The organism is Streptomyces sp. NPDC085931, assembly GCF_044540565.1.
GTDB lineage: Bacteria > Actinomycetota > Actinomycetes > Streptomycetales > Streptomycetaceae > Streptomyces.
This window is the reverse complement of sequence record NZ_JBITSK010000002.1, coordinates 230,686-288,356: the sequence shown is the minus strand read 5'-3', so window position 1 is coordinate 288,356 and position 57,671 is coordinate 230,686. Positions and strand designations below refer to the sequence as shown.

The window sequence follows — 57,671 nt, the reverse complement described above, 5'->3', positions numbered from 1 at the left end:
CACCCAGGCCGGCATGCTCTTCCACCGGCTCTCGCAGGACGACCGGGGTGTGTACTTCCAACAGCTGACGTTCGTCCTCGACGGCGTGTCCGACCCCCGTGTGCTGGCCGACGCCTGGCAGCGGATCACCGACCGGACCCCGGTGCTGCGCTCGCGGGTGGTGTGGCAGGACGTGCCCGAGCCCCTGCTCGTGGTGCAGCGGCGGGCGGCCGTGCCGGTGGACCTGCCCGACTGGCGCGGTCTGACCGCCGCCGGCCGGGACGAGCGGCTGCGCGACCTGCTCGACCGCGACCGCGCCCGGGGCGTCGACCTGACCCGGGCACCGCTCCAGCGTCTGGTGCTGGCCCGGGTCTCCGACCGCGCGGTCCGCGTCGTGTGGTCGTTCGACCACCTGATCCTGGACGGCTGGAGCCTGTTCCAGGTGCTCTCCGACGTGTTCGCCTGCCACGCCGAACTGTCCGGCACGGGACGGGCCGCGCTGCCCGAGCGCCGCCCCTTCCGCGACTACGTCGCCTGGCTGCGTGAGCGAGCCGACGGCGCCGAGGCCGAACGGCACTGGCGTTCCCGGCTGAACGGCCTGAGCGAGACCACCGCGCTGCCCTTCGACCGCGAGCCCCGCGAGAGCCACCGCGCGGAGTCGACGGCGGCCGTGCGCGTCACCCTGCCCGAGCCCACCACGAAGGCGCTGCAGGAGCTGGCCAGGACGGCGGGGCTCACCATGAACACCCTCGTGCAGGGCGCCTGGGCGGTCCTGCTGAGCCGCCAGGCCGGCCGGGCCGAGGCGGTCTTCGGCACCACCGTCTCCGGGCGGCCCGACGACCTGCCCGGCGCCGACGCCATCACCGGCCTGTTCATCGCGACCCTGCCCACCCGGGTGACCGTGCCGCGCGACGAGCCGCTGCTCACCTGGCTGGCCCGGCTCCAGCAGGAGCAGAGCGAGGACCGGCGCCACGACCACGTGCCGCTGCACCGGATGACGGCGTACACCGACCTGCCCGAGCGGGCCTCGCTCTTCGACAGCATCGTGGTGTTCGAGAACTACCCGGTCGACGACGACCTCGCCGCCGCGCACGGTCTGCGGCTGACCGGCCTGGACGGCGTCGAGACCACCAACTACCCGCTGAGCCTGGTCGCCTACCCCGGCACGGAACTGGCCCTGCGCCTCGGCTACGACCCGGACCTCTTCGACGCCGGCACCGTCGAGCGGATGGCCGAGTACCTCACCGTCCTGCTGGAGGGCTTCGCCACCGCCCCGCAACAGGCCCCCGCCCGCCTGCCGTTGCTGACGGCCGCCCGCCGCGAACAGGTGCTCCGCACCTGGAACGACACCGCCACCGGCACCCCCGCCGCGACCACCGCGGACCTCTTCGCCGCGCAGGCGGAACGCACCCCCGACGCCCTGGCACTGCTGGCGGGCGACCAGCGGCTGACCTACCGCGAACTCGACGCCCGGGCGGCGGCCCTGGCCGGCCGGCTGGCCGCGCTCGGGGTGCGCCCGGAGGCCGCCGTCGGCGTGCTGATGGACCGCTCGACCACCCTCGTCGTCGTCCAGCTCGCCCTCGCCCGCCTCGGCGGCGTGTACGTCCCGCTCGACGGCCGGGCCCCCCGGGAACGGCTGCGGGCCATGCTCGCTCAGGCCGGCGCCGGACTGCTGCTCACGGACGCGGAGTGGCACGAGACGGCCGCGGACCTGCTCCCCGAAGGGCGCGTCCTGCGCCCCGACGCGGACGCCGAGGGGCCGACCGCTGACCTCGCGGCCGTGCCGCGTGTGCACCCGGACAACGTCCAGTACCTCATGTTCACCTCCGGCTCCACCGGCACCCCCAAGGGCGTGGCCGTACGGCAGCGGGACGTCGCGGCCCTCGCCCGCGACCGTGCCTTCGCCGGCCACGACCGGGTGCTCGTGCACTCCCCGCACGCCTTCGACGCCTCCACCTACGAGCTGTGGGTGCCCCTGCTGCGCGGCGGCACGGCCGTGCTCGCCCCGCCCGGTGACCTGGACGCGAACGCGGTACGCCACGCGATCACGGAACAGGGCGTCGCGTGCGTGTTCCTGACGATCGGTCTGTTCCGCCTGTTCGCCCAGGAGGACCCGGCCTGCCTGAGCGGCGCACGGGAGGTGTGGACCGGCGGTGAGGCCGTGCCCGGCGCCGCCGTAGGGCGCGTGCTGGACGCCTGCCCCGGCCTCACCGCCGTCGACGTGTACGGCCCGACCGAGACCACCACCTTCGCCACCCATCAGGCCTTCCACGCCGGTGACCCGCTACCCGCGACCCTCCCCATCGGCCGTCCCCTCGACGACACCCGCGTCTACGTCCTGGACGGCGCGCTCCAGCCGCAACCACCGGGCGTACCGGGGGAGTTGTACGTCGCGGGCGCCGGACTGGCCCGTGGCTACGCCGGGCGCCCCGGCGCCACCGCGGCCCGCTACCTGGCCGACCCCTACGGGCCGCCCGGCGGGCGGATGTACCGTACCGGCGACATCGTGCGCTGGAGCGCCGACGGCGCGCTGCACTTCGTGGGGCGCGCTGACGACCAGATCAAGATCCGCGGCTTCCGCGTCGAGCCCGCCGAGATCGAGGCCCGGCTCACCGCCCACCCGGCGATCGCCGAGGCGGTCGTGTCGGTCTCCCGGCACGAGGGACGCAAACGCCTGGTCGCGCACCTGGTGCCGGCCCCCGGCGCGGTCGTGCCGCCCGCGGCCGAGCTGCGCGCCCACGTGGCCGGGGAACTGCCCGACTACATGGTCCCGGCCGCGTTCGTCGGTCTGGCCGAGCTGCCCCTGACCGCGAACGGCAAGGTGGACCGCCGCCGGCTGCCCGAACCCGAGTGGTCCGCGGCGGCCGACACCGCCTACCGCGCGCCGCGCACCGAGGCCGAACACGTGCTGGCCGGCATCTGGGCCGAGCTGCTGGGCGTGGAACGGGTCGGCCTCGACGACCACTTCTTCATGCTGGGCGGCGACTCCATCGTCAGCATCCAGGTCGTCTCCCGCGCCCGCACCGCGGGCCTCGCGCTGACGCCGCGGGACCTGTTCCGCCATCCCACGCTCGTCGACCTGGCCGCCGCCTCGACCGGCGCCCGCGCGGCCGTCGCGGACACCGGCCCGGTGTCCGGGCAGGTCGCGCTCACCCCGATCCAGCACTGGTTCCTGGACGCCGAGCCGCCGCACCCCGAGTACTTCAACCAGTCGGTGGTCGTGGAGACGCCCACGGACGTCGACCCCGGCGCGCTGAACGCCGCCCTGGCCGCGCTGTGGACCCACCACGACGCGCTGCGCGCCCGCTTCACCCGCGCGGCGGACGGCACCTGGTGCCAGGAGTACGCCGCCGCGGACGCCGATGTGCCTCAGCTGCTGCGCGTGCACGACCTGAGCGGCCACGACGCGCAGGCCGCGTCGGAGGCCGAGGCCCGTCTCACCCACGAGGCGCACACCGGCTTCCAGCTGGACACCGGACCGCTGCTCGCCGCGCGCCTGTTCACCGGCCACGGCCGGTCCCCGCGCCTGCTGCTGACGGCCCATCACCTGATCGTCGACGGCGTCTCCTGGCGCGTCCTGCTGGAGGACCTGGAGACCGCCTACCGGCAGGCCGGGGCCGGCGAGCCGGTCCGGCTGCCGGAGCGCACCACCTCCGTGCGGGAATGGGTGCGGCGGCTCACCGACCGCACCGGCGAGGCGGACCTCGCCGCGCAGCGCGCCCACTGGGCGGACGTCGCCCGGCACTGCGCCGAACCGCTGCCGGAGGACCTCGACGGCGGCAACACCGTCGCCGACCTGCGCGCCGTGACCGTACGCCTGGACCGGCGGCGCACCGAGGACCTCCTGCGCAAGGTCCCCGGCGTGTACCGCACCCGCGTCGACGACGTCCTGCTGACCGCCCTCGGCCGCGTCCTGGCCGACTGGACCGGCCGCCGCACCGTCGCCGTGGGCCTGGAGGGGCACGGCCGCGAGGACCAGCACTTCGACGACCTCGACCTGTCCCGCACGGTCGGCTGGTTCACCAGCCTCTACCCCGTCGCCCTCGACCTGCCCGAGGGCGACTGGGGCGCCGCGCTGAAGGCGGTGAAGGAACAGCTGCGGGCCGTGCCCGACCGGGGCATCGGCTACGGCGCGCTGCGTCACCTCGCGGGCGACGAACGGCTCGCCGCCGCGCCGCTGCCCGGCATCAGCTTCAACTACCTGGGCCGGTTCGACTGGTCCGCCGCCGACGCCGAGCTGGTCCGGGCCGTGCCCGGCGGTCTGGACGGCGCCGAGGACCCCGGGGCGCCCCGCCCGCACCTGCTGGACGTGGTGGCCCGCGTCGAGGACGACGAGCTGGAGGTCACATGGCACTACAGCGGCGGCCGCCACCGCGAGGAGACCGTCGCCGCCCTCGCCGAGGGCATGCTGCGCTCGCTGGAGGAGATCGTCGCGCACTGCGCCACCCCCGGGGCCGGCGGCCGTACCCCTTCCGACTTCCCGCTGGCCCGGCTCGACCAGGCGGCCGTGGACCGGGTCGTGGGCGACGGCCGCGGCGTCGAGGACGTGTACCCGCTGACCCCGATGCAGGCGGGCATGCTGTTCCACAGCCTCCTGGACCCGCAGGGCCGCACCTACGTCAACCAGGTGCAGGTCGTCCTGTACGGCGTCACCGACCCGCACGCACTCGCCGCTGCCTGGCAGGACACGGCCGACCACAACGCCATCCTGCGCACCCGCCTGGTGTGGCAGGAGACCGCCGAACCCCTCCAGGTGGTGGAGAAGCGGGCCGCCGTGGCGGTCACCCACCACGACTGGACCGGCCGGCCCGCCGAGCGGTGCGCGCGCGAGACCGAAGCGCTGCTGGCCGCCGACCGCGAGGCCGGCATCGACCTCGGCGCGGCCCCGCTGATGCGGCTCGCGCTGATCCGGCTGGCACCGGACCGGGTGCGCATGGTGTGGACGTTCCACCACGTGCTGCTCGACGGCTGGAGCGCGGCCCAGGTCTTCGACGAGGTGTGCGAGCGGTACGCGGCCCGGACCGAAGGCCGCCGCCCGCAGGTGCCCGACCGGGCCCCCTTCGCCCGCTACCTTCGGTGGCTGACCGCCCAGGACACCGCCCGGGCCGAACAGCACTGGCGCGACACCCTCGCCGGCTTCGCCGTGCCCACCGAACTGCCCCGCGACCGGCGCCCCGCCGACGCCCACCGCGCGTCCTCCTCGGGCACGGTGCGGATGAGCCTCGGCACGGAGGTGTCGGCACGCCTGAGGGACACCGCCCAGCGGGCCGGACTGACCGTCAACACGGTGCTCCAGGGCGCCTGGGGACTGCTGCTGCACCACTACGGCGGCGGCGACGACGTCGTGTTCGGCACGACCGTCTCCGGCCGTCCGGCCGAACTGCCCGGCGTGACCGCCATGGTGGGCCTGTTCATCAACACCCTGCCCACCCGGCTGCGCATCGACCCGGACCGCCCCCTGCTGGAGTGGCTGCGCGAGGTGCAGGCCGCCCAGTCGGAGTCCCGGCGCCACGACTTCGTGTCCCTGGCCCAGTTGCAGTCGTGGAGCGACGTGCCCGGCGGCACCGGCCTGTTCGACAGCATCGTCGTCTTCGAGAACTACCCGTTCGACGCGGGCGCCCTGGCCCGGCACGGACTCGCCGTCGAGCAGGAACGCGACGTCGAACCGACCAGCTACCCGCTCAGCGTGGTCGTCGCCCCCGGCGACGACGTCACCGTCAGCCTCGACTACGACCCGGCCGCCTTCGACGCGGCCACCGTCGAGGGGATCGGCGCGAGCCTGCGCACCCTCCTGACACAGCTCGCCGCCGACGCCGACCGGCCCCTGGCCGACCTCACCCCGCTCTCCCCGGCCGACGGGCGCCGCCTGCTGGAGCGCCTCGCCGGACCGGGCGCGCGGCTCCCGCGGCGCACCCTCCCGGACGCCTTCGCGGCCCAGGCCGCCCGCACCCCCGACGCGCCCGCCGTCGGCTCCGGCGCCGAACACCTCACCTACCGGCAGCTCGACGAGCGCGCCAACCGGCTCGCCCGCCTGCTGATCGACGCCGGAGCCGGGCCGGAGCGGTTCGTCGCCCTGGCCCTGCCCCGCACCGCCGACCTGATCGTGGCGCTCCTGGCGGTCCTCAAGAGCGGCGCCGCCTACCTGCCCGTCGACCCCGGCTACCCGGCCGAGCGGATCGCGTTCCTCTTCGAGGACGTCCGCCCCGACGCGGTCATCACCAGCGCGGAGACCTCCGCGCGGCTCCCGGACGGTCCGTACACGCGGATCGCCCTGGACGACCGGGCGTGCGCGGCCCGGCTGGCCGCCGCGTCCGCCGCACCCGTCGGCGACGGCGAGCGGCGCGCCCGGCTGCTGCCGGACCACCCGGCCTACGTCATCCACACCTCCGGCTCCACCGGCCGGCCCAAGGGCGTCGTCGTCGCGCACGCCTCGGTGGTGGCGCTGACCGAGTGGGCCGCCGCCGAGTTCACCGGCCGCGGACTCGCCCACGTGGTGGCGTCCACCTCGCTCAACTTCGACGTGTCGGTGTTCGAGATCTTCTCGCCGCTGCTGGCGGGCGGCCGGGTGGAGGTCGTCCGCGACCTGCTGGCCCTCGCCGAGCGGCCCGAGCCGTGGCGGGCGGGGCTGCTCAGCGCCGTGCCCTCCGCCCTCGGCCGGCTGCTGGCCGAGGACACCGTCCACGTCGGCGCCGACACCGTCGTCCTGGCCGGGGAGGCCCTGCCCGCCCGCGCCGTCCGGCAGGTGCGCGAGGCGATCCCCGGCTGCCGCGTGCTCAACATCTACGGCCCCACCGAGGCCACCGTCTACGCCACCGCCTTCACCTGCGACCCGGCCGACCCCGACCGCGTCCCGCCCATCGGCCGGCCCGTCGGCGGCGCCCGCGCCTACGTCCTGGACGCCCGTATGCGGCCCGTGCCCGTCGGGGCACCCGGTGAGCTGTACCTCGCCGGGACCGGGGTGGCCCGCGGCTACCTCAACCGGCCCGGCCTGACCGCGGGCCGTTTCCTCGCCGACCCCTTCGGCCCGCCCGGCAGCCGCATGTACCGCACCGGCGACCTGGTGCGCTGGACCGCCGACGGCGACCTGCTGTACCTGGGCCGCCGTGACGACCAGGTCAAGGTGCGCGGCTTCCGCATCGAACTCGGCGAGCTGGAGGCCGCGCTGGCCCGGCACCCGCGGGTCGCCGCGGCCGCCGCCCGCGTGGTCGAACACGACGGCCACAAGCGCCTCGTCGGCTACGCCGTGCCGCGCGACGGCGACCTGCCGGCGCCGGCCGAGCTGCGGGAGTTCCTCGCCCGCACCCTGCCCGACCACCTGGTCCCCGCGGCCGTGGTCTCCCTGGAGCGGCTGCCGCTGGGCGCCACCGGCAAACTGGACCGGCGCGCCCTGCCCGAGCCGGTGTGGTCCGCGGCCCCCGCCACGCGGGACTCCCGGCCGCCGCGCACCGCCACCGAACGGACCCTCGCCGCGATCTGGGCACAGGTGCTGGGCGTGCCCGACGTGGGCGCCACCGACAACTACTTCGCGCTCGGCGGCGACTCCATCCTCGGCATCCAGATCGTCTCCGCGGCCCGCCGGGCCGGACTGACCCTGACACCCCGTCACCTCTTCGCCCACCAGACGATCGCCGAACTCGCCGCCGCGGTCGACGCCTCACCCGCCGGCCCGGCCACCCCCACCGCCGACCAGGGCCCGGTCGTCGGGGACGTCCCCCTCACCCCCGTACAGCACTGGCTGTTCGACACCCTCACCGGCGACCCGGCCCGCTTCACCCAGGCGGTCTCCCACGAGGTGGCGCCCGACACCGACGAGACGCTGCTGCGCGCCGCCCTCGCGGCGGTACTGGAGCAGCACGACGCGCTGCGCACGCGGTACGAGCACACGGGCGAGCGGTGGCGGCAGCTGGGCACACCGCCGGGCGCCGCACCGCACCTGGAGGTGCACCGCGCCCCGGAGGAACCGGCCGCCGTGGCCGCCGCTCTCAGCTCGGGGTTCGACCTGACCGGCGGGCCGCTGCTGAAGGCCGCTCTGTGCCGGCGGGACGGCGACCTGCCGCCCGTGCTGCTGCTCGCCGCCCACCACCTGGTCGTCGACGCGGTGTCCTGGCGGGTGATCCTCGAAGACCTCGACACCGCCTACCGGGCGCTCCTGGCCGGGGCAACCCCCGACCTGGGCGCGAAGACGACCTCCTTCCGCGACTGGGCCCGGCACCTGGCCGCGCACACCGCCGACGGCGGCTTCGACGACGAGGACGCCCACTGGAGCGCGCTGCGGCCGACCGACCTGCCGGCCGACCTCCCCGGCGGCAACACCGCCGCCGACGAGGAGACCGTGACGGTCAGCCTCGGCGCCGAGGAGACCGAGCGCCTGCTGAAGGAGGTCCCCGACGCCTACCGCACCCGCGTCAACGACGTCCTGCTGTGCGCGCTCGGCCGGGTCCTCGCCCGCTGGACGGGCCAGGACCGGGTGGTCGTCGCGCTGGAGGGGCACGGCCGCGAGGACCTCTTCGACGGCGTCGACCTGTCCCGCACCGTCGGCTGGTTCACCACCATGTTCCCCGTCGGCCTCGACGTGCCCCGCGACGCCGGCCTCGGCACCGCGCTGAAGACCGTCAAGGAGAACCTGCGGGCCGTCCCGCGCGGGGGAGTGGGCTACGGCGCGCTGCGGCACCTGCACCCGTCGCGACCCGAACTGCCCGACCTGCCGCAGGTGGGCTTCAACTACCTCGGGCAGCAGGACCTCAGCGCCACCGGAGACGGTCTGCTGCGGGCACCCCACGAGGGCCTGACCGGCGGCATGGACCGCTCGGCGGACCGGCCCCACCTCATCGACGTGCTCGGCCGGGTCACCGGCAAACGGCTGGAGTTCACCTGGTCGTACTCCCGCGCGGTGCACCGGCAGGAGACCGTCGCCCGCCTGGCCGAGGAGACGGCCGGGGAACTGCGCCGGATCGTCCGGCACTGCGCCGAGCCCGGCGCGGGCGGCCGCACGCCGTCCGACTTCCCGCTGGCCGCCCTGGACCAGGCAGCGGTCGACCGGCTCGTCGGTGACGGCCGGGACGTGACGGACGTCTACCCGCTCACCCCCACCCAGACCGGCATGGTCGTGCACGGCATGGACGAACCCGGCGAGGGCCTGTACGTCGAGCAGATCACCTTCGTCGCCGACGGCGTGCGCGACCCCGCGCTGCTCGCGGACGCCTGGCAGCACGTCGTGGACGCCACGCCCGTGCTGCGCACCGCCGTCGCCCTGACCGGAGTCCCGGCGCCGCTGCAGACCGTGCACCGCCGCGTCCCGCTGCCCGTCACCCGGCTCGACTGGAGCGACCTCGACCCGGCGGGGCAGGCAAGCGCACTGCGCGGGCTGCTCGACGAGGACAAGGCCCGCGGCATCGACCTGCACCGCCCGCCGCTGCTGCGCGTCACCCTGATCCGGCTCGGCGCGGACGAGGTGCGCGTGGTGTGGACCTTCCACCACGTCCTGCTGGACGGCTGGAGCGTCTTCCACGTGCTGTCGGACGTGCTCCAGGCGCACGCCGCGCTCGCCGCCGGGACCGAGCCGCGACTGCCCCGGCGGCGGCCCTTCGCCGACTACGCCGCCTGGCTGGCCGGCCGGGACACCGCCGCCGCCGAGGAGCACTGGAAGGCCGCCCTCGCCGGATACGCGGCGCCCACCCCGCTGCCGTACGACCGCAGGCCCGCCCCGGGCGCCGCCGCCCGGTCGGGCACCTGGCTGTCCCAGCGGCTCGACGCGGACGGCACCGCCCGGCTGACCGGCTTCGCGCGCCACCACCGGCTCACCCTCAACACCCTCGTCCAGGGCGCCTGGGCGCTGCTGCTGGCGCGCGCCGGGGGCGGTGGGGAGGTGTGCTTCGGCACCACGGTCTCCGGCCGGCCCGCCGACCTGCCCGGCGCGGACACCATCACCGGCCTGTTCATCACCACCCTGCCCGCGCGGGTCACCGTGGACGAGTCCGCGCCGTGCACCGCCTGGCTTCGAGAGGTGCAGGCCGCCCGCGCCGAGGACCGGCGCTTCGACCACGTGCCGCTGACCGACCTGCACCAGTGGAGCGAACTGCCGCCGGGCACGCCCTTGTTCGACAGCCTGCTGGTGTTCGAGAACTATCCGGTCGGCGACGCCACCGCCGGTGCGCACGGCGTGCGCGTGCACGGCCTCGACGCCCGCGAGGCGACCAACTACCCGCTCACCGTGGTGATCTCGCCCGGCGACGAGCTGACCGTGGAACTCGGTTACGACCCGCGGTACTTCGACGAGACCACCGCCGAGGCCCTGGCCGCCCGGCTGACGCACGTCCTGACCGCCCTGGCCGCGTCCGGCGACGAGACACCGCTGCACACGGTGGACGTCCTGCCGCCCGCCGAACGCCACCGGCTGCTGCACGGGCCCGCCCGCCCGCGCCTGGCGCCGCCGCCCCCGGCGACGCTGCCCGCGCTGATCGAGGCCGCCGTCGACCGGTGGCCGGACCGACTCGCCCTCGAAACGGGGGAGTCGACGCTCACCTTCGCCGAGGCGGAGGCCCGCGCCAACCGGCTCGCGCACCGGCTCATCGCGCGCGGCGCGGGGCCCGGCGACCTGGTCGCGCTGGTCCTGCCGCGCTCGGCGGACATGGTCCTCGCCCAGCTCGCCGTGGCCAAGGCGGGCGCCGCGTTCCTCCCGGTGGACCCCGGCTATCCGGCCGAGCGGGTCGCGCTGATGCTGCGTGACGCGCGGCCCGCCGTCACCCTGACCGCCGAGGAGGTCGCCGGCCTGCTCGCCGCACCGCCCGACGGCACGCCCGGCCACCGGCCCGCCGACACCGACCGCGTTCGCCCGCTGCACCTGGACGACCCGGCGTACGTCATCTACACCTCCGGCTCCACCGGCACCCCCAAGGGCGTCGTCGTCACCCACCGGGGACTGGCCGCGTTCGCCGCCGCCGAGGCCGCGCACTACCAGGTCGGCGAAGGGGACCGCGTGCTGGCCTTCGCCACGCCCAGCTTCGACGCCTCGGTGCTGGAACTGTGCATGTCCCTGCCGCACGGCGCCGCCCTCGTCGTACCCCCGCCCGGCCCGCTGCTCGGCGCCGAGCTGGCCGGCGTCCTGCGCGACGCGCGCATCACGCACACCCTGCTGCCGCCCGCCGCGCTCGCCACCCTCCCGCCGGACACCCCCGGCACCCTGCCCGACCTGCACACCCTGATCGTCGGCGCGGACGCCTGCCGGGCCGAGCTGGTCGCCCGGTGGGCACCGCACCACCGCATGGTCAACTCCTACGGCCCCACCGAGGCCACCGTCGTCGCCACCTGGTCCGACCCGCTCGTCCCGGACGGGGAGGCACCGCCCATCGGCCGCGCCCTGCCCGCCACCGCCGCCTACGTCCTCGACGCGCGCCTGCGCCCCGTCCCCGACGGCGTGCCCGGCGACCTGTGGCTGGCCGGACCGGCCCTGGCCCGCGGCTACCTGGGCCGCCCCGGCCTGACGGCGACCCGCTTCACCGCCGACCCGTTCGGGCCGCCCGGCACGCGCATGTACCGCACCGGCGACCTGGTCCGCCGCGACGCCCGCGGCGAACTGCGCTACCTGGGCCGCACCGACCACCAGCTCAAACTGCGCGGCCACCGCATCGAGGCCGGTGAGGTGGAGGCCACCCTGGTGCGCCACCCGGCCGTCCTGGACGCCGTGGTGAGCGTGCGGGAGGACGAACCGGGGCTGCCGCGCCTGGTGGCCCACGTGCTCGCCGCCCCCGGCGCCGAGCCGCCCACCGGCGCCGACCTGCGGGCCCTCGCCGCCCGCACCCTGCCCGGCCCCATGGTGCCCTCGGCGTTCGTGGTGATGGACCGCTTCCCGCTCACGGAGAACGGCAAGACCGACCGGGCCGCCCTGCCCGCCCCCGTCCCGGAGACCCGGGAGCCCGACGCGGGGTACACCGCGCCGCGCACGCCCACCGAGGAGGCCGTCGCCGCCCTGTGGGAGGAGGCCCTGGAGACCACCGTGGGCGCCGAGGACGACTTCTTCGCCCTGGGCGGCGACTCCCTGCGCGCCCTGCTCATCGCCTCCCGCGCCAACGACGTCTTCGGCGTGAGCCTCACGCCCCGCGACGTCCTGGTGGGCCGCACCGTCACCGCCCTGGCGGACCTGGTGGAGGAACAGGTGCTGAGCGAACTCGAAGACGCCGCACGCGGCGACAGCGACCACGATGAACGGTGAGGACCGGACGACCATGACGTCTTCGAAGCGAAACCGTGCCGAGGCCCTCCCGCAGGACCTCCAGGAAGCACTCCGCCGCCGGCTGGCCGGACGGGCCGCCGCGGGCGCCCTGGGCGCCGCCCGGCAGGCCATCCCGCGCGCCGACCGCACCCGGCCGCTGCCGCTGTCCTTCGCCCAGCAGCGCCTGTGGTTCCTGGACCGGCTGCGCCCCGGCGACCCGCGCTACAACAGCGCCGTCGCGCTGCGCCTGACCGGCGCCCTCGACCACACCGCCCTGTCCGCCGCGCTGGAGCACGTGGTGGGACGGCACGAGGCGCTGCGCACCACGTTCCAGGAGCACGACGGCACCCCCGCGCAGACCGTCCACCCGGCCGGGCCGCTCCCGCTGCCCGTGCACGACCTCACGGGCGAGGCCGAGGCAGACCCGGAGGCCGCGCTGCTGGCCGAGTACGAGCGGCCCTTCGACCTGGAGACCGGGCCACTGCTGCGCGCCCTGCTCCTGCGGGAGGCTCCCGACAGCCACGTCCTGCTGCTGACGGCCCATCACATCGTGACCGACGGCTGGTCCATGGGCGTCCTGCTGGACGAACTGTGCACCGCCTACGACGCCCTCGCCCGAGGCGCGCGGCCCGCACTGGCGCCGGTGGCCACGCAGTACCCGGACTTCGCCGTCTGGCAGCGCGAGCAGCTCTCCGGCACCCGGCTGGAGCGCCAGCTGGCGCACTGGAAGGAGAGACTGTCGGGCGCGGTCGCCCCCGAACTGCCGCTGGACCGGCCCCGCCGGGCGGAGGAGTCCGGCGCGGGCGCGGTGCACACCTTCACCGTCCCGGCGGCCACCACGGCCCGGCTGAAGCAGCTCGCGGCCGAGCAGCACACGACCCTGTTCACCGCCCTGGTCGCCGCCTGCCAGACCCTGCTGGCCCGCTGGTCCGGGCAGGACGACATCACCGTCGGCTCGCTCACCCCCGGGCGTGGACGCACCGACCTGGAGCGGGCCGTCGGGTTCTTCGTCAACACCGTCGCGCTGCGCACCCGCGTCGAGACGAGCGGCACCTTCCGGCAGCTGCTCACCGCCGCCGCCGACACCGTCAACGACGCCTTCGCGCACGGCGACACGCCGTTCGAACGGCTGGTGGAGGCCGTCGGCGCGACCCGCGAGGCGGGCCGCAACCCCCTGTTCGACGTGATGGTCCTGCTGCACCCGGCGCCGCCCACCGCACCCGACCCGCACGGTCTGACCGCCTCCCCGGTCGCCGTGCCCCGGCGGGCCGCCACGTTCGACCTGAGCGTGGAGTTCGTGCCCGACGGCGACGGGCTGACCGGCCTGCTGGAGTACCGCACCGACCTGTTCGACGCGGCCACCGCCGAGCGCATGGCGGACCAGTTGCTGCGCACCCTGGACGGCGCCGCCGCCGGCCCCGACCGGCCGCTCGGCGCCCTGCCCCTGCTCTCGCCCGAGCAGGAGCGCCAGGTGACGCGGGACTGGAACGACACCGCGCGCCCGGTGCCCGAGGAGACCCTGCCCGAGCTGTTCGCCCGGCAGACGGCCCGCACCCCGCACGCCACCGCCCTGGTCGCCGGCGACGTACGCCTGGACTACGCGACGCTCGACGCCCGCGCCGACCGCCTGGCCCGCCGCCTGGTGGCGCGGGGAGCCGGACCCGAGCGCCTGGTCGCCCTGCGACTGCCGCGCACCGCCGACATGATCGTGGCGATCCTCGCCGTCTGGAAGGCCGGCGCCGGCTACCTCCCCCTGGACCCGGCACTGCCCGAGGACCGGGTGCGGTTCCTGCTGGAGGACGCGCGGCCCGCGCTCGTCCTCGACGAGGCCGCCCTGCGGGAGGCCGACGGAGCCACGGCTGCTCCGCTCGCCCCGCCGCACCCCGACACCACCGCCTACGTCATCTACACCTCCGGCTCCACCGGCCGCCCGAAGGGCGTGACCGTGACCCACCGGGCGGCCGCGAACCTCCTGGCGGGCCACCGCGCAGGGTTCGTCGCCGAGGCCGGCGGCGGGCCGCTGAACGTGGCGCTCACGGCGTCGTTCTCCTTCGACACCTCCCTGGAGGGCGTGCTGCTGATGGCCGACGGCCACCCGCTGCACCTGGTCGACGAGACGACCCGCCTGGACGCCGCCGCCCTGGTCGCGTACGTCGTCGAGCACCGCGTCGACTTCCTCGACCTCACCCCCACCTACCTGCGCCAGCTGCTGCCCGCCGGACTGCTCGACGACCCGCGCCACCACCCGCGCGTCCTCATGCTCGGCGGCGAGGCCGTCGGACCCGCCCTGTGGCGGGAACTGGCGGCTCGCCGTGACGTGGCGGCGTACAACTTCTACGGGCCCACCGAGTGCACCGTCGACGCGCTGGCCTGCCGCATCGAGGGCGAGGGCCGGCCGACCGTGGGACGGCCGCTGCGCAACGTGCGCGCCTACGTCCTCGACGACCGGCTGCGGCCCGTGCCGCCCGGCGTCGGCGGCGAGTTGTACCTGGCCGGTGTGCAACTGGCCCGCGGCTACAGCGGGCGGCCGGGACTGACGGCCGCGCGGTTCCTGCCCGACCCGTTCGGCCCGCCCGGCACCCGCATGTACCGCACCGGCGACCTGGCCCGCTGGAGCGCCGACGGACGCCTGGACTACCTGGGGCGCGCCGACGACCAGGTCAAGGTGCGCGGCCACCGCATCGAACCCGGCGAGGTCGAGGCGGCCCTGACCGACCTGCCCGAGGTCGCCGCCGCCGCGGTCGTCGCCGTCACCGACCCGCACGGCCACGTCCGGCTCGCCGCCTACCTCGTGCCCTCAGACCCCGCCGCCCGGCCCGCGCCGGGGGAGGTGCGGACGGCCGTACGGCGGACGCTGCCCGACCACATGGTGCCGTCCTCCTTCACCGTGCTCGACGCCCTGCCGATGACCGTCAGCGGCAAGGTCGACCGGCGTGCCCTGCCCGCGCCCGACTTCGAAGGCGCCGAGCAGGAGCGGGAGTTCGTCGCCCCGCGCACCCCCGAGGAGGAGACCCTCGCCCGCATCTGGGCCGAGGTGCTGGGCGCCCGCCGGGTCGGCGTGACGGACAACTTCTTCGAACTGGGCGGCGACTCCATCCTCAGCATCCAGGCCGTCTCCCGCGCCCGCGCGGCCGGGCTGCACCTGACCTCACGGGACGTCTTCCGCCACCAGACCGTCGCCGACCTGGCCGCCGCCGCGTCCGCGCGCACCGCGCCGGTGCCCGCCCCCCGGCGCCCCGCCGAGCAGGGCCCGGCGCCGCTGACCCCCGTGCAGGAGTGGTTCTTCGCCACCCACGGCCCGCTGCGGCACTTCACCATGTCGATGCTGCTGGACCTGCCCCACGACCTCGACGAGCCCGCCCTGGAGCGCGCCCTGGAGGCGCTGGCCGCCCACCACCCGGCGCTGCGCACCCGCTTCGCCCGCTCCGGGGACGCCTGGCTCCAGCACCCCGGCGAGGGCCCGGCCGGCGGCCTGCTCACCCGCCACGACCTCTCCGGCGCCGCCGACCCGGCGGCCGAGCGGGAACGCGCCGCCGGGGCCGCCCGCGCCGCCCTCGACCCGGCCACCGGCGCCCTGCTGCGCGCCGCCCTGTTCACCCGCACCGGCGAGCGCCCCCAACTCTTCGTCACCGCACACCACTTGGCGGTGGACAGCGTCTCGTGGCGCATCCTGCTCGCGGACCTCACGGTGGCCTACCGGCAGGCCGCCGGGGGAGAGGCGGTCCGGCTGGAGCCCGTCGCCACACCGTTCACCGACTGGGCCGCGCACCTGTCGCGCCGGGTGCGCGAAGGGGAACTCGACGCGGACCTGCCGCACTGGACGGCCGAGGCCGCCGAGCCCCGCACCCCGCTGCCCGTGGACCGCCCCGGCACCCCGCTCGCCGGCTCGGTCCGCACCCTCACCAGCCGCGTGGACCGCGCCACCACCGAGGCGCTGCTGCGCCGGGTGCCCGCCGTCTACCGCACCCAGGTCAACGACGTGCTGCTCGGCGCGCTGAGCCGGGTCCTCGCCGACCGGACGGGCGCCGAGCGCGTGACCGTCCTGCTGGAGGGCCACGGCCGCGAGGACGACACACTGGACCTGTCCCGCACGGTGGGCTGGTTCACCGCCCAGTACCCCGTCACCCTCGCGCCCGCCGGACCGTCCGGGGCGCCCGACTGGGGCGCCACCCTCAAGGCCGTGAAGGAGCGGCTGCGGTCCGTGCCCCGGCACGGCCTGAGCTACGAGGCCCTGGCCCGCCTCGGTTCGCCCGACCCGGCAGCCCGCGCCCTCGCGGACGTGCCGCTGCCGCAGATCAGCTTCAACTACCACGGCCAGTGGGAGGCCCCCGCCGGCGGCGACTTCGCCCCGGCCGGCGAGGCACCCGGCCGCGACATCGCCCCGGACACACCCCTGGACCACTTGCTCGACGTCTCCGCCGTCGTCACCGACGGCGAACTGCGGATCACCTGGCACTACAGCGACCAGGTGCACGACGAGGCCACCGTCCGCGCCCTCGCCGACGGCATGACCGGCGCGCTCGCCGCGATCACCGAGCACTGCGCCCGGCCCGGCGCGGGCGGCCGCACCCCGTCCGACTTCCCGCTGGCCCGCCTCGACCAGGAGCGCCTGGACCGCCTCGTCGGCGACGGCCGGGACGTGGAGGACGTCCTGCCGCTCACCCCGCTGCAGGAGGGCATGCTCTTCCACCGGCTCGTCGGCGGACCCGACGACGTCTACGTCGACCAGGCCGGCCTGCTGCTCGACGGCGTCGCCGACCCGCACGCCTTCGCCGTCGCCTGGCAGCGCGTCACCGACCGCACACCCGCCCTGCGCACCTGCGTCGTCTGGGAGGACGTGCCCGTCCCCCTCCAGATCGTGCGCCGCGAGGTGCGCGTGCCGGTCACGCATCTCGACTGGCGCGACCTGGACGAGGCGGACCGCGCCGAACGCCTGGCCCGGCTGCGGGCCGACGACCTGGCCCGGGGCATCGACCTGGCCGCCGCACCCCTGATGCGCCTGACCCTGGTCCGACTGCCCGACGCCCGGCTGCATCTGCTGTGGACCTCCCACCACCTGATCCTGGACGGCTGGAGCCTGGCCCAGGTGCTGACCGAGGTGTGCGAGGAGTACGCCGCGCTCACCGCGGGCACCGAGCCGCGCCCGCCGCTGCGGCGCCCCTTCGGCGACTACGTGCGCTGGCTCGCCGACCAGGACCCCGACGCCACGCGCGCCCACTGGCAGGGCGTCCTCGCCGCGTTCGCCGAACCCACCCCGCTGCCCACCGACCGGCCCCTGCGCGAGGCCCACCAAGCCCGCTCGGCCGAGGTGCACACGGCCGGTCTGGACGCGGAGGCGTCGGCCCGTCTCGCGCGCACCGCGCGTGCGGCCGGCCTCACCCTCAACACGGTCGTCCAGGGCGCCTGGGCCCTGCTGCTGGCCCGCTACGCCGCCCAGGACGACGTGGTGTTCGGTACCACCGTCTCCGGGCGGCCCGACGACCTGCCCGGCGTCGAGTCGATGGTCGGCATGTTCATCAACACCGTGCCCACCCGGGTCCGCGTCGACGCCGGGCGTCCCGCCGGGGCCTGGCTCCGCGAACTCCAGGACGCCCAGGCCGAGTCGAGGCGGTTCGCGGCCGTATCGCTCGCCGAGCTGACCCAGCTGAGCGACGTGCCGTCCGGCAGTCCGCTCTTCCACAGCATGGTCGCCTTCGAGAACTACCCCTTCGACGAGGCCCGCACGGCCGGGTCCGGGATCCGGCTGGCCGAGGTGACCTCCCGCGACGCCACCAACTACCCGCTCGTCCTGCGCGCCTACCACGGCGAGCGCCTCGGTTTCGACCTCGCCTACGACCCGGACCTGTTCGACGCGGCGACCGTCCGCGCCCTCGCCGACCGGCTCTGCCTGCTCCTGACCGGGCTCGCCGACGGCACCGACCGGCCGCTGCGCGCCCTGACGTGGACGACGCCCGAGGAACGGCGCCGCATCCTCACCGACTGGAACGGCACCGAGTCCGGCCGCCCCACCGGGACACTGGTGGACCTGTTCGAGGCGCAGGCCGCCCGCACCCCCGGCGCCACCGCCGTCACCTGCGGAACCGAGCACCTCGACTACGCGACCCTCGACGCCCGCGCCGGGCGGCTCGCCCACCGGCTCGCCGAACTCGGCGCCGCGCCCGAGCGGTTCGTCGCCCTCGCCCTGCCCCGCTCCACCGACCAGGTCGTCGCGATCCTCGCCGTGCTGAAGACCGGCGCGGCCTATCTGCCGATCGACCCGAACTCGCCCGCGGAACGCGTCGCCCACCTCCTCACCGACGCCTCCCCGGTGACGCTGGTGACCACCCGCGACACCGCGGGCCGCCTCGACGGCACCGCTGTGCCCGTCGTCCTGCTCGACGCCCCGGACGAGGAAGCCGACCTCGCCCGGCGCCCGACCACAGGACCCCACCCGGCCCGCCGCCCCCTGCCGGAGAGCCCCGCCTACGCCATCTACACCTCCGGCTCCACCGGCCGCCCCAAGGGCGTGGTGATCCCGCACGCCAACGTGGTGCGGCTGTTCACCCGCACCCGCCCGTGGTTCGCGTTCGGCCCGGACGACGTGTGGACGCTGTTCCACTCCTACGCGTTCGACTTCTCCGTGTGGGAGCTGTGGGGCCCGCTGCTGCACGGCGGCCGGCTCGTCGTCGTGCCCGACGAGACCGCCCGTTCCCCGGAGGACTTCCTGCGGCTGCTGGCCGACGAGGGGGTCACCGTCCTCAACCAGACGCCGTCCGCGTTCTACCCGCTGGTCCGCGCCGACGCCGAACACCCGGACACCGGTGCCCGCCTCACCCTGCGCACCGTGATCTTCGGCGGCGAGGCCCTCGACGTCGGCCGGCTCGCCGACTGGTGGACCCGCCACCCGGCCGACACCCCGCGCCTGGTCAACATGTACGGCATCACCGAGACCACCGTGCACGTCACCCACGCCCCGCTCGACCCCGCCACCGCCGCGCACGGCCCCGCCAGCCCCATCGGCGTCGGCATACCCGACCTGCGGCTCTACGTGCTCGACGCGGACCTGGCGCCCCTGCCGCCGGGCGCGACCGGCGAGCTGTACGTGGCGGGGGAGGGCCTGGCCCGCGGCTACCTGGGCCGCCCCGGCCTGACCGCCACCCGGTTCCTTGCCGACCCGTTCGGCCCGGCCGGCAGCCGCATGTACCGCACCGGCGACCGGGCGAAGTGGCGGGCGGACGGCACCCTGGAGTACCTGGGCCGCGCGGACGTCCAGGTGAAGATCCGCGGCTACCGCATCGAGCCCGGCGAGATCGAGGCCGCCCTGCACACCCACCCCGGGGTCACCGACGCCGCCGTCGGCGTGTTCGAGGACGCCTCCGGCACCCGCCGACTGGTGGCGCACGTCGTCGGCACCGGCGGTGCCACACCCCCGGCGGCCGAGCTGCGCGCCCACCTGGAACGGCTGCTGCCCGCCCACATGGTGCCCGCCGCCTACGTCCCGATGGACGCCCTCCCGCTCACCGTCAACGGCAAACTCGACCGGCGCGCCCTGCCCGCCCCCACGGCGGACGGCTACGCCGCCGGCACCGACCGGACCGCACCGCGCACCCCCGCCGAACGGGCCGTCGCCGCCGCCTGGTCGGACGTCCTCGGGGTCCGGGAGGTGCACGCCGGGGACGACTTCTTCGCGCTCGGCGGCGACTCCATCCTCGCCGTCCGCGTCACCGCCCGGCTGCGCGCCGCCTTCGGCCCGGACGTGTCTCCCCGCCTGCTGTTCACCCACAGCACGCTGTCCGCGCTCGCCGCCGAACTCGGCGACCCGGTGGGCGACGCCGCCGCCGCGCCCGCCGACGCGATCCCGGCGACCGCCCCGCAGACCCCGGCGCCCCTGTCGTACGCCCAGCAACGCCTGTGGTTCCTCGACCGGTTCGAGCCCGGCAGCACCGAGTACACGACGCTGTCCGTGCTGCGCCTGCGCGGCCCGCTCGACGAACGGGCCCTGCGCACCGCCCTGGACGGCCTCGTCGCCCGCCACGAGGCCCTGCGCACCACCTTCACCGAACAGGACGGGCAGCCCCGGCAGGTGGTGCACCCACCGCACCCGGCCGCCCTCACCGTGGACGACCTCACCGCCGCATCCGATCCGCGCGCCGCGGTGGACGAGTGGCTGGAGCGCGAGGCCGCCACGCCCTTCGACCTGGCGACCGGGCCGCTGCTGCGCGCCCGCCTGGCCCGCACGGCGGACGACGAGCACGTGCTGGCCCTCGCCGTCCACCACATCGTCACCGACGGCTGGTCGCTCGGCGTCCTCGGCCGGGACCTGGGCGAGCTGTACACGGCCGCTCACGAAGGCCGCGGCCCGCAACTCCCCGAACTGCCCGTGCGGTACGCCGACCACGCCACGTGGCAGCGCGCCCGCACCGACCAGGTCGAGCGGCAACTCGCCCACTGGCGCGAGAAGCTGGCCGGGGTGCCGCCGCTGGAGCTGCCGACCGACCGGCCGCGTCCCGCCGTCCGCACCCGCGACGGCGCGCTCATGACCTTCACCCTGCCCGCCGAACTGACCGACCGGCTGCGCGAGCGGGGCCGGGAGGCCGACGCCACCCTCTACATGACCCTGCTCACCGCGTGCACGGTCCTGCTGTCCCGCTGGGCCGACCAGGACGACTTCGCCGTCGGCACCGTCACCGCCGGCCGCGAGCGGCCCGAACTGCACGACGTCGTCGGCATGTTCGTCAACACCCTCGTGCTGCGCAACGAGGTGCGGCCCGGCACGTCGTTCCGCGCGCTCCTGGAGCAGGTGCGCGGCACCGTCCTGGACGCGTTCGCCCACCAGGACGTGCCCTTCGAACGGCTGGTGGACGCCCTCCAGCCCGAACGGGACACCAGCCGCACGCCCCTGTTCCAGGTCATGGTCGCCCTGCACAACCTGGGCGCCGAGGCACCCGCGCTGCCGGGCCTGGACGCCGAACCGGTGCTGCCGCCGGTCCGGCACGCCACCTTCGACCTGGCCTTCGACTTCGTGGAGGGCGACGGCGGCGTCACCGGCCATCTGGAGTACAACACCGGCCTGTTCGACGCGGACACCGCCCGCCGCCTGGCCGCCCGCCTGCGGCTGCTGCTGGAGGCGGCGGCGCAGGACCCGGACCGCGACGTCCGGGCGCTGGAGCTGATGACCGCCGGCGAACGGCGACGGGTGCTGCGCGACGGGCAGGGCGCGCACCTCACCGTCCCGGACACCACCTTCCCCGCCCTCTTCGAGGCGCAGGCCGCCCGCACCCCGCACACCACCGCCCTGGTGGCCCGCGACGCCACCCTCGACTTCGCCGCCCTGAACGACCGCGCGAACCGGCTCGCCCACCACCTGCTGGCCCAGGGCACCGGCCCCGAGCGGGTGGTCGCCGTCCGGCTGCCGCGCACCTCCGGGCTGATGGTCGCGGTCCTCGCCGTCGCCAAGGCCGGCGCCACCCTGCTCTACCTCGACCCCGACCTGCCCGCCGAACGCGCCGCCGGGCTCCTCGCGGACGCCGCCCCGCACACCGTGCTCACCCCCGACGCGCTGCGCGCCACCCCCTGGGACCGGCTGCCCGCCCACAACCCCACCGACCACGACCGCCCGGCCCCCCTGCGCCCGGACCACGCCGCCTACATCGTCTACACCTCCGGCTCCACCGGCCGCCCCAAGGGCGTGGTCGTGGCACACCGCCAGCTGGTCAACCTCTGCCACGACCACCGCGCAGGGCTCGTCGCCCCGCACACCGCGGACGGACAGCGGCTGCGCGCCGCGCTCAGCGCCTCGTTCTCCTTCGACACCTCCTGGGAGGGGCCGCTGCTGCTCGCCCTCGGCCAGGAGGTCCACCTCGTCGACGACGACGTACGCCTGGACCCGGAGGCGTTCTGCGCGCAGATCACCGAACGGCGCCTCGACCTGGTCAACGTCACCCCGTCCTTCCTGCGCGAACTGCTCGCCGCGGGACTCCTCGCGCCCGGCCGCCACCACCCCCGCGTCCTGCTGGTCGGCGGCGAGGTGACGGGCCCCGACACCTGGCGCGAACTGTGCGCCGCCGCCCGACTCGGCGTCACCGCCTACAACATGTACGGCCCCACCGAGTGCACCGTCGACGCCACCTACGGCCGCGTCACCGACCGCCCCGAGAGGCCGGTCATCGGACGCCCCGGCGCCAACCTGCGCGCCTACGTCCTGGACGGCGCCCTGCGCCCGGTGCCGCCCGGCACGCCCGGCGAGCTGTACCTCGCCGGCGCGCAGGTCGCCCGCGGCTACCTGAACCGCCCCGGGCTGACGGCGACGCGGTTCCTCGCCGACCCGTTCGGCGCGCCGGGGGAGCGGATGTACCGCACCGGCGACCGCGCCCGCCGCGACGAAGAGGGAGTGCTGGAGTTCCTCGGCCGCGCCGACGAACAGATCAAGATCCGCGGGTTCCGCATCGAGCCCGGCGAGGTCGAGGCCGCGCTGCTCGCCCACCCGGACGTCACCGACGCCGTCGTCACGGCACGCGAGCACGCGGGCCGGCTGATGCTCGTGGCGTACCTGGTGCCCGCCGGGGACACCGCCCCGGCCGCCGACGAACTGCGTCTCGCGCTGCGCCGCACCCTGCCGGACCACATGGTGCCCGCGGCGTTCGTCCCGCTGACCCGGATCCCGCGCACCACCAGCGGCAAGACCGACCGGCGCGCCCTGCCCGCCCCGCCCGCGCAGCCCGACACCACCGCCACCTACGTCGCCCCCCGCCCCGGCACCGAACAGACCCTCGCGACGATCTGGGCGGACGTCCTGCGCGTCGAACGGGTCGGCGCGCGCGACAACTTCTTCGCGCTCGGCGGCGACTCGATCCTCAGCATCCAGATCGTCTCCCGCGCCCGCCAGGCCGGACTCGCCCTCACCACCAAGGACGTCTTCCGCCACCAGACGGTCGCCGAACTCGCCCTGCGCGTCACCGAGTCGACGCCGGCCGCCACCGACTCGACCGCCCCCGCCGAGGCGCCGCTCACCCCCATCCAGCACTGGTACCTCGACGGCCGGCGCCCCGGCGACCCGCTGCGCTTCACCATGTCCCAGCGTCTCGAACTGGCCCCCGGCACCGACCTGATGGCCCTGCGCACCGCCGCCGACGCCCTCGTGCGCCACCACCCGGCGCTGCGCACCCGCTTCCGCCGCCACGAGGACGGCTGGCGTCAGGAGGTCCTGCCCGGCGTCCCGGACGGCACCGTCACCCGGCACGACGTGACCGGCCTCGACGGCCCCGCCCTGGAGACCGAGGCGGCCCGCCTCGCGGACGAGGCCCGCGCCGCCCTCGATCCCACCGAGGGCCGGGTGGTACGTGTCCTGCTCCTCGACCGCGGCCCGCACGCACCTGCTCAACTGCTGTTCCTCGTGCACCACTTGGCCGTCGACGGCGTCTCCTGGCGCATCCTGCTCGGCGACCTGGAGACCGCCCACCGGCAGGCCGCCGCCGGACACCCCGTCGAGCTGCCCCAGGTCACCACCGCGTACGGCACCTGGGCGGCCCGCCTGGAGGCCCACACCCGCTCCGGCGCCCTGGACGGCGACCTCGCCCACTGGCGGCGTACCGCCGAGGCCCCCGCCGAGCTGCCCGCGGGCCGCCCCGGCCCGAACACCCACGGCACCGCCGCCACGGTCACCGTGGAACTGGAGCCGGAGACCACCGAGGCCCTGCTGCGGCAGGTCCCGGAGGTCTACCGCACCCAGGTCAACGACGTCCTGCTCAGCGCCCTCGGCCGCACCCTGGCCCGCTGGTGCGGACGCGACAGCGTCCTGGTCGGCGTCGAGGGCCACGGCCGCGAGGACCTCTTCGTCGACCTGGACCTGTCCCGCACGGTCGGCTGGTTCACCGCCGAGTTCCCCCTCGCGCTGACCGTCGCCCCCGACGCCGGCTGGCACGACACCCTGCGCTCGGTCAAGGAACAACTGCGCGCGGTCCCCCTGCACGGCCTGAGCCACGGCGCGCTGCGCCACCTGCTGCCCGACAGCCCGCTGGCCGGCGCCCCGGCGCCCCGGGTCGGCTTCAACTACCACGGCCGGTGGGACGCCGACGGGGGTGGCAGCGGCCTGTACGGCGCGGCCCTGCCCCCGGCCGGCTCCGACACCGACCCCGACGCCCCCCGGCCCTACCTGCTGGACATCACCGGCGTGGTGCAGGGCGGCCGGCTCGAACTCGGCTGGACCTACCCGCCGGCCGTCTACGACGAGTCCACCGTCCGCGCGCTCGCCGAGGACATGTGCGCGGCGCTGCGCGAGATCGCGGCCCATTGCGCCCGCCCGGACGCGGGCGGCCGCACCCCGTCCGACTTCCCGCTGGCCAGGCTCGGGCAGAGCGACCTGGACCGCCTGGTGGGCGACGGCCGACACGTGGCCGACGTCCTGCCGCTGACACCGCTGCAGGCCGGCATGCTCTTCCACGGCCTGGTGGACACCGAGGGCGCCTACTCCGACCGCGTGGCCGTGCGCCTGTCCGGGGTGAGCGACCCGCAGGCCTTCGCCGCCGCCTGGCAGCAGGTCGCCGACCACACCGAGGCCCTGCGCACCAGCGTCCACTGGCAGGGCCTGCCGCACCCCGTGCAGGTCGTGCACCGGCACGTCGAGCTGCCCGTCACCCACCTGGACTGGCGGGACCTGACGCCCGGGGAGCGCGACGCGGCCACCGAGGACCTGCTGGCCGCCGACCGGGCGGCGGGCATGGACCTGACCACCGCACCCCTCACCCGCATCGCCCTGGCCGCGCTGCCCGGCGACGAGATCCTGCTGCTGTGGTCCTCCCACCACCTGATCCTGGACGGCTGGAGCACCGGACAGCTCCTCACCGAGGTGTGCGAGCGCTACGCCGCGCTCACCGGCGGCCGGGCGGCCCCCGCACCGGTCAGGCGCCCCTTCGCCGACTTCCTGCGCTGGCTGCACGACCAGGACGAGAGCGCCGCCGAAGCCCACTGGGCCGACACCCTCGCCGGGTTCACCGACCGCACCCCGCTGCCGTACGACCGCACGCCGGCCGAGGAGCATCGCGCCCGCGCCGCCGCCCTGACCCACCGGCGGCTGGACGAGGACCTGTCGGTGCGGCTGCGGCGGAGTGCCGCCCGGTCCGGGCTCACCGTGAACACCGTCGTCGAGGGCGCCTGGGCGCTGCTGCTGGCCCGCCACAGCGGCCGCGACGACGTCGTGTTCGGCACCACCGTCTCCGGCCGCCCGGCCGAACTGCCCGGCGTGGAATCCATGATCGGCATGTTCATCAACACCGTGCCCACCCGCGTCCGCGTCGCGGGCGGGGGAGCGGTGGCCTGGCTGCGCGAGGTGCAGGAGCGCCAGAGCGACACCCGGCGCTTCGACTTCCTCGCCCTGCCGCGCATCCAGGCGCTGAGCGACACACCGGCCGGCGAGGCACTGTTCGACAGCATGGTGGTGTTCGAGAACTACCCCGTCGACGAGTCCGCCACGGCCCGCACGGGCGTGCAGGTCGAGGAGGTCCGTGCCGAGGACGCGCCCACCTTCCCGCTGTGCCTGCGCGCCCACCTCGGCGACCGCCTCGGCATCGACCTCGCCTACGACTCCGGCCTGTTCGACGCGGACACCGCCGAACGCCTCGCGGACCGGCTCACGGTCGTCCTGCGCGCCCTCGCCGACGCCCTGGAGACCGACGCGGACGTCACCGGCCTGGAGGCGCTGACCGAGGACGACCACGCCCTGCTGGAGCGGTGGAACACCCCCGTCCGCAGCGCCGGGCCGCGCAGCCCCGTCGCCCTGTTCGCCGAGCAGGCCCGCCGCACCCCCGAGGCACCCGCGCTGCGCGACGGCGACACGCACCTGACGTACCGTCAGCTCCATGAGTGGTCGGACGCAGTGGCCTCCCTGCTCCTCACCGGCGGACTGCGGGCCGAGGGCCGGGTGGCCCTGCTGATGGACCGCAGCGCCGAACTCGTCGTCGCCCAGCTCGCCGTCCTCAAGGCGGGCGGCGCCTACGTGCCCGTGGACGGCCGCGCACCCGAGGACCGGCGCCGCACGCTGATCCGACGCGCGGGCGTCACGGCCGAGTTGACGGCCGAGGACGTCACCGCCGCGCGCACGCCGGCACCCGGCGCACCCGCCGCCCCACCGGCGGACCCCGACCGGCTCGCCTACGTGATGTTCACCTCCGGGTCGACGGGCGAGCCGAAGGCGGTCGCCGTACGCCACCGTGACGTGGCGGCCCTCGCCACCGACGGCCGCTTCACCGGCGGTGTGTGCGAACGGGTGCTGCTGCACTCCCCGGTGGCCTTCGACGCCGCCACCTTCGAGGTGTGGGCGCCGCTGCTCACCGGCGGCTGCGTCGTCGTGGCACCCCCGCAGCCCCTGGACGCCGCGCTGCTGAGGCGGCTGGTCCACGACTGCGGCCTGAGCGCGCTGTGGCTGACCGCCGGTCTCTTCCGCCTCCTCGCCCAGGACGCACCGGACTGCTTCACCGGGCTGCGCCAGGTGTGGACCGGCGGCGACGTCGTACCCGCGGCGGCCGTACGCCGTGTCCTGGCCGCCTGCCCCGGCCTGGCGGTCGTGGACGGCTACGGCCCCACCGAGACCACGACGTTCGCCACGTCCTTCCCGCTCACCGACGCGGCCACCGTCCCCGACACCGTGCCCATCGGCCACCCGCTCGACGACATGCGCGTGCACGTCCTCGACCGGCGGCTGCGGCCCGTGCCGCCGGGCTGCCCCGGTGAGCTGTACCTCACCGGCGAGGGCGTGGCCCGCGGCTACCTGGGCCGCCCCGGCGACACCGCGGCCCGCTTCCTCGCCGACCCGGCCGGCCCGCCCGGCAGCCGCATGTACCGCACCGGCGACCTGGCCCGCCGCCGCGCCGACGGCACCGTGGAGTTCCTCGGCCGCGCCGACGACCAGGTGAAGATCCGCGGCTTCCGCGTCGAACCCGGCGAGGTCGAGACGGTCCTCGCCGCGCACCCCGCCGTCAGCGACGTGGCGGTGCTGGCCCGCGAGGACCGGCCCGGCAGCCGCCGTCTGGTGGCCTACGTGGTCGGCTCCGAAGACGTCACCGCCCTGCGGGAGTTCGCCCGGCGCTCCCTGCCGGACTACCTCGTGCCGTCGGCGTTCGTCGTCCTGCCCGCGCTGCCGCTCAGCCGCAACGGCAAGGTCGACCGGGCGGCGCTTCCGGCGCCGGAGCCCGCCAGCGGCGCAGCGCAGGGGGCGCCGGCCGCACCGCGCACCGACGCGGAGCGCCGCGCGGTGGAGATCTTCGCCGACGTCCTGTCCGTGCCGCGCCCCGGCGTGCGGGACGACTTCTTCCAGCTGGGCGGCGACTCCATCCTCAGCATCCGGCTGGCCGTGCGCCTGTCCGAGGCGTTCGGCACCGAGCTGTCGCCGCGCGCGGTCTTCACCCACCCGACCCCCGAGGCCCTCGCCGCCCTGCTCACCGAGGAACGCCCCGGCGACACCGAGTCCACGGCGATCGTCCCCGTCACCCGGGACACGCCCGCCCCCATGTCGTACGCCCAGCAACGCCTGTGGTTCCTGGAGGAGTTCGCGCCCGGCAGCGGCGAGTACGTCACCTCGCTGGCCCTGCGACTGCGCGGCCGGCTCGACGTGCCCGCCCTCACCGCGGCGCTGCACGCGCTGGTCGAGCGGCACGAGGCGCTGCGCACCACCTTCGACGCGGTCGACGGCCACGGCGTGCAGATCGTCCACCCGGCCGGAGACGTGCCGCTGACCCTGCACGACCTGTCGGCGCTCCCGGACGGCGACCGCGACGCCCGGCTCGCGGACCTGCTGGACGCCGAACGCGCCCGCACCTTCGACCTGCGGCGCGGCCCGCTCCTGCACACCGGTCTGATCAGGCTCGCGGACGACGAGCACGTCCTGACGCTGACCCTGCACCACATCGTCACCGACGGCTGGTCCACCGGCGTGCTCACCGGCGACCTCGCCCACTTCTACCGCTCCCGGCTCGGCGCGGAGGCCGGCACGCTGCCGCCGCTGCCGGTGCAGTACGCCGACTACGCGCACTGGCAGCGCGGGCGCGGCACCGACCACCACCTCGCGTACTGGAAGGAGCACCTGGCCGGGCTGGAGACGCTGGACCTGCCCACCGACCGGCCCCGCCCGCCGGTGCGCACCCACCCCGGCGCCTCCGTGCGGCTCGTCCTGCCCCGCGACACCACCCGCCGGCTCGCCCGGGTGGGCCGGGACCGGCAGGCCACCCTGTTCACCACGCTGGTCGCCGCCGCCCAGGCCTACCTGGCCCGGCTGACCGGCGGCGAGGACATCACCGTCGGCACGGTCACCTCCGGCCGCGACCGCGCCGAGGTCCAGCACCTCGTCGGGTTCTTCGTCAACACCCTCGTCCTGCGCTCCCGCGTCGAACCCGACCGCCCCTTCCCCGAGTTCCTCGACGAGGTCCGCGGGACCGTCCTGGACGCCTTCGCCCACCAGGAGGCGCCGTTCGAGCAGGTCGTGGACGAGGTGCAGCCGGTCCGCGACACCAGCCGCACCCCGCTGTTCCAGGTCATGGTCGTCCTCCAGAACGCCCCGGCCGCCACCCTCGACCTGCCCGGCCTGGAGGCCGGCGACGTCGACACCGAGCTGCGGCACGCCGCGTTCGACCTCACCCTGGAGTTCGCCGAGACCGGCACCGGCGAACTCCACGGTGTCCTCACCTACAACACCGACCTGTTCGACACGGCCACCGCCGAACGCATGGCCGACCAGCTCGCCACCCTTCTGACCGCCGTCGCCGAGAACCCCGACCGGCCCCTGGGCGCCCTGCCCCTGGCCACCGACGAGACCCTCAAGGCCGTCCTCGACCAGGGCCGCGGCACCGCCCGCCCGGTCCCGGCGGCCACCCTGCCCGAGCTGTTCGAACGACAGGCCGCCCACACCCCCGACGCGATCGCCTTGGCCGACGCCGACGGCCGGGAGCTGACGTACGCGCACGTCGAACGCGCCGCCAACCGGCTGGCCCACCACCTCATCGCCCGGGGCGTGGGACCCGAGCGGATCGTCGCGCTGGCCCTGCCCCGCAGCGCCGAGACCGTCGTGGCGCAGCTCGCCGTCACCAAGGCCGGCGGCGCCTTCCTGCCCGTCGACCCCGACTACCCGCGGCAGCGCCGGGAGTTCATGCTCCGCGACGCCGGAGCCCGGCTCGTCCTGGACGACCCCGCCGCCGTGTGGGACGCCGACGGCCCCGACACCGCGCCCACGGACGCCGACCGCACCTGCCCGCTCACCGTCGACCACCCGGCGTACGTGATCTACACCTCCGGCTCCACCGGCACCCCCAAGGGCGTCACTGTGACGCACCGCGGCCTCGCCGCCTTCGCCGCTTCGGCCGCCGACCGCTATGACGCGGGCCCCGGCGACCGGGTCCTGCAGTTCGCCTCACCCAGCTTCGACGCCTCCGTGCTGGAGCTGTGCGTGTCCCTGCTCAGCGGCGCCACCCTGCTCACCGGGGAGGAGGGCCCCCTCGTCGGCGAGCGCCTCGCCCAGGCCCTCGCCGAGCGGCGCGTCAGCCACACCCTGATCCCGCCCGCCGCCCTCGCGACGGTCGACCCGGCCACCGCCGACGCCCTGCCGCACCTGCGCACCCTCATCGTCGGCGCCGAGGCCTGCCCCGCCCACCTCGTCGAACGGTGGGCCCCCGGCCGACGGATGATCAACTCGTACGGCCCGACCGAGGCCACCGTCGTCGCCACCTGGACCGGCCCGCTCACCCCGGGCACGGGCGCCCCGCCCATCGGACGCCCGGCGGGGGCCAGCCGCGTCCACGTCCTCGACGCGGCCCTGCGCCCCGTCCCGCCCGGCGTCACCGGCGACCTCTACCTCTCCGGACCCGGCCTGGCCCGCGGCTACCTCGGCAGGCCCGGCCTGACCGCGTCCCGTTTCGTCGCCGACCCGTTCGGCGCCACCGGGGAGCGCATGTACCGCACGGGCGACCGCGCCCGCTGGGACGCGAACGGCGAACTCCGCTTCGCCGGACGCGCCGACGCCCAGCTCAAACTGCGCGGCTACCGCATCGAACCCGGGGAGATCGAGAGCGCGCTGCGCGGCAGCCCGCTGGTGCGCGACGCGGTGGTCACCGTACGCGCCGGCGGAAGCGACCCGGACGGCCGCTCCGGCGCCCGGCTGGTCGCCCACGTCGTCCCCGCCGACGGCACCCCGGACACCCTGCCCGTACCCGAGCTGCGCGACCACCTCGCCGGGCTGCTCCCGGCACACATGATCCCCTCGGCGTTCGTGCCGCTGGACCGGCTGCCGCTCACCCCGAACGGCAAGACCGACCGCAACGCCCTGCCCGAACCCGGGCCCGCGCACTCCGCCACCGGCCCGCACACGCCGCCGCGCACCGACACCGAACGCCGCATCGCCCGCATCTGGGGCGATGTCCTCGGCGTGGCCGACGTCGGGGCGCACGACAACTTCTTCCACCTCGGCGGCGACTCCGTCCTGAGCATGCAGGTCGTCTCCCGGATGCGACGCGACGGGCTGCACGTGACCACCCGCGACCTGTTCACCCACCAGACCGTCGCCGAGCTGGCCGGCGTCGTCACCACCGCGCCCCGGCACACCGGGCAGGAGGCGGTGAGCGGGGAGGTGCCGCTCACCCCGATCCAGGAGTGGTTCCTGACCGGACAGCGCGCCAGCCACGCCCACTTCAACCAGTCCCTGCTGGTGGAACTCGCCCCCGGCGTGGACGCCACCGCCCTCGAAACGGCCCTCAACGCCCTGCTCGACCACCACGACGCCCTGCGCATGCGGTTCAGCCAGGGCGGGGACGGCTGGCGCCAGTACAACCCGCCGGCGGCCGACACCGACCGCGACGGGCTCCTGACCCACCACGACCTCGGCGGGCTGGCGCCCACCGACGCCGACGCGGCGATGGAGAAGGCCGCCGACCACCTGCACACCGGCTTCGACCTCGCGCGTGGTCCTCTCCTGCGGGCGGCCCTGTTCACCGGCGCCGCCGACCGGCCCGACTTCCTCCTCCTGGTCGCCCACCACCTGGTCGTGGACGCCGTGTCCTGGCGCATCCTGCGCGACGACCTGGAGGCCGCATACCGGCAGGCCGCCCAGGGCGGACCCGTGGCACTGGGCGAACGCACCACCTCCTTCCGCGACTGGGCCCGCGGCCTCGCCGCACACGTCGCCTCCGGCGCCCTCGACCACGAACTGCCCTACTGGGAACGCGCGGTGGACACCGGACCGCTGCCGGCCGAGCCGGCGGCCGGGCCCGACACCGGCACCGTCGACACGCTCACCGTCGAACTGGACGAGGCGGACACCGAAGCCCTGCTGCGCGCCGCGCCGACCGCCTACCGCACCCGCGTCAACGACGTCCTGCTCGCCGCCCTCGCCCTCGCCCTGGCCCGCTGGACCGGCCGCGAGGACGTCCGCCTGGACCTGGAGGGGCACGGCCGCGAGGACGTCCTCGACGACGTCGACCTGACCCGCACGGTCGGCTGGTTCACCACCGTCCACCCCGTCGCCCTCCAGGTCCCCGAACCCGCCGGCCTCGGCCCCGACCGCGACTGGCGCACCCTGGTGAAGTCGGTGCGCCGCCAGCTGCGCGCCGTACCCGGCAACGGCCTCGGGTTCGGCGCGCTGCGCACCTTCGGACCGCCCGAGGTACGCGAGCGCCTGGGACGCGCCGCCCACGGCCAGGTCGTCTTCAACTACCTCGGGCAGTGGGACGCCCGCCCGGAGAACCCCGGCGACGGACTCGTCCGCGCCGAACACGGCTCGTTCGGCCGCCACCACGACCCGCGCGACAGCGGCTCCCACCCGCTGGAGATCGTCGGCGCCGTCCAGCGCGGCCGGCTGTCCTTCACCTGGCACCACCGGCCCGCCCTGCACGCCACCGGCACCGTGCGCCGGGTCGCCGAGGACTTCGCCCAGGCACTGCGCCACATCGCCCGCCACGCCCGCGAGCGCCGGTGACACCCCGCCCCGTCGGCCGGGCCCCACCACCGGCCGGCGCACGACCAACCGTTCCGCCGACACCGTCACGAACACAGAGAGCGAGACCGACAGACATGGACGAGAACACCCGCTACCAGGTGCTGCGCAACGACGAGGAGCAGTACTCGCTCTGGCCCGCCGACCTCGAGGTGCCCGCCGGCTGGCAGCCCGTCGGCAAGGAGGGCACCGAGGCCGAGTGCTCCGCCTACGTCGACGAGGTGTGGACCGACATGCGCCCGCGCAGCCTGCGTGAGCGCATGGAGAACGCCGAAGCCTGACGCCCGCGCACCCGGGCCGGGGCGCACCACCGCCCCGGCCCCGCCCGCCCGTTCCTCCCTCAGGAGCCCTCATGACACCGGTCCTGCACACCGAACGACTCACCTTCCGCCCCTACCGCCCCGAGGACGAGGACGCCTTCGTGGCCCTGCTGCGCGACGAGGAGGTCTGCCGCTGGATGGGTCAGGAACGCGTGCCCGAGGAGGACATCCGCACGCTGTTCCGCGCCATCCTGAAGGACGTCTACCCCCAGCGCTTGTTCGACGTGTGGGGGCTGTGGCAGGGAGACGTCTTCGTCGGGCACGCCGAGGTGAAGAAGACCGGAAACGTCGACGGACACGAACTGATCGCCGCCCTCGCACCCCCCTACTGGGGCCACGGGCTGGGCACGGAAGTGGTCCGCGGCCTGCTGCGCCACGCCGCCGACACCCTGGGGCTGAAGGAGGCCTACGGCATGGTCGGAGCCGACAACACCGCCAGCCTCGCCATGTGCCGCCGCCTGGGCTTCCGGCACGTACGGGACGTGACCGGCGACGACGGCAAGGTGACCCGGATGATGGTGATCCCGACGACGACGGAAGCGGACTGATCGCGGGGGCGGCGACGGCCGCCTCCGGCGCCACCGCCCCCCCCGCACCGGTACCACCGCGGCCCGCGCGTCCGCCGTCCGGGCCTTGTGCTGTCCCCGCGGGGGCCCGTCCCGTATCGCAGCGGGACACCAGGGCGCTCTGCCGGCAGCAGAACACCGGCCGGACCGGGCCCGACGCTCACTACAGTCCACTCCCATGACGACGATCACGACGCGTACGGTCGAGTACGCGGCCGACGGCTTGACGATGACCGGGCACCTCGCCCTCCCGGCCGGTGCCGGCCGCCGGCCCGGCGTGCTCATCGGGCCGGAGGGCATGGGGCCCAGCGACGTCGAGCGCCGCCGGGCCGATGCGCTCGCCGAGCTGGGCTACACCGCGCTGGCCTTCGATCTCCACGGCGGGCGCTACTTGGCCGACCCCGAGGAGATGCTGGCCCGCTGCATGCCACTGCTCGCCGATCCCGACCGGATGCGGCGCATCGGCCTCGCGGCCCTCGACGTCCTGCGCACCGAGCCGCGAACCGACCCCGACCGGATCGCCGCCATCGGCTACGGCACCGGCGGCGCCATCGCGCTGGAACTCGGGCGAGCGGGCGTCGACTTGCGCGCGATCGGCACCGTCAACGCGACCACCACGGGCCGACCGGGCGAGGCAGCGCGCATCCGCTGCCCGGTGTGGGCCGGGGTCGGATCGCAAGACCCGATCATGCCGACCGACCGGCGCGACGCGTTCACCGCCGAGATGCAGGCCGCGGGCGTCGACTGGCGCCTCACGCTCTACGGCGGCGCCCTGCATGCCTTCCACCACCCGCCGGTCGACCACCCCACGGTCCCCGGTGTCGGCTACCACCCCCGGCACGCGCGACGCGCCTGGCGCGACGTCGTCGACCTGCTCGCCGAGTGCCTGCCCGTGACGGAGAACCCGGGCGCATGACCCGGGCGACACGGGCGCGCTTCGCCACCCCCCGTCGGAGTTCGGCGATCACCCACCCACCGTCAGCACGATCTTGCCCTGGATATGACCCCGTGCGGCTCGCTCGTGCGCGCCGGCCGCATCGGACAACGGGAAGACGCTGTCCACCCCGACGTGCAGCCTGCCGTCCTCGAACAGTGGGCTGATCTCGGCGAGTTGGCGGCCGCTGGAGCGCACCTGGATGTTCGAGACCGTGATGCCCGACCGTGCCGTCTCCTCCTCGTCGAACTCGGCGAAGAACACCGGAAGCATGGTCCCTCCGGGCTTGAGCACGGCCAGCAGACGCGCGCCCTCCCGGCCACCGACCGCGTCGATCACCAGGTCGACGTCCCTGACCACGTCCGCGGCTCGGGTGGTGGTGTAGTCGATGACCTCGTCGGCGCCGAGCTTGCGCAGGAACTGCTCGTGCCGCCCCGACGCCACCGCGACGACGCGCGCCCCCTTCCACTTCGCCAGCTGCACCGCGAAGTGGCCCACACCGCCGGCGGCTCCGTTGACCAGCACGCTCATCCCCGGCGTGATCGGCACCGGCCGGTGCACCCGGCCGGTGAAAGGAGACGGCACGTCATGGCCGAGATCGATCAGGTACTGCCAGGCCGTGAGCACCGACATCGGTGCAGCCGCCGCCCGCACGTGGTCCAGGCCGGCCGGCTTGTGGGCCAGATCGGAAGCCGGCGCGGCCACATACTCGGCGTACGTCCGGCCGTCGAACCCGGGGAACCGCAGCATGCCGAAGACCTCGTCCCCGACAGCGAACCGCGACACGTCCGGCGCGACGGCCTCCACCACGCCCGACATGTCCGTTCCGGGAATCACCGGGAACTCCAGCTCCGGCCTCATCTCGGCCGGCATGACCTTCATCCCCTCACGCAGGTACCAGTCGGGTGGGTTGATGCCCGCCGCCCGCACCCGGACGAGCACCTCACCCGGACCGATCTCGGGCACCGGCACCTCCTCGTACCGCAGAACCCCCGGGCCGCCCGCTTCGTGGAACTGGATCGCCTTCATCACACCTGTCGCTTCCTCGGAACATCCTTGCCCTCACAGTCAACGCGCAGGCGGGCAGGGCCGTCCAAGACCGATTCGGCAACCGCGTCATTCCGAAACGGCATGACGCATACCCTGGACGGGTGAACGATCCCGGACAGGACCTGGACCTGCGGCTGGTGCGTTACTTCACCGTGGTGGCGGCGCACCAGCACTTCGGCCGAGCCGCCGCCGACCTGCACGTGGCACAGCCGGCCCTGAGCCGCCAGATCCAACGCCTCGAGAAACACCTCGGGACACGGTTGCTGGACCGCTCCCCCCAGGGCACCCGGCTCACGCCGGCGGGGCGGACGTTCCTCTCGCACGCCGAAGCCCTGCTGCAGACGGCTCGCCGCGCCGAGCTGGCAGTACGTGAACACGCCGAGGCCCAGCGCATCGTCATCGGCTACGTCGAAGACCTGGTGATCACTGCCGCCGTGCGGGAACTGCGCCGCCGCCACCCGGAGGCCGAGATCACCACCCGCTACCTGAGCTGCGGCGATGTCAAGGCGCTGCCCGACCGACGCGTCGACGCCCTGATCGCGCGGACCCCGCTGCCGCTGGCCGACGGCGACGTCGTCACCACCCCGCTGTACGAGGAGCCGCGTGTGCTCGTCGTCCCGAGCGGCCACCCCTGGGCCGAGCGCGCGTCGGTGACCGCGGAGGAACTGGCCGGCCAGGAGCCGGCACCGTGCGCGTTCGAGACCGAGGACTGGACGTCCTACCGCGTTCTCGGAGCCGGTGTACCACCGATCGAGACCTACGAGGACAAGCTCGAACTCGTCGCGAGCGGCAGGGCCGTCGTCGTACTGCCGGTCGGCGACCGGCGCAGCTCACTACGGCCCGACCTGGTCACCGTCCCGATCCAGGGCGCTCCCCCCAGCCAGGTCGTCCTGGCCAGCCGCAAGGGCGACCCGAACCCGATGATCAAAAGCCTCCGAGCGGCGGCCATGACCGTTCTGCCCGCCCCGGCGCACTGAACCGGACATGAGGGCGATATCCGCTGGTCGCCGCGTGCGGACGGTGTCCATACTGCCGGGATGGATCCGGTCACGATCGAAACAGACCGTCTGTCGCTGCGGGCGTTCACTGCTGCGGACGTGGACGCGGTGTACGAAGCCTGCCAGGACGAAGACATCCAGCTCTACACGCCGGTGCCGGTGCCGTACCGGCGCGCGGACGCGGAGAAGCTCGTCGGCGAGACGCTGCCCACCCAGTGGGCCGAGGACAAGGACTACACACTCGGCGCGTTCCGCAAGGACACCGGTGCCCTGGTCGGCTCGTACTGCCTGACCCTGGTCAGCCGCGGCGTCTGGGAACTGGGCTACTGGGCCGTCAAGGAGCAGCGGGGCCAGGGCTTTTCGGTGGAGGCCGCACGTGCACTGTGCGACTGGGGCTGGGCCGGTCTTGACGCGCACCGCATCGAATGGTGGGCCATGGTCGGCAACACCGGGTCGCGTGCCGTCGCCGAAAGACTCGGCTTCACCGTCGAAGGGACGCTGCGCAACCGCGGCATCGCCAACGACGGCAAGCCGCACGACTGGTGGGTGGGAGGACTGCTGAGGCCCTGACCCCCGCGACGCGGCCGTAGCGGAGTCCACGACTCGACGGCATCGCGCCGGGATACGACCGCGGAAGGACCCCGCCCCCTCCTGCGGTCGCACAGCGGCCGTTCACCTGACGTGCTCGAATGCGACCCTGGTCGCATGTGATCGCGACCAGGGGGTGATGTGGCAGCGCGTGCCGCGCCCCGAGGATGTCCGAGTGACCGAGACCATCGCCGGGCTGTACATGTCGCCTCTGGAACTCCTCGCCCTGCTCAGTGCCCTGGCGCTGGTGGTGGCGCGCTGGCTTCCGTCCGCGGCCCGCGCACGCGCCGCCATCACGGCGGTGGCGGTTCTCGTGCCGTCCGCGATCGCGCTGAGCGTGGCGGGAGTCCGCTGGCAGATGCTGCCGGTACTGGCGGGCGCCGCCGTCATGATCCCGTTCACCCTCTCGCCCCTGCTGCGCCGCCGTGCCGGCCGTCCTGCGCGGCGGGCGCGATGGTGGCTGGCGCTGCCGGGCTCGGTGGCCTGCCTCGGCCTGACGGCCACGGGGCCGGTCGCCGCCTGGGCCTTTCCCGTACCCGCCTTCCCCGAGCCGTCGGGCCGTTTCGCGGTCGGCACCCGGGTGATGCAGTGGACCGACCCGCGCCGCCCCGAGACCTTCACCACCGATCCGCACGACCGGCGCACGGTGGTGATCCAGCTCTGGTATCCCGCACAAAAGAGCGCCGCGGGCGCGCAGCGGGCCCGGTACCTGGGACGCACGGAGCAGGAGGCGCGTACCGTCTCCGACGCCCTCGCCCGCCAGGTCGGCCTGCCCGGCTTCCTGTTCGACGGCGTCCCGCGGGCCCGCACCCACGCGGTCTTCGACGCCCCGGTGGCCGGCGGGGACGAACGGTTCCCGGTCGTGCTGTTCTCGCCCGGGTCGGGCGGAGTGCGTACCCAGAACACCGCGTGGGCGGAGGAACTGGCCAGCCACGGCTATGTGGTCGTCGCCCTCGACCACCCGTACGACTCCGCCGCCGTCGTCCTCGCCGACGGCCGAACGATCCGCACCAGGACCCACTCCACCGGAGACCGGGACAAGGACGACGAGCTGGCAGCCGACTGGACGGCCGTCCGGGCCGCCGATCTCAGCTTCGTCCTCACCCGGCTGGCCACTGCGGCCGGAGGCGGCGACGCCGGCCCGCTGACCGGACGCCTGGACACCGGCCGGGCCGCGGTCACCGGCCACTCCATGGGGGGCGCCGCCGCCCTCCAGGCCGCCCGGCGCGACCGCCGGTTCGACGCCGTCATCGATCTGGACGGCTACCCCCACGGCCCCACCACCCCCGCCCTCCACCAGCCGGCGCTCGCACTGGCCCAAGCCACCACCGCGAGCACCGACCCGCACTACGCACCCCGCCTCACCCAGGCCCTCGAGCGCAACACCGCGACGAGCTACCGGCTCACCGTCCCCGGCGCCGCCCACCTCACCTTCATGGACGGCCCCCTGTACCTGCCGCCCGTGCCCTCGATCACCGGCTCCCTGGGCCGCACCGGCAGCCCGCACGTCGTCGCCGCGACCACCCTCGCCTTCCTGGACACCACCCTGCGGCACACACCCGGTGACCTGGCCGGCACTCTGGCGGCACACGGCCGCCTCAGCGTCTACTCGCCCAAGCCCGGGTCGGCGGGAAGGCAGGAGACCAGGTCCGGCCGGCTGGGGTCACGCCCCACCACGGCGGGTGTGCCGCCGCGTCCGGCGTTGCCCGAACCGTGACCAGCCGGTGCACTCGCTCCCGACACCGCCCGGCAGGAGGCAGGCAGTGGATCATCCCCCCGACGTCTCGGGTAGCGTCAGGGTATGAGCCATCCGCACCCTGAGCTGAAAACCGCCCCGCCCCTGCCGGAAGGAGGGCTGCGGGTCACCGCCCTGGGCGGCCTGGGGGAGATCGGCCGCAACATGACCGTCTTCGAGCACGCCGGCAAGCTGCTCATCGTCGACTGCGGCGTGCTCTTCCCCGAGGAGACCCAGCCCGGCGTGGACGTGATCCTGCCGGACTTCACCTCGATCCGGGACCGCCTGGACGACATCGTGGGCGTGGTGCTGACCCACGGCCACGAGGACCACATCGGCGGCGTGCCCTACCTGCTGCGCGAGCGGTCCGACATTCCCCTCGTCGGTTCCAAGCTGACACTGGCGTTCCTGGAGGCCAAGCTCAAGGAACACGGCATCCGGCCGCGCACCGTGCGGGTGCGGGAGGGCGACCGGCGCGGTTTTGGACCCTTCGACTGCGAGTTCGTCGCGGTCAACCACTCCATCCCGGACAGCCTCGCGGTCGCGATCCGCACCGGCGCGGGGATGGTGCTGCACACCGGCGACTTCAAGATGGACCAGTTCCCCCTCGACGATCGCATCACCGACCTGCGCGCCTTCGCCCGTCTCGGCGAAGAGGGCGTGGACCTGTTCCTCACCGACTCCACCAACGCGGAAGTGCCCGGCTTCACCACCTCCGAGCGCGAGCTGAACCCGGCGATCGAACAGGTGATGCGGACCGCGCCGCGCCGGGTCATCGTCTCCAGCTTCGCCAGCCACGTGCACCGCATCCAGCAGGTCCTGGACGCCGCCCACGAGCACGGCCGCAAGGTCGCCTTCGTCGGCCGCTCCATGGTCCGCAACATGGGCATCGCCCGCGATCTGGGCTATCTGAAGGTCCCGTCCGGTCTGGTCGTGAGCACGAAGGAACTGGAGAAGCTCCCGGACCACAAGGTCACGCTGGTGTGCACCGGCTCCCAGGGCGAACCGATGGCCGCGCTGTCCCGCATGGCCAACCGGGACCACATGATCCGCATCGGCAAGGGCGACACCGTCCTGCTCGCCAGCTCCCTCATCCCCGGCAACGAGAACGCCATCTACCGGGTGATCAACGGACTCACCCGGTGGGGCGCCCACGTGGTCCACAAGGGCAACGCCAAGGTGCACGTCTCCGGGCACGCCAGCGCCGGCGAGCTCGTCTACTGCTACAACATCGTCAAGCCGCGCAACGTCATGCCGGTGCACGGCGAGTTCCGCCACCTGCGGGCCAACGCCGACCTCGCCATCCGCACCGGCGTCGACCCCGAGCGGGTCGTCATCGCCGAGGACGGCGTCGTCGTCGACCTCGTCGACGGCCGCGCCCGTATCACCGGCAAGGTCCCCGCCGGCAACGTCTACGTGGACGGCATGGAGGTCGGCGGCGCCACCGAGGCGTCCCTCAAGGACCGGCTCACCCTCGCGGAGGAGGGCGTCGTCACCGTGGTGGCCATCGTGGACGCGGACACCGGCGCCCTCGCCGAGGCACCCGACTTCCTGGCCCGCGGCTTCGTTCACGACGACACCACCTTCGAGCCGGTCATCCCCGTCATCGAGAAGACCCTGGCCAAGGCTGCCGAGGAAGGCGTCGGGGACGCCCGCCAGCTCGAACAGCTCATCGCTCGCGCCGTCGCCAACTGGGCCTTCCGCACCCACCGGCGCAAGCCCCTCATCATCCCCGTCATCATCGACGCCTGAGCAGACCGTGCCCCGGGCAGCGCCCGGGGCACGCCCGGACGGCCGGCAGCCGCACGCGCCGCTCCGCGAGCGGCTCGGGCGCCGGAATTCGCTCAACGGTCGATCGGCGTTCCGTCCGGGGCGAACGACCGGGGGAAGGTGAAGGCGTGCGGTGCCGAGCCGTGTTCGCCGAGGAGGTGCAGTCTGCGAACACCGTCCTGCCAGGTGGGCAGCGAGCCGTCGGGGAGCCACCACAGGACGTGACCGGGGCGGCCTGTCCCGTCGAACCAGTCGTGACGCCTGGTGAGCGCCGTGCGGTGCAGGCCGGTGTAGACGGCGTCGAAGGCGGGCCGCAGGTCGCTCCACAGGGACAGGGTCGTGGCCAGAGCGGCCGTCTCCGCGGTGCGGCCCTTGGCGTACCAGGCCGGGACGGTGAACTTCCCCCACTCTCCCCAGTCCGCGTCGAACAGGTCGCCCTGGATGTGGCGTGCCGGTTCGGCGTGAGCGATGTACCCGGGACGCCGGCTGATCTCCCGGTAGACGGCCTCACCGCTTGCGTAGAACTCCTGAGCGAGGGGCGCGGAGTCGGTGAGAGGAAACTTCAGAACACCGAAGGTGTACAGAGCAAGACGAGGCATGCGTCTCTCCGTGTCGAGCGGGGGACAGGGGCAGAGGGCTCTGTGCGACGGTGGGCGCCGCCGGACGACCGGTGACGATAGCCACCCCCGCAGACGCTGTCGAAGTTGCGTTTTCCCTCCTCAAGTGGCCTCTGCACAAGCCCTGTTCGAGCCGAGGCGGCGCACTGCCGCCGGGGCGGCTCCGCACCGGCGACCGGATTTCGTCATGGCGACGGAATTCGGCCAACAGTCGTCCTCCTTTCCCTCCGCCGGGCAACCGCACAACCGGTCCCTTCCTCTCACAGCGCGGGCGGAGCAATCGCCTCTCGCGTGACGGCCCCGGCCCGCACCTCACGGTCGCGCCGTGCGGCCTGCTTCCTTCTCACAGCACCGGAGGACGAGGGACCCATGACCAGAAAACGCACCGCCCGGCTGCGGCGTACGCTGCTCGCCGGCACCACGGCCGTCGCCGTGACAGCCGTCACGGCCGGCATCGTGGCCGCGGCGCAGGAGCCCGCCAAGGCCGCTGCGAGCCCCAAGCTGAGCCTCGTCGCGGCGACCACTTCGGTGACGCTGACCTCCTGGAAGGAGGAGCCGGGGGTGTACCTGGACCTCGGCACCTACCTCGTTTCCGAGGGGAGGCCGCTGGAGCTCAAGGTGACCCGGAAGTCCTACAAGGACCCGGTGGCCGTCACCCAGACCGTGTGGGAGGGCGGCAAGGCCAAGGCGAAGAAACTGCCCACGGGCACCGTGAAGGACTTCTCCGGCCTGCCCGGCTTCTCGGAGATCACCCTCACCGACAAAGCCGGCAAGAAGGTCCTCACCCGCAGTGAGGACTTCTGCCCGAACAACGCCAGCGGCCGCGTGCGCCCCGACGCGCCCTCCACCTCCAAGTATCCGGAGAGCTGCCCCACCAACCCCTTCACCCTCGGCTCCGTGTGGGGCATCGAGAAGGGCTGGGCGGCCAACACCTACGCCGGTTCCTACACGGAGCCTGCCGAGCTGCCGGCCGGTACCTACACCGCCAGGATCGGTGTCGCCAAGAAGTACCGCGACCTGTTCGGCATCGCCGACAAGGCGGCCACGGTCAAGGTGACCGTGGTGGAACGAAGCGAGGACGACGAGAGCTCCACCGGGGCGGCGCGTCGCTCCGCCCAGGCCGGCGAACACGCCGGGCACGCCGCCGGCCACCACACGCCGGCCGCGCACTCCGGTCACGGCCCCGGGCACGCACCGACCATCGCCGAGGCCGCCGCGCCGGTGACGAGCGGGGCCGGCCCCTCGTACAACGTGGGTCACGGCCCGCTGAGGGCCGCGCCGCCGGCCCTGCCGTGGGCGCTGAAGAAGAAGCAGAAGTTCGCCCCGTCACCGCAGGCCGGGGACACCGCCGGCCAGACCGACGGTTCGCGTCGGGCGCCCGCCCTCGAACCGCTGTCGAAGCGGCCCGCCGGCAAGCCGTCCGTCCCGGACGTCCCCAAGCCGGACCTGCGTTCGCTGCCGGCCTACGGCATCGGCGTCAGCGCCGGCGGCAAGGACAACCCGGGCAAGGACTACCTGGCCTTCAGCGCCAACGTCTGGAACGCCGGCCCGGCACAGCTCGTGGTGGACGGGTTCCGCTCGCCCGGCAAGGCCAAGATGGACGCCTTCCAGTACTTCTACGACGCCAAGGGCAAGCAGGTCGGCTACACGCCGACCGGCACCATGGAGTGGGACCCGCGCCCCGGGCACGTGCACTGGCACTTCACCGACTTCGCCAGTTACCGGCTGCTGAAGGCCGACAAGAAGGAGGCCGTGCGCAGCGGCAAGGAGGCGTTCTGCCTGGCCAACACCGACGCGGTCGACTACACGGTGAAGAACGCCAACTGGCACCCGTACAACACGGATCTGTCCACCGCCTGCGGCGAGGAGAACTCGATCTCCGTCCGTGAGGTGCTGGACGTGGGTTCCGGCGACACGTACACCCAGGATCTGCCGGGCCAGTCGTTCGACATCACCGGCGTGCCCAACGGCACTTACTACATCCAGGTGCTGGCCAACCCGGAGAAGCGCCTGAAGGAAACCAACCTCGGTAACAACAGCGCCCTGCGCAAGGTCGTGCTCGGCGGCAAGCCGGGCAAGCGGACGGTCACCGTGCCGGCGCACGACCTGGTGAACGCCAACTGACCCCTGTCGCGCCGTCGAACGGGTGTCCCCGCCCGAGACCGGGGCGGGGACACCGTCGAGCACATCCTTCCGACCCATCGCGACGCAACGACCGACACACCGGCCGGGGCCCGGCGGGGCCCAGGCCCTAGGTCACCAAGCCGTGCCGGTAGGCGTAGACGACGGCCTGGACGCGGTCGCGCAGGTCGAGCTTGGTGAGGATGCGAGACACGAACGTCTTGACGGTCTCGGGGCTGATGACGAGCGCCGCGGCGATCTCGCTGTTGGACAGTCCGTCCGCGATGAGGCGCAGAACCTCCAGCTCACGGGGTGTCAGCGGAGTGTCCTGCGCGCCGCGCTCGGCTGGGCGGATGCGGGCGGCGTAACGGCCCACGAGCCGGCGCGTCACATCGGGATCCAGCAACGCCGCCCCCGTCGCCACGGTCCGGATCCCGTGCAGCAGCCGGTCCGGCGGGGCGTCCTTCAGCAGGAACCCGCTCGCTCCGGCCCGCAGCGCCTCGTAGACGTACTCGTCAAGGTTGAACGTGGTCACCACGAGCACCTTCACGGGCTGCTCGACCCCGGCCCCGGCCAGCAGCCGGGTGGCCTCGATGCCGTCGAGGACGGGCATGCGCACGTCCATCACCACGACGTCCGGGCGCAGTCGGCGGGCCAGTTCCACGGCGGTCCGCCCGTCTTCGCACTCACCCGACACGGTCATGTCGGGTTGCGCGTCGATGATGGTCGACAGCCCGGTGCGGATCAGTGCCTGGTCGTCGCAGACCAGGACCCGGATGGGCGTGCTCACGCCGCGCTTCCCACGGGTATCCGGGCCCGCACGAGGAAGCCGCCGCCGGTTCGGTGGTCCGCGCTGAAGTCGCCGCCCAGCACGTCGACGCGTTCGCGCAGGCCCGCCAGTCCCCGCCCGCTGCCGCCGGGGGAAACGGTCCGCGACCCGGAACCGTCCGTGCCGACCTCCACCGTGATCTCCCTTTCACCGTGGCGCACCAGGACCGAGATCCGGCTGCCGTGGTCGTACTTGAGCGCGTTCGTCAGGGCCTCCTGCACGACCCGGTAGGCCACCAGGTCGGCGCTGCCGGTGGAGACCGGCGGTGTGCCCTCCTCGGTGAACTCCACCGGCTGCCCGGCCAGTCGCGTCTGCTCGACGAGTGTGAGCAGCCGGCCGACGGGCGGCGTCCGGTCCTGTCCGCCGTGACCGGTGCCCTGGTCGGGGTTGAGCAGGTCGAGCAGGTGCCGCAGGTCGGTCAGGGCCCGCCGGCCGGTGTCGGTGACGGCGGTCAGAGCCTGGTCGAGACGGTCGGGCGACGCGGTCAGGTACCGGGCCGCCTCGGACTGCACGACCATCGCGGTCACATGATGGGTCACGACGTCGTGGAGTTCACGGGCGATCCGGGTGCGCTCGGCGGTACGGGCGTCCTCGGCGACGCGGCCCCGCCGTTCGGCCTCCGCGGTCCGGGCGGAGCGCATCCACGCGCCGACGCCCCACGCGAGGGCGAGTGCGAGATAGAACGTCACGAACTCGGCCACCGGTGCGCCCGGTCCGCGCTGATGGAGGGCGACCGCCAGAGTCGCGAACGCCACGGAGCAGGCGACCGGGGTGACGCGCCGGTACCGCTCCAGATACGACCCGGCGCTCAGCAGGGCGATGGGCAGCGCGGCGCCGGCCAGGAGGTGGTAGCCGTACAACTGGTCGAGAGCGAAGCCGCACGACACCAGGGCGAGGCAGACGAGCGGCCGCTGCCGGCGCACGGCGAGCGGGAGGCACTGCAGGACGGCCGCCGCACCGGCCAGCACGTCCACGGGGCGGTCCGGCACACCGCCGACCTCCGTGCCGTTGCCGTGCAGCGCCGGCACGGCCGACGCCACGAGGAGCAGGATCCCGAGCGGAAGGTCCCGGACCGTGACATCGAGCCGGTGCCACAGCTCCGGGACACGTCGACGATCGATCACCGGGGCAGTGTAGCCGCGGAGTTGGCGCCCGCGGCCCGCCGGGAACCGAAGGGCACGATGTGCCCGCGCCGGTGGGCCAGCCACAGGAACACCAGGGTCAGCAGCGCCCCGAAGCCCACCGAGTACACGCTGCCCTCCGGCCCGAAGGCGCCGCCGGTGAGCAGCTCCGGTCCCGACATCGAGGCGTCCAGGAGTCCCTGGCTGGCGCCGTTGCCGGAGACCTCGGTGCTGAAGACGCCGGCCGCGGCGAAGTTCCAGCCGAAGTGCACGCCGATCGTCAGCCAGAGGCTGCGCGTGGCGGCGTACACGGCGGCGAGCATGAAACCGGCCTCGATCGCGATGGCGAGGCATCCCCACAGGGTGGCGTCCTCGTTGAGCAGGTGCGAGCAGCCGAAGACGAGGCCGGTCAGCACCAGGGCCAGGTAGGTGCCGATGTGCTCCTCGATGATCCGGAACAGCACGCCGCGGTACACCACTTCCTCGGTCGCCGCGGCGGCGGCCATCAAGCCGAGCAGTCCCAGCGCGCCGGTCACCGAGCCCAGGCCGTCGACGTCGTAGTGGCCGGAGGCGAGGAGGATGACGATGACGGCCGTGAACATCCCGCCACCGATCAGGACGCCCCGAGCGGTCCGGGCCGCGGCGCCTTCCCGGACCACGTCCGGGGCGGGCCGGTGCTCGGTTCGCCGCACCACCCACCCGTACACGAGCACGATCAGTGCCGCGACCGCGACGCCCAGAACGAGCGAGAGCCAGTCGTTGTCCTTCACCGCGTTCACGGCACCGCCGCCCAGGGCGTAAACCGCCACCACGGCCAGGAACTGCCAGACAAACCTCACGGGAAAACCCTTCGCCGGGCCGCGACCGGTGCGCCGCGGGCTGCACCGAACGCTACGAACCCGGAGGCCGGGATTCGTCACCTCACGGTGGACACCTGCCTGTAGCTCGCACGGGGGACAAGTCCCTCCGGGGACTCCGGCCGGACTGGCTGGTCCGTGTACGTGGCCCGCGACCTCCACCGCCGCTTCAGGACCCGCCGGTTCCGTCGGCCCCCAGTCACGTGCCCCCGAAGGGAAGGGAGCCCCCGCTCAGACCCGGGTGTAGCCGCCGTCGGCGAAGAGTTCCGCGCCGGTGACGAACGACGAGGCGTCCGAGGCCAGGAAGAGGGCGGCCTCGGCGATCTCCTCGGCGTCGGCCAGCCGCCCCAGCGGCACCACGGCCTCGGCGAACCGGTCGGCGTCCGGCCCCGCGGCGCGCAGCAGGGCGGGGGTCCGCGTGGGGCCGGGGCTGAGGAGGTTGACCCGGAACCGGCGCTCTCGTGATTGACGGGCCCAGTTGTGCACGAGGTTGCTCAGCGCCGCCTTCGAGGCGCTGTAGACCTCGAGTTGCTCGTTGGGGCGCACACTGTTGCTCGAGCCGATGACCAGGATGGAGGCGTTCTCCGCCAGCAGCGCAAGCGCCTTCTGGACGGTGAAGAGCGGGCCCTTGACGTTGACGGCGAGCGTCAGGTCGACGTTCGCCTCGGTGTGGGCGCCGAGCGCGGCGTCCGCGACGATGCCCGCGTTGGCCACCAGCACGTCGATGTGTCCGGCCTCCTCCCGGACCCGCGCGTAGAGCGCGTCCAGGTCGGCCAGGACCGAGACGTCGGACCGTACTCCGGTGGCCGCTTCACCCAGCTCCGTGACCGCCGCTTCGAGGCGGTCGATGTCCCGGCCGGTCACGAAGACCCGTGCGCCCTCCCGGACGAAGCGGTGGGCGATGGCCAGCCCGATCCCGCTGGTTCCTCCGGTGATCACGGCCACCTTGTCCCGCAGTACGCCTGGCATGTCGAGCCCTTCGGTTGTGGAATGGATCGTCCACAACGTAGGCAGTAATGGACGATCGAGTCAAGAATGGTTAGGGTGAGGTCATGCCGAGACCACGCGCATTCGACGAACGCCAGGTGCTGCAGCGGGCCCGGGAACAGTTCTGGGCGACCGGCTATGCGGGCACCCGCATGGACGACATCGCCCGGGCGACCGGCCTGGGCAAGGGCAGCCTGTACGGCGCGTTCGGCGACAAGTCCCAGCTGTTCCACCGCGTCTTCGACGACTGGTGCACCGCGGTGGTGGAGGTGGCCGAAGGGCGACTGGCGGGCGGCCCGGACGCGGAGGCCTGGGACCGGCTGTCGGCATACGTGCACCTCATGGCGGAGAACACCGCCTCCGACACCGAGCACCGCGGGTGCCTGGTGGCCAAGGGCGCGGCGGAACTGGCCCAGCACGATCCGACGGTCGCCGGACGGTCGGCCGAGACCATGACGGCCCTGCTGACCCTGCTGCAGGCGGAGATCAGCGCCGCCCAACGCCACGGCGACATCGACGCCGCTGCGGACCCGCAGCGACTGGCGGCACTGCTGCTCACGGTGGTTCGCGGTATCGAGGCGGTAGGCAAGGCCGGCCTCGACCCGGAGACGGTGCGCGGCATCGCGGACACGGCCTTGGCGGTCCTGCCCAGACCTGAGGGGCGGCAGCGTCTCGCATCCGGTCGTCGCACTCCGGCCTCCGGGAACTGACCTCGCTGCGCAGCGCGCTCGGCGCGGCTCTACGGCTGGCTGTACTGGCGCTGCGATGCCCCGGACGGCTGCGAAAGGCCCGTGTCTACGCGGTGTGAGACCCGCCTGGCAGGGAACCCCCAGGATGAGGAGGGCCTGCGCGGCCGTCGGCCGGCGAAGCAGTGAGCGCGACTCCGTCTGCGGTCCGCCTCCCAGCGGCCCCGGGGCGGCGCCATCTACCCTCCCCGGAGAGAGTGTCACCCTCATGACCAGCAACACCACGGTCCGCCCCCCGCCCGCACAGGCGTCCGGCAGCGACTTCGCACAGCTGTCCAGGAAGATCGCCGAAGCCGGGCTGATGGAGCGCCGTCCCGGCTACTACGCCCTGCGGATCACGCTCGTGACCGGGCTCTACGTCAGCGGCTGGGCGGCCGTCGCACTCCTCGGCGACAGTTGGTGGACCCTGGCGGTCGCCGCTTTCCTGGCCGTCGTGTTCGGCCAAGTCGCCCTGCTCGCGCACGACGCGGCCCACCGCCAGGTGTTCCGCCGCCGCCGGGCCAGCGAGACCTCCGGACGGCTCGCCGGTGCCGGTATCGGCATGAGCTACGGCTGGTGGCAGGACAAGCACACCCGCCACCACGCCAACCCCAACCACGAGGAACTCGACCCCGACCTCGACCCTGACCTGCTGGTCTGGTCCCCGGACCAGGCTCGGGCCGCCCGCGGGCTCCCCCGTCTGATCGGCCGCTGGCAGGCTTTCCTCTTCTTCCCGCTCCTCACCCTGGAGGGCTTCAACCTCCATGTGTCGAGCGTGAAGGCGCTGGCCAATCGCTCCCTCAAGCACCGAGGCCTCGACGGCGCGCTGCTGTTCGGGCACTTCGCCGTCTATCTGGGCGTCCTGTTCTGGCTGCTGCCGCCCGGGATGGCGTTCGCCTTCCTCGCCGTCCACCAGTGCCTGTTCGGCGTCTACCTCGGCTCCCTCTTCGCGCCCAACCACAAGGGCATGCCGATCCTGAAGGGGGAGGACCGCCCGGACTTCCTGCGCCGCCAGGTGCTCACCTCGCGCAACGTCAACGGCGGCCGGCTCACCGACATCGCCCTCGGCGGGCTGAACCACCAGATCGAGCACCACCTGTTCCCCAGCATGCCCAGCCCCAACCTGCGCAAGGCCCGGGCCATCGTCCGGCGCCACTGCGAGGAACTGGGCGTGGAGTACGCGGAGACCGGGCTGATCACCTCCTACCGGCTCGCCCTCACCAGCCTCCATCAGGCGGGAGCACCGCTCCGGAACGCGCGGATCCCCGCGTAGCCGACAGGCGCAGCGGCTCCGGGCCGGCCCCGCCGGCCTGGTCACGGCCTCCTGGAGCCCGGTCCTCCGACGCAGACGGACCGGGCCACAGGACCGCAGGGCCACAGGGCCACAGGGCCACGGGACCACAGGGCCGCCGGGCGGCCCGGGGCCGGGCCACTGACCGAACGGTGTAGTGCTGTTCGGGCGCCGGTCCGGGCATGCCGCCGGTCCGGCCGTTCACCCCCGCACGTCATGCGCGGCGGTGTACGGCCGGACCGGCGGCCGGAGATGTCAGCCGGTGCTGTGCCGCCGGCTGGAGCGGCGGGGTCCGTCGTCGTGACGGTCACGGTCGCCTGTGGTGTCGCTCGCCGCGGTCCGGCCGTGTGCCTTCCGCGGCGCCGACGGGCCCGGGACAGGCATCCCGGAGCGGCCGTAGTGGAAGGCGGCGGCGCGATCACCGTGCTGGGTGTTGAGGAGGCGGATGAGGAGCGCTCCGAAGGCGATCATCGCAAGGATCGCCACCACGGTCAGGAAGGTCTGCACGGTGCTCACCTCTCCGTCGGGGGATGCGCCGGGGGAGCGGTGACATTCGCGGTCCCGGGACGTGTGGCCGCTTCGCGGGCCTCGTGTCCGCCTTCGGAGTCCCAGGTCGCTTCCTCGGCGTCCCACATCGCTTCCTCGGCCCCGTCCGTCTCGGACACCGGCCGCTCCACGCCCCGGTCCGTCGCGGGCGCCGTGCGCAGACGTGCCGCCTCTGCCATCAGGCGGCTCGCGGTCGACGTGCCGAGGGAGTCGCTCGCGGCGGCCATCAGCCAGGCGGCCGCGGCGGGACTCGTCTGCGGCGGGATCACCAGGAGGTTCCAGCGACCCGCGCGGTACGAGAGCAGCAGCAGCTCGTGCGGGTCCTGTTGGTCGAGGAACCAGCCCACCTTCACCGTGTGACCGGTGACGGGCACCTTGCGCGGCACCACCGGCCAGTGGGTGGGATTCACCGTGACGCGGGTGATCCGCCCCCACAGTGGATCCAACACCGCCGCCAGGGCGGGCAGTTCGGCTCCGAGATCGCGGGAGTGGGGCCACCACGCGCCGTCCAGCAGAGCCGGTGCGGGTCCGGCGGGAGCCAGCGACAGGCGGAGTGTGGACGAGGAGAACGTGCGGTCATCGGCTTCTGCTGTCGGCGGAGGGGAAATGGTCGCAGTCATGACGCGGACCTTGCCCCGGACCGGCCGAAACCGGCCCGGCGTATTCGATCGCCGAAAACGACACGAGCCTGGAAGCCGGTGCGCGGAATATCCTCGGTACGTCGAGCCTACTCCTCGAAAGGGCCGAACGGACCGAACGGACCTGGTGGATCCGACGGATCCGGCAGCCGGTGCGCCAGCGGCCCCTGCGCACCGACGCACCGACGCACGGAAGCGTCCTCCGAGCGCTGTGACAGGAACCGGGAGCGACACCGGCATCGGAACCGACGTGCGAGAGCGGGCGCTGGGGGACCCGACGGCGCCGTCGTCAACGGCTTCGCGGCGCAGGCCGGTTGGGTCGACACCGCCCCGTCCCCGGCCGCGCGAGCGTGACCCGCTCCTTGCGATGCCGCGCTCGCGGTCCTCGTGTCGGCTGTGCGGGCGGGTGTCTCGCAGGGGACCATCGGGGGGTCGAAGCGTCGGCTTCTTGGACGCCGACGCGGCCGCGGCCTTCGAGGGGAGGCCGCCATGACGGAGGACGGCGTGGTGGAGGACGTGGTGCCCGGTGGGCAAGGGCCGGGGCAAGGGCAAGGGCAGGGGCGGTCACGGCACGCTGCTGGGCCGGAGTTCTGGCGGCAGGTCGTCGAGCAGCTCAGTACGGCCCTGATGGTGGTGGACCCGGCCGGACGGGTCCTCGCCGTCAACCCGGCCGCCGAACGGCTGTTGGGCCGGGACGCGGCGTCGGTGCGCGGGCAGGACGCGCACGAGCTGCTGCACCGGGAGGCGGACGGCGGCACGCTGCTGCGGGAGCAGTGCCCGCTGCTGCGGGCGCTGGCCGAGGGAGTTCCCTCGCGGGGGGAGGGCGACCGGTACCGGCGCGGTGACGGCCGTCTGATCTCGATCTCCTGGTCCGTTTCCCCCCTCACGGAGGGCGGCGCCGTCCAGGGCATGGCCCTGCTGTTCGGCGATGTCACGGGTGAGCGCAGCGCACGCCGGGCACGCGCGGCCTACACGAGCGCTCTGGAGGACCTCAACGAGCGGCTGACGCTGGTCGCGGAAATCACCGACGTACTGGGCCAGACCCTGGAGACCGACGAGGCCCTGGCCCGGCTGTGCCGCCTGCTGGTGCCCCGCCTCGCCGACTGGGCTGCGGTGGACCTGCGGACCGGTTCGGGGGAGGTCCACCGGGTGGCCGTGACCGGACCCGTGGGCCGGGACGCCGGGCTGGAGGGCGGACGTGAACGCCTTCCCGAGCCCGGGGAGGCCGACCGCTCTCCTCTCGTCCGGGTGCTGCACGGAGGCGATCCCGTGCTGCAGAACGAGCGGGACGAGCGGGATGAGCGGGACGAGCAGGACGAGGCGGAGACGGCGGCGGCCCCCGGCTCTCCCCTGGCCGTCCACCACCGCGACTTCCTGCGCACGGTACGCGCGACGTCCGCCCTCACGGTGCCGCTGGGTGCTCGGCAGCAGATCACCGGTGCCCTGACGCTGGTACGTACGGACCCGGCTCACCCGTTCGACGCCGAGAACCTGGAAGTGGTGAGCGACATCGGCCGCCGGGTCGGCCTGGTCATCGACAACGCGCGCCGCTTTGGTCGCCAGCGCGCCGTCGCCGAGGCCATGCAGCGCAACCTGCTGGCTCCGCTGCCGCAGCCAGGCCGCCTGCGGCTGGCCGCCCGCTACCAGCCCGCCCCGGCGGGCTCCCAGGTGGGGGGCGACTGGTACGACGCCTTCGAACGGAAGGACGGCACGCTCGCGCTGGTCATCGGCGACGTCGTGGGCCACGACCTGACCGCGGCGGCCGGGATGGCCCAGCTGCACGGCATCCTGCGCTCGCTGGCCTGGGACCACAGCGGCCGGCCCGGCGCCGTCGTCGACCGCCTCGACGATGCCATGCCCGCCATCACCACCGTCCCCATGGCCACCCTCGTCCTCGCCCTGCTGGAAGGCAGCCCGCACACGGGTCCGTGGACGCTGCGGTGGACCAGCGCGGGGCATCCGCCGCCGCTGCTGCTGACCCGGGACGGGCAGGCGCGGTACCTCGAAGCGGGGCAGGGACTCCTCCTCGGTGTCCCTCCGGGCACCGGCGGCGGCAGCCGGCCGACCGCCACCGAACCCCTGCCGCCGGGTTCCACCCTGATCCTCTACACCGACGGCCTGATCGAGATCCCCGGCAGCGACCTGGACACCGGCCTCGCCCGCCTGCGCCGCCACGCCCTGGCCCTCGCCGACGCCCCGCTGGACACGCTGTGCGACCACCTGCTCGCCCGGATGCCGCCGGGCAGCACCGACGACGTGGCTCTGCTCGCCCTGCGCCTGCCGACGCCGTGACAGCCGTCAGGTGACCGACGGGCGACGGACGCTCAGCCTTCGAGGAGCAGGACGCGCGACGGGCGGCGCGCGCACGAGGACGCCGCAGGCGCGTCGGCTTCGACGCACCGCCACCCCCAGGACCGCAGCGCCTCGGTGGTCCTGCCGTCGGAGCGGCTCACCAGCATGACGCCGAGCGCGGCACCGTGGTCGGTGAGCAGCCGCCTCTGCAGGCGCCGGGCGAGGTTCCAGGGACGGCTCTGGTTCTCTCTGCGCACGCGGGGCGGAACGAGTATCACGGAGATGGCGAAGAGGCGTCCGGAGGCGGCGGTGCGGAGCACATCCCCGGGGAGGAACCCGTCCAAGCCTTCCCACCAGGGTCCGTCGCCGCGTACGGGGAAACCGTAGGCGCATCCGGTCAGCTCCGTGGACTCCGCGATCACCAGCTCGAACCCCGGTCGCCGCAGGTCCGCGGCGAGTCGTCGCAGGAAGGCGCTGCGGGCCTGGTTCCACGCCCAGGGGCCGCCGCCCGAGGTCTGCGCGTAGAGGTCGCCCAGCTCCTCCATCCGGTCCTCGGTCTGACCCCGGGTCAGCTCACGGACGCGTTCGCCCGCGCGCGGCGACGAGCCCCGCTCCGGCCGCGGCCGACGCGGTTTCCCCGTGCGAGGCCGGTCCGGTAGGGCAGGGTTCGCGGGAAGCCCGGCGGTGGCCGGCGGAGCCGGCGCGTTCACGGTCATGGGACCAGCCCTGCCCCGGGCGCGGGCGGACCCGGCCCGGTGTCGTCGGTCGCCGAGGGCGGCATCCGGTGTCGGAGCCGGTGCGCGAGGAGCTCCCGGTGCCTCCACCGTACTCCCGGTCGCGCAGGCCGTGAGGTGGACGGCGTGGGCGGACGGACTCCGCAGCGGGGAGCGGGTGGAGGGCGGGGCCTGTGCTGCCGTCGACCGTGGCCGCTCGGGCGACGGAGTACCGTGGACGTACTGGGGGCTCGTCGCACACCGGTTTCCGCGCCGGTCTCGTCCTCGGCGCCACACACGCACCGGAAGGCCCGCGGCACAGCGAGGTCTTCCGAGACAGGTCGGCACGATGCCCTCGGTCCCCGAGCCCGTCACCGTTCCCCCGCAGCGCCCCCCGGCGCAGGTGTCCTCCTCTCCCTCCCGTTCGTCCCGGCCCTCCCGCCTCCGCCCGGGGGGACGGACCGGCGCCACGCGGGCGCTTCCTGCCGCCGCCCCGCGTCCGGACCCCGACCCGCGCAGGACCGTGCAGTGCTTCTTCACCATCGGCGCCGTCGCCCCCTGGCCCGGCGAGCCTGTGCGCCCGGCCCACTGACCTGCGGACACGACTGCGCCGACATGTCGTTCCCCTTCCCCGACCGGCTCGGCGGCCCGACCGCCCGGCCCGGACCACCCCGCACCGGCCCGAAGGACTCTTCGTGACCACCACAGCATCACCGCCCCCCAGCCCCGGCCTGCGTCTGCGGCTCGCCCCCGACAGTCCGCTGCCGCGCCGCCTCGACGGGGTGTGGTGGCCCCGCTCCTACGACCTGCTGACGGAGGTGCCGCAGCTGCTCGCCGGGCTGCCGCCCGCCTGGGGGCACATCGTCGGCGTCACGGTGAACGGGGCGGCCTGGTCGGCGGCACCGGGCCGGATGATCGTGTGCGACACGGTCGTGCACCTGCGCAAGGCGGCCGCACGGCATGCCCCCGACTCCGTCGTCCTGCTCACCCCGGGCCAGGGGCGCTGGGACCTTCTGGTCGTGCCGCCCGACACTCCCGAAGAGGATGCCGAGCCACTCATGACCACGGCGCTGGGTGCCCGCACCTGAAGGTGGGCGCCCAGGCGGCGGTGGCGGGGCTCCGCGTCAGGGTGAGCCGCTGCCGGATCCGGTGTCGATGAGGATCTGCCGCGCCCCGGTGAGGTTGCCGGTGCGGACCGCCTGGGCCATGGCGCCGTGCGCCGCCTCCGGTGTGGCGTTCGGCGGCACCACCAGCAACGACAGGATGTCCTCGTCCGCCCTGGTGATCAGGACGGTGTCGTCACCGACCGCGAACGAGTCGATGTGCACCACACGGTCGTCGACGACGATCCTCGTCGGCAGCCCTTCCCAGGCTCCGACGTCCAGCCCCACCCGGGCGACGGGACCGAGATGTTCGGTGAGGGCCTTGACCAGGGCGGGCAGCTCGGCACCGATGTCCCGGGACCGCGGCCACCACGCGCCGTCGAGGATTCCCTCGCGCGACTCGGTCGTCTCCAGCCGGAGCAGTGCGCTGCCCGGCCGCATGCCGGGGAGACCGGCACCCGGGGCAGGGCGCGTTCCAGGGGGTGTGTCGGAGTCGACCATGATGAGCCGCCCGTCTTCGAGGTTCGCTCTGCCGGGGGGGGATCGGGGGATCCGAAGGTGCCCTCACCACGTTACTCCGCGTGGCGGGCGGCACCGCGCCCGAAGGATTCCGGCGGGTGGACCTCCGCATCGGGCCGGCGCACGTTGACACGGATCATGCCCGGACGTTGACTGGCAGCAGGGCTCGGGGCCGTGAAGGAGGGCTGGGGCCGGCCGGGTGTCCGGCAGCCCGAACAGGCCGCCGAGAAGACCGAGGGCGTCTTCGGGCGGCGACGCCCGATACAACGGGAACGGTGCATACGACGATGTACGACCAGACACGCGCCCAGCAACCGGCGGACCGGCATCCCGGCGCCTCGGGACGCCGTACCGAGGGACCGGCGCCGCTGCTCCCGTCCGACGAACGGGACAGGATCGCCCAGCGCCTCGGACATGCCGTCAACCACTTCGCGGACACCCCTGGCGAGGCCCTCGCGGAGGCCGAGAGCGCCTTCGACGAAGCCACCGCGGCACTGGCCGCCGCCCTGGAGGAACGGCGGCGCGACCTGCGTGCGGCCTGGGAGGACCAGGATCCCGAGGCCCATGCTGCCGAACTCCGGGTCGCCCTGCGGGAGTACCGCGAGATCACGGGGCGGCTGCTGCGCCTGTGAGGGGCGCGCCGCCGCCGCTCGTGCGATCCACGGCGGCGGCCGTCCAGGGCTCCGCGCACGCCGATCCCTCCGCTCGGGTGCGTGAGCGGGGATTCGTGTGCCCTGCATCGAACAGCGCGTCGGCACGCGAGGATTCGATACCAGGCGATGCGGTCCCGACGGGCTCACCCGTTTCCGGTTGGCGATCACGGGCCCGGGGCATCACGAGGGGGCAGGCCCGGCCGGACAGGAACTTCCGCGGCCGGACGAGCGGTCACGGCCATGGTGGCCGGGCGACCCAGGAGGGGAAGTGATCCGCCATGCGTACGCATCGGCGTACCCATCGGCGTTCCGCACGAGTCGAGTACCACCTGCCGGACGAGGCCCAGTCAGCGCGCAGAGCACGGAGGTTGACGACACAGTTCCTGGCCCGGCCGGCCCACCGAGCGGAGGGACTCGACGCCGACCAGATCGGCGACGCGGCCCTCATCGTCTCGGAGCTGGTCACCAACGCCACGCGGCACGGGGGCAGTTGCCGCCTGTGTCTGCACGTGTCCGACACCCAGGTGACCGTCGAGGTCTACGACGGCAGCCCCGGGCACCCCGACGTACGGCCGCTGACGCCGTGGAGCGAGAGCGGGCGGGGCCTCGCCATGGTGCGGTCCCTGGCCCAGCGCTTCGACATCGCCCGGGTCGCCGGAGGCGGCAACCGAGTGCGCGCGGTGCTGGCCCTGTGACCGGCCCGGGCATCGCGTGGGGAAGCGAGGCGCTGCGGTAGGTCGACGTATGGATGGATTCCCGCGGTTGAGGGCAGTCGACCCTCACTCCCCATCGGTCACGGCTGCAAGGACCGTGGCGTGTCGGCGGGGACGATGTCACGTGACGCGGGGCGCGGGCGGGCTCCAGCGGCGGGCGCGGGGCACGTTCACGGTGACGCCGTAGTCGTGCTTGAGCTGTTCGGGAATGGCGTAGTGCATGACGCGTCCGCGGGTGAGAGAGGACAGTTCCAGGACGGTGGTGAGGTGGCCGAGGCGGTCCAGCGTCCAGGCGCCCAGCGGCGAACGGTCCTCGATGGTCTCCAGGATGCCGAGCAGGTGGGGGACTGCCTTGACCACCGTGTCCCAGGGCGTGCGCGGGACTTGGAGCCAGTCGGCACAGGTGTCGCCGATCAGGTGGCGGATCAGTGCGGAGACGATCGGGTCGAAGAACGTGCCCGGGACGACGTCCTCGTACAGGTCGATCAGCTGCCGGGTCAGATGCGCGCCCTCCGCGGACGGCCCCATGTGCCGGATCATGTACCGGTCCAGGAACTCGCGTGCCTCGTCGAGGGTCTTGGGGACGGTGTCCTGGTCGACGCCGAGCATCGCACCGACGACTCGCCAGGCGTAGAAGTAGGCCTCGGCGCCCTCGGTGGACATGTGGATGCCGAGGCGGTGCAGGGAGTCCAGGACGAGCAGGGAGAAGAACATCTGCCCGCCGATCATGTCCTCCTGGCAGATCGGCACGCCCTGCGTCGTGGTGTCCCAGCGGTCCGCGCGCTTGAGGTGGTGGCGGATGGAGGCGTGCAGCAGGCGGACCTTCTGGGCGGCCGGGATGAAGCGGCTGCCGGCTTCGAAGGCGTCGGGCTGCATGAGGTAGACGGTGAACTGGCCGGTCTCCGCCATGCGCTTGGCGGGGTACTTCAGCCCGTGGGTGGCCGACAGCAGCCGGGCCACGTGCGGGACCACGTAGCAGGCCGGCATGGAGGCGAACGACAACGCGGTGGAGATGTGCACGTTGTTGTCGATGAAGAACAGGCGGGCCTTTTCCATCTCCGCCCAATCCACCCAGGCCGGCGGGGCGCTGGTGGCGCGGAGGTACTCAAGGGCGACGTCGGGCAGTCCGTCGGGGAGAGGAGCGCCCGCGGTGGACACGTAGCGCATGAGGGTGTTGAACGTGCCGACCTCGCCGCGCTCGAACAGGGTGGCGACGGTGGCGTCGGCGAGCTCGTCGCCTGCCTGGCGCAGGGCGTCCATCGATGCCTCGCGATAGCTCATGGGGCTCCTTGGTCGTGCGGGGCGGCCGTAGGTCGTCGGGGATGTGCGGCAGCGGGGCGCGGCGGTGATCCGGCCGTGGTGCGAGGACGTCAGTGGTGGCGGACAGCCGCGGACCGAGCGAGGGCGGTCAGGGCCGCGGTGGCATGCCCGGGCAGGTCGAGGTCGTGGAGGCAGCGTGTGGCCTCCTCGACCCGCGCGGTGATCATCTCCTCGATGCGGTCCGGTGCCTTCAGCCGTCGCATCAGCGCGCGTACCGCCTCCAGGCCGTCTCCGTCCAGATCGCGTCGGCCCAGAAGGGCACGCAACCGCTCACGCTCCTCGTCTCCGGCGATACGCCATGTCTCCGCCAGCAGGGCGGTGGGCCGATGTCCGCGCACATCGTCGAGGTTCGCCTTGCCGGTGCGCTGCGGGTCCCCGAACAGGCCCAGGAGGTCGTCCCGGAGCTGGAACGCCTCGCCCAGCCGCACCCCGTACGCGGAATACCCTTCCAGCAGCCGCTCACCGGCGCCGGCCAGCGTGCCGCCGATCAACAAGGGCTGTTCGACGGTGTACTTGGCGGTCTTGTACCGGAT

General features: G+C 74.3%; 28 protein-coding genes (2 of these 28 only partly in view). 16 read left to right on the top strand and 12 right to left on the bottom strand.

Features of this window, described 5'->3' with window-relative positions:
- From ACIGAN_RS04175 to ACIGAN_RS04155, 5 genes are all read left to right on the top strand, one after another.
- A protein-coding gene (locus tag ACIGAN_RS04175) for a non-ribosomal peptide synthase/polyketide synthase (protein ID WP_399854739.1) crosses the window boundary here: on the top strand, positions 1–12,187 show its 3' portion. It extends 6,488 nt beyond the left edge of the window; the window shows 12,187 of its 18,675 coding nt (coding positions 6,489–18,675); its start codon lies beyond the left edge, outside the window; it ends in the stop codon at positions 12,185–12,187.
- Between the two features lie 13 nt (positions 12,188–12,200).
- Complete coding sequence (locus ACIGAN_RS04170) at positions 12,201–32,114, top strand: non-ribosomal peptide synthase/polyketide synthase (protein ID WP_399854738.1); 19,914 nt, start codon at positions 12,201–12,203, stop codon at positions 32,112–32,114.
- A 95-nt stretch (positions 32,115–32,209) separates the two neighbouring features.
- Positions 32,210–32,413 (top strand): MbtH family protein, encoded by a 204-nt coding sequence (locus ACIGAN_RS04165; protein ID WP_365092185.1) that lies wholly within the window; start codon positions 32,210–32,212, stop codon positions 32,411–32,413.
- Positions 32,414–32,484: 71 nt separating this feature from the next.
- Positions 32,485–33,000, top strand: a complete 516-nt coding sequence (locus ACIGAN_RS04160; RefSeq protein ID WP_365092182.1) for a GNAT family N-acetyltransferase — start codon at positions 32,485–32,487, stop codon at positions 32,998–33,000.
- A gap of 196 nt (positions 33,001–33,196) precedes the next feature.
- On the top strand, positions 33,197–33,934 hold the full coding sequence (locus ACIGAN_RS04155; protein WP_399854737.1) for a dienelactone hydrolase family protein: 738 nt from the start codon (positions 33,197–33,199) through the stop codon (positions 33,932–33,934).
- Between the two features lie 48 nt (positions 33,935–33,982).
- Here ACIGAN_RS04155 and ACIGAN_RS04150 read toward each other — a convergent pair whose 3' ends face one another.
- Entirely contained in the window at positions 33,983–34,981 is a 999-nt protein-coding gene (locus ACIGAN_RS04150; protein WP_399854735.1) for an NADP-dependent oxidoreductase, read from the bottom strand.
- Between the two features lie 122 nt (positions 34,982–35,103).
- Here ACIGAN_RS04150 and ACIGAN_RS04145 point away from each other — a divergent pair, with 122 nt between their 5' ends.
- The 4 genes from ACIGAN_RS04145 to ACIGAN_RS04130 all read left to right on the top strand — a co-directional run bounded on the left by ACIGAN_RS04145 (position 35,104) and on the right by ACIGAN_RS04130 (position 40,075).
- Complete coding sequence (locus ACIGAN_RS04145) at positions 35,104–35,979, top strand: LysR family transcriptional regulator (protein ID WP_399854733.1); 876 nt, start codon at positions 35,104–35,106, stop codon at positions 35,977–35,979.
- 60 nt (positions 35,980–36,039) lie between these two features.
- A complete protein-coding gene (locus ACIGAN_RS04140; RefSeq protein WP_399854731.1) occupies positions 36,040–36,570 on the top strand; it encodes a GNAT family N-acetyltransferase in 531 nt (176 codons plus the stop codon).
- Positions 36,571–36,727: 157 nt separating this feature from the next.
- Positions 36,728–38,305: an alpha/beta hydrolase family protein gene (locus ACIGAN_RS04135; protein ID WP_399854729.1), complete on the top strand. Its 1,578-nt coding sequence runs from the start codon at positions 36,728–36,730 to the stop codon at positions 38,303–38,305.
- A gap of 84 nt (positions 38,306–38,389) precedes the next feature.
- Positions 38,390–40,075 carry a ribonuclease J gene (locus ACIGAN_RS04130; RefSeq protein WP_399854728.1) on the top strand — a complete coding sequence of 562 codons (1,686 nt, stop codon included), beginning with the start codon at positions 38,390–38,392 and terminating at the stop codon, positions 40,073–40,075.
- A 92-nt stretch (positions 40,076–40,167) separates the two neighbouring features.
- Here the strand turns inward: ACIGAN_RS04130 and ACIGAN_RS04125 are convergent, their stop codons facing one another.
- Positions 40,168–40,692 carry a DUF3291 domain-containing protein gene (locus ACIGAN_RS04125; protein ID WP_399854726.1) on the bottom strand — a complete coding sequence of 175 codons (525 nt, stop codon included), beginning with the start codon at positions 40,690–40,692 and terminating at the stop codon, positions 40,168–40,170.
- Between the two features lie 387 nt (positions 40,693–41,079).
- Between ACIGAN_RS04125 and ACIGAN_RS04120 the strand changes: the two genes are divergently transcribed.
- Positions 41,080–42,834 (top strand): lysyl oxidase family protein, encoded by a 1,755-nt coding sequence (locus tag ACIGAN_RS04120; RefSeq protein ID WP_365092161.1) that lies wholly within the window; start codon positions 41,080–41,082, stop codon positions 42,832–42,834.
- Between the two features lie 127 nt (positions 42,835–42,961).
- Here ACIGAN_RS04120 and ACIGAN_RS04115 read toward each other — a convergent pair whose 3' ends face one another.
- The 4 genes from ACIGAN_RS04115 to ACIGAN_RS04100 form a co-directional block, all read right to left on the bottom strand.
- On the bottom strand, positions 42,962–43,621 hold the full coding sequence (locus tag ACIGAN_RS04115; RefSeq protein ID WP_365092158.1) for a response regulator transcription factor: 660 nt from the start codon (positions 43,619–43,621) through the stop codon (positions 42,962–42,964).
- The gene (locus tag ACIGAN_RS04110; RefSeq protein WP_365740569.1) at positions 43,618–44,784 is read right to left on the bottom strand and encodes a sensor histidine kinase; all 1,167 of its coding nucleotides are present in this window, start codon (positions 44,782–44,784) and stop codon (positions 43,618–43,620) included. The genes ACIGAN_RS04115 and ACIGAN_RS04110 overlap by 4 nt, the downstream gene beginning before the upstream one ends.
- Positions 44,781–45,620: a lysostaphin resistance A-like protein gene (locus ACIGAN_RS04105; RefSeq protein WP_399854725.1), complete on the bottom strand. Its 840-nt coding sequence runs from the start codon at positions 45,618–45,620 to the stop codon at positions 44,781–44,783. Before ACIGAN_RS04105 ends, ACIGAN_RS04110 begins: the two co-directional genes overlap by 4 nt.
- 249 nt (positions 45,621–45,869) lie before the next feature.
- Entirely contained in the window at positions 45,870–46,607 is a 738-nt protein-coding gene (locus ACIGAN_RS04100; RefSeq protein WP_365740567.1) for an SDR family NAD(P)-dependent oxidoreductase, read from the bottom strand.
- Between the two features lie 83 nt (positions 46,608–46,690).
- On the opposite strand from ACIGAN_RS04100, the gene ACIGAN_RS04095 reads away from it, so the two are divergent.
- The gene (locus tag ACIGAN_RS04095; protein WP_399854723.1) at positions 46,691–47,335 is read left to right on the top strand and encodes a TetR/AcrR family transcriptional regulator; all 645 of its coding nucleotides are present in this window, start codon (positions 46,691–46,693) and stop codon (positions 47,333–47,335) included.
- A gap of 244 nt (positions 47,336–47,579) precedes the next feature.
- Entirely contained in the window at positions 47,580–48,623 is a 1,044-nt protein-coding gene (locus tag ACIGAN_RS04090) for a fatty acid desaturase family protein (RefSeq protein WP_365740565.1), read from the top strand.
- A 273-nt stretch (positions 48,624–48,896) separates the two neighbouring features.
- Here ACIGAN_RS04090 and ACIGAN_RS04085 read toward each other — a convergent pair whose 3' ends face one another.
- The gene (locus ACIGAN_RS04085) at positions 48,897–49,157 is read right to left on the bottom strand and encodes a hypothetical protein (protein WP_399854721.1); all 261 of its coding nucleotides are present in this window, start codon (positions 49,155–49,157) and stop codon (positions 48,897–48,899) included.
- Positions 49,154–49,807: a DUF5994 family protein gene (locus ACIGAN_RS04080; RefSeq protein WP_399854720.1), complete on the bottom strand. Its 654-nt coding sequence runs from the start codon at positions 49,805–49,807 to the stop codon at positions 49,154–49,156. The genes ACIGAN_RS04085 and ACIGAN_RS04080 overlap by 4 nt, the downstream gene beginning before the upstream one ends.
- Before the next feature lie 507 nt (positions 49,808–50,314).
- Here ACIGAN_RS04080 and ACIGAN_RS04075 point away from each other — a divergent pair.
- On the top strand, positions 50,315–52,117 hold the full coding sequence (locus tag ACIGAN_RS04075; RefSeq protein WP_399854719.1) for a SpoIIE family protein phosphatase: 1,803 nt from the start codon (positions 50,315–50,317) through the stop codon (positions 52,115–52,117).
- Positions 52,118–52,149: 32 nt separating this feature from the next.
- Here the strand turns inward: ACIGAN_RS04075 and ACIGAN_RS04070 are convergent, their stop codons facing one another.
- Complete coding sequence (locus tag ACIGAN_RS04070) at positions 52,150–52,662, bottom strand: hypothetical protein (protein ID WP_365740561.1); 513 nt, start codon at positions 52,660–52,662, stop codon at positions 52,150–52,152.
- An 863-nt stretch (positions 52,663–53,525) separates the two neighbouring features.
- On the opposite strand from ACIGAN_RS04070, the gene ACIGAN_RS04065 reads away from it, so the two are divergent.
- Complete coding sequence (locus tag ACIGAN_RS04065; RefSeq protein ID WP_399854718.1) at positions 53,526–53,918, top strand: DUF5994 family protein; 393 nt, start codon at positions 53,526–53,528, stop codon at positions 53,916–53,918.
- A gap of 36 nt (positions 53,919–53,954) precedes the next feature.
- Here the strand turns inward: ACIGAN_RS04065 and ACIGAN_RS04060 are convergent, their stop codons facing one another.
- Positions 53,955–54,434: a DUF5994 family protein gene (locus ACIGAN_RS04060; protein ID WP_399854717.1), complete on the bottom strand. Its 480-nt coding sequence runs from the start codon at positions 54,432–54,434 to the stop codon at positions 53,955–53,957.
- Positions 54,435–54,739: 305 nt separating this feature from the next.
- On the opposite strand from ACIGAN_RS04060, the gene ACIGAN_RS04055 reads away from it, so the two are divergent.
- Together ACIGAN_RS04055 and ACIGAN_RS04050 are read left to right on the top strand one after the other, a co-directional pair.
- The gene (locus ACIGAN_RS04055) at positions 54,740–55,084 is read left to right on the top strand and encodes a hypothetical protein (protein WP_399855324.1); all 345 of its coding nucleotides are present in this window, start codon (positions 54,740–54,742) and stop codon (positions 55,082–55,084) included.
- 299 nt (positions 55,085–55,383) lie between these two features.
- The gene (locus ACIGAN_RS04050) at positions 55,384–55,800 is read left to right on the top strand and encodes an ATP-binding protein (protein ID WP_365098440.1); all 417 of its coding nucleotides are present in this window, start codon (positions 55,384–55,386) and stop codon (positions 55,798–55,800) included.
- A gap of 138 nt (positions 55,801–55,938) precedes the next feature.
- Here ACIGAN_RS04050 and ACIGAN_RS04045 read toward each other — a convergent pair whose 3' ends face one another.
- Positions 55,939–57,099 (bottom strand): oxygenase MpaB family protein, encoded by a 1,161-nt coding sequence (locus ACIGAN_RS04045; RefSeq protein WP_399854716.1) that lies wholly within the window; start codon positions 57,097–57,099, stop codon positions 55,939–55,941.
- A gap of 89 nt (positions 57,100–57,188) precedes the next feature.
- On the bottom strand, positions 57,189–57,671 hold the 3' portion of the coding sequence (locus ACIGAN_RS04040) for a polyprenyl synthetase family protein (protein WP_399854714.1). 597 nt of this gene lie beyond the right edge of the window; only the last 483 of its 1,080 coding nucleotides appear in the window; the start codon falls outside the window, past its right edge; the stop codon is at positions 57,189–57,191.

Excerpts from the sequence above, each read along its gene's own strand:
- ACIGAN_RS04055 (WP_399855324.1), top strand. The coding sequence starts at position 54,740 with ATGTACGACCAGACACGCGCCCAGCAACCGGCGGACCGGCATCCCGGC.
- ACIGAN_RS04060 (WP_399854717.1), bottom strand. The coding sequence starts at position 54,434 with ATGGTCGACTCCGACACACCCCCTGGAACGCGCCCTGCCCCGGGTGCC.
- ACIGAN_RS04160 (WP_365092182.1), top strand. The coding sequence starts at position 32,485 with ATGACACCGGTCCTGCACACCGAACGACTCACCTTCCGCCCCTACCGC.
- ACIGAN_RS04070 (WP_365740561.1), bottom strand. The coding sequence starts at position 52,662 with ATGGAGGAGCTGGGCGACCTCTACGCGCAGACCTCGGGCGGCGGCCCC.
- ACIGAN_RS04140 (WP_399854731.1), top strand. The coding sequence starts at position 36,040 with ATGGATCCGGTCACGATCGAAACAGACCGTCTGTCGCTGCGGGCGTTC.
- ACIGAN_RS04080 (WP_399854720.1), bottom strand. The coding sequence starts at position 49,807 with ATGACTGCGACCATTTCCCCTCCGCCGACAGCAGAAGCCGATGACCGC.
- ACIGAN_RS04095 (WP_399854723.1), top strand. The coding sequence starts at position 46,691 with ATGCCGAGACCACGCGCATTCGACGAACGCCAGGTGCTGCAGCGGGCC.
- ACIGAN_RS04045 (WP_399854716.1), bottom strand. The coding sequence starts at position 57,099 with ATGAGCTATCGCGAGGCATCGATGGACGCCCTGCGCCAGGCAGGCGAC.
- ACIGAN_RS04120 (WP_365092161.1), top strand. The coding sequence starts at position 41,080 with ATGACCAGAAAACGCACCGCCCGGCTGCGGCGTACGCTGCTCGCCGGC.
- ACIGAN_RS04090 (WP_365740565.1), top strand. The coding sequence starts at position 47,580 with ATGACCAGCAACACCACGGTCCGCCCCCCGCCCGCACAGGCGTCCGGC.
- ACIGAN_RS04075 (WP_399854719.1), top strand. The coding sequence starts at position 50,315 with ATGACGGAGGACGGCGTGGTGGAGGACGTGGTGCCCGGTGGGCAAGGG.
- ACIGAN_RS04170 (WP_399854738.1), top strand. The coding sequence starts at position 12,201 with ATGACGTCTTCGAAGCGAAACCGTGCCGAGGCCCTCCCGCAGGACCTC.
- ACIGAN_RS04155 (WP_399854737.1), top strand. The coding sequence starts at position 33,197 with ATGACGACGATCACGACGCGTACGGTCGAGTACGCGGCCGACGGCTTG.
- ACIGAN_RS04050 (WP_365098440.1), top strand. The coding sequence starts at position 55,384 with ATGCGTACGCATCGGCGTACCCATCGGCGTTCCGCACGAGTCGAGTAC.
- ACIGAN_RS04130 (WP_399854728.1), top strand. The coding sequence starts at position 38,390 with ATGAGCCATCCGCACCCTGAGCTGAAAACCGCCCCGCCCCTGCCGGAA.
- ACIGAN_RS04125 (WP_399854726.1), bottom strand. The coding sequence starts at position 40,692 with ATGCCTCGTCTTGCTCTGTACACCTTCGGTGTTCTGAAGTTTCCTCTC.
- ACIGAN_RS04150 (WP_399854735.1), bottom strand. The coding sequence starts at position 34,981 with ATGAAGGCGATCCAGTTCCACGAAGCGGGCGGCCCGGGGGTTCTGCGG.
- ACIGAN_RS04165 (WP_365092185.1), top strand. The coding sequence starts at position 32,210 with ATGGACGAGAACACCCGCTACCAGGTGCTGCGCAACGACGAGGAGCAG.
- ACIGAN_RS04100 (WP_365740567.1), bottom strand. The coding sequence starts at position 46,607 with ATGCCAGGCGTACTGCGGGACAAGGTGGCCGTGATCACCGGAGGAACC.
- ACIGAN_RS04135 (WP_399854729.1), top strand. The coding sequence starts at position 36,728 with ATGTGGCAGCGCGTGCCGCGCCCCGAGGATGTCCGAGTGACCGAGACC.